The sequence below is a fragment of the bacterium genome, from assembly GCA_036504735.1.
Classification (GTDB): domain Bacteria; phylum Electryoneota; class RPQS01; order RPQS01; family RPQS01; genus DASXUQ01.
In genome coordinates, this window is sequence record DASXUQ010000009.1 from 1 (window position 1) to 57,671 (window position 57,671).

56 protein-coding genes (1 of these 56 running past the window's edge) are annotated in these 57,671 nt (G+C 58.0%); 20 read left to right on the forward strand and 36 right to left on the reverse strand.

Annotated features, from left to right (window positions below):
- Positions 1-64: 64 nt before the first annotated feature.
- The 13 genes from hgcB to VGL38_07605 form a co-directional block, all read right to left on the reverse strand.
- Positions 65-355, reverse strand: coding sequence for a mercury methylation ferredoxin HgcB (gene hgcB / locus VGL38_07545; protein HEY3295276.1), 291 nt, complete (start codon positions 353-355; stop codon positions 65-67).
- On the reverse strand, positions 352-1,512 hold the full coding sequence (gene hgcA / locus VGL38_07550; GenBank protein HEY3295277.1) for a mercury methylation corrinoid protein HgcA: 1,161 nt from the start codon (positions 1,510-1,512) through the stop codon (positions 352-354). Before hgcA ends, hgcB begins: the two co-directional genes overlap by 4 nt.
- Positions 1,513-1,524: 12 nt before the next feature.
- Positions 1,525-2,226, reverse strand: a complete 702-nt coding sequence (locus VGL38_07555) for a cytochrome c biogenesis protein CcdA (protein ID HEY3295278.1) — start codon at positions 2,224-2,226, stop codon at positions 1,525-1,527.
- Positions 2,227-2,228: 2 nt separating this feature from the next.
- Positions 2,229-2,480: a hypothetical protein gene (locus tag VGL38_07560; protein ID HEY3295279.1), complete on the reverse strand. Its 252-nt coding sequence runs from the start codon at positions 2,478-2,480 to the stop codon at positions 2,229-2,231.
- A 106-nt stretch (positions 2,481-2,586) separates the two neighbouring features.
- Complete coding sequence (gene arsB, locus VGL38_07565) at positions 2,587-3,687, reverse strand: ACR3 family arsenite efflux transporter (protein HEY3295280.1); 1,101 nt, start codon at positions 3,685-3,687, stop codon at positions 2,587-2,589.
- A complete protein-coding gene (locus tag VGL38_07570; protein HEY3295281.1) occupies positions 3,684-4,070 on the reverse strand; it encodes a metalloregulator ArsR/SmtB family transcription factor in 387 nt (128 codons plus the stop codon). Before VGL38_07570 ends, arsB begins: the two co-directional genes overlap by 4 nt.
- A gap of 222 nt (positions 4,071-4,292) precedes the next feature.
- Entirely contained in the window at positions 4,293-6,659 is a 2,367-nt protein-coding gene (locus VGL38_07575) for an SPFH domain-containing protein (protein ID HEY3295282.1), read from the reverse strand.
- A gap of 319 nt (positions 6,660-6,978) precedes the next feature.
- Positions 6,979-8,523 (reverse strand): aminotransferase class V-fold PLP-dependent enzyme, encoded by a 1,545-nt coding sequence (locus VGL38_07580; protein ID HEY3295283.1) that lies wholly within the window; start codon positions 8,521-8,523, stop codon positions 6,979-6,981.
- 246 nt (positions 8,524-8,769) lie between these two features.
- Positions 8,770-9,333 (reverse strand): dihydrofolate reductase family protein, encoded by a 564-nt coding sequence (locus VGL38_07585; GenBank protein ID HEY3295284.1) that lies wholly within the window; start codon positions 9,331-9,333, stop codon positions 8,770-8,772.
- Positions 9,334-9,342: 9 nt separating this feature from the next.
- Positions 9,343-9,840: an SRPBCC family protein gene (locus VGL38_07590; protein HEY3295285.1), complete on the reverse strand. Its 498-nt coding sequence runs from the start codon at positions 9,838-9,840 to the stop codon at positions 9,343-9,345.
- A 19-nt stretch (positions 9,841-9,859) separates the two neighbouring features.
- On the reverse strand, positions 9,860-10,330 hold the full coding sequence (locus VGL38_07595; protein ID HEY3295286.1) for an SRPBCC domain-containing protein: 471 nt from the start codon (positions 10,328-10,330) through the stop codon (positions 9,860-9,862).
- Positions 10,331-10,630: 300 nt separating this feature from the next.
- Positions 10,631-12,031, reverse strand: coding sequence for a sigma-54 dependent transcriptional regulator (locus VGL38_07600; GenBank protein HEY3295287.1), 1,401 nt, complete (start codon positions 12,029-12,031; stop codon positions 10,631-10,633).
- Positions 12,028-13,527 (reverse strand): HAMP domain-containing sensor histidine kinase, encoded by a 1,500-nt coding sequence (locus VGL38_07605; protein ID HEY3295288.1) that lies wholly within the window; start codon positions 13,525-13,527, stop codon positions 12,028-12,030. Before VGL38_07605 ends, VGL38_07600 begins: the two co-directional genes overlap by 4 nt.
- A gap of 386 nt (positions 13,528-13,913) precedes the next feature.
- On the opposite strand from VGL38_07605, the gene VGL38_07610 reads away from it, so the two are divergent.
- From VGL38_07610 to VGL38_07660, 11 genes are all read left to right on the forward strand, one after another.
- Positions 13,914-14,519: a YceI family protein gene (locus VGL38_07610; protein ID HEY3295289.1), complete on the forward strand. Its 606-nt coding sequence runs from the start codon at positions 13,914-13,916 to the stop codon at positions 14,517-14,519.
- A 160-nt stretch (positions 14,520-14,679) separates the two neighbouring features.
- Positions 14,680-17,235 (forward strand): CHRD domain-containing protein, encoded by a 2,556-nt coding sequence (locus VGL38_07615; GenBank protein HEY3295290.1) that lies wholly within the window; start codon positions 14,680-14,682, stop codon positions 17,233-17,235.
- 76 nt (positions 17,236-17,311) lie between these two features.
- Positions 17,312-17,710: a plastocyanin/azurin family copper-binding protein gene (locus tag VGL38_07620; protein ID HEY3295291.1), complete on the forward strand. Its 399-nt coding sequence runs from the start codon at positions 17,312-17,314 to the stop codon at positions 17,708-17,710.
- Positions 17,711-18,204: 494 nt separating this feature from the next.
- Positions 18,205-18,837 carry a TetR family transcriptional regulator gene (locus tag VGL38_07625; protein HEY3295292.1) on the forward strand — a complete coding sequence of 211 codons (633 nt, stop codon included), beginning with the start codon at positions 18,205-18,207 and terminating at the stop codon, positions 18,835-18,837.
- 27 nt (positions 18,838-18,864) lie between these two features.
- A complete protein-coding gene (locus VGL38_07630) occupies positions 18,865-19,053 on the forward strand; it encodes a hypothetical protein (GenBank protein ID HEY3295293.1) in 189 nt (62 codons plus the stop codon).
- Between the two features lie 145 nt (positions 19,054-19,198).
- Positions 19,199-20,245, forward strand: a complete 1,047-nt coding sequence (locus VGL38_07635) for a fatty acid desaturase (protein HEY3295294.1) — start codon at positions 19,199-19,201, stop codon at positions 20,243-20,245.
- 54 nt (positions 20,246-20,299) lie between these two features.
- Positions 20,300-20,461, forward strand: a complete 162-nt coding sequence (locus VGL38_07640; protein ID HEY3295295.1) for a hypothetical protein — start codon at positions 20,300-20,302, stop codon at positions 20,459-20,461.
- Positions 20,462-20,529: 68 nt separating this feature from the next.
- On the forward strand, positions 20,530-20,985 hold the full coding sequence (locus tag VGL38_07645) for a hypothetical protein (GenBank protein ID HEY3295296.1): 456 nt from the start codon (positions 20,530-20,532) through the stop codon (positions 20,983-20,985).
- 40 nt (positions 20,986-21,025) lie between these two features.
- Positions 21,026-22,036, forward strand: a complete 1,011-nt coding sequence (locus VGL38_07650; GenBank protein HEY3295297.1) for an NADP-dependent oxidoreductase — start codon at positions 21,026-21,028, stop codon at positions 22,034-22,036.
- A 183-nt stretch (positions 22,037-22,219) separates the two neighbouring features.
- A complete protein-coding gene (locus VGL38_07655; protein ID HEY3295298.1) occupies positions 22,220-22,495 on the forward strand; it encodes an RNA-binding protein in 276 nt (91 codons plus the stop codon).
- A gap of 95 nt (positions 22,496-22,590) precedes the next feature.
- Entirely contained in the window at positions 22,591-22,890 is a 300-nt protein-coding gene (locus tag VGL38_07660; GenBank protein ID HEY3295299.1) for a DUF5661 family protein, read from the forward strand.
- A 94-nt stretch (positions 22,891-22,984) separates the two neighbouring features.
- Here VGL38_07660 and VGL38_07665 read toward each other — a convergent pair whose 3' ends face one another.
- The 21 genes from VGL38_07665 to dmeF form a co-directional block, all read right to left on the reverse strand.
- Positions 22,985-23,347 carry a heavy-metal-associated domain-containing protein gene (locus VGL38_07665; protein HEY3295300.1) on the reverse strand — a complete coding sequence of 121 codons (363 nt, stop codon included), beginning with the start codon at positions 23,345-23,347 and terminating at the stop codon, positions 22,985-22,987.
- Between the two features lie 19 nt (positions 23,348-23,366).
- Positions 23,367-24,146 (reverse strand): 4Fe-4S binding protein, encoded by a 780-nt coding sequence (locus tag VGL38_07670; protein ID HEY3295301.1) that lies wholly within the window; start codon positions 24,144-24,146, stop codon positions 23,367-23,369.
- Between the two features lie 110 nt (positions 24,147-24,256).
- Positions 24,257-24,667, reverse strand: coding sequence for a hypothetical protein (locus tag VGL38_07675; protein ID HEY3295302.1), 411 nt, complete (start codon positions 24,665-24,667; stop codon positions 24,257-24,259).
- Between the two features lie 26 nt (positions 24,668-24,693).
- On the reverse strand, positions 24,694-25,233 hold the full coding sequence (locus VGL38_07680; GenBank protein HEY3295303.1) for a periplasmic heavy metal sensor: 540 nt from the start codon (positions 25,231-25,233) through the stop codon (positions 24,694-24,696).
- 3 nt (positions 25,234-25,236) lie between these two features.
- Positions 25,237-25,740: a zf-HC2 domain-containing protein gene (locus VGL38_07685; protein ID HEY3295304.1), complete on the reverse strand. Its 504-nt coding sequence runs from the start codon at positions 25,738-25,740 to the stop codon at positions 25,237-25,239.
- Positions 25,741-25,810: 70 nt separating this feature from the next.
- Entirely contained in the window at positions 25,811-26,350 is a 540-nt protein-coding gene (locus VGL38_07690; protein ID HEY3295305.1) for a sigma-70 family RNA polymerase sigma factor, read from the reverse strand.
- Between the two features lie 103 nt (positions 26,351-26,453).
- A complete protein-coding gene (locus VGL38_07695) occupies positions 26,454-27,647 on the reverse strand; it encodes a YeeE/YedE thiosulfate transporter family protein (protein HEY3295306.1) in 1,194 nt (397 codons plus the stop codon).
- 21 nt (positions 27,648-27,668) lie between these two features.
- Complete coding sequence (locus VGL38_07700; protein ID HEY3295307.1) at positions 27,669-28,274, reverse strand: YeeE/YedE thiosulfate transporter family protein; 606 nt, start codon at positions 28,272-28,274, stop codon at positions 27,669-27,671.
- The gene (locus VGL38_07705) at positions 28,178-28,780 is read right to left on the reverse strand and encodes a cytochrome b/b6 domain-containing protein (GenBank protein ID HEY3295308.1); all 603 of its coding nucleotides are present in this window, start codon (positions 28,778-28,780) and stop codon (positions 28,178-28,180) included. Before VGL38_07705 ends, VGL38_07700 begins: the two co-directional genes overlap by 97 nt.
- A 1-nt stretch (position 28,781) precedes the next feature.
- Positions 28,782-30,344, reverse strand: coding sequence for a tetrathionate reductase family octaheme c-type cytochrome (locus VGL38_07710; GenBank protein ID HEY3295309.1), 1,563 nt, complete (start codon positions 30,342-30,344; stop codon positions 28,782-28,784).
- A gap of 90 nt (positions 30,345-30,434) precedes the next feature.
- Positions 30,435-30,824, reverse strand: coding sequence for a DUF302 domain-containing protein (locus VGL38_07715; GenBank protein ID HEY3295310.1), 390 nt, complete (start codon positions 30,822-30,824; stop codon positions 30,435-30,437).
- 3 nt (positions 30,825-30,827) lie between these two features.
- Positions 30,828-31,217 carry a thioredoxin domain-containing protein gene (locus VGL38_07720; protein HEY3295311.1) on the reverse strand — a complete coding sequence of 130 codons (390 nt, stop codon included), beginning with the start codon at positions 31,215-31,217 and terminating at the stop codon, positions 30,828-30,830.
- 62 nt (positions 31,218-31,279) lie between these two features.
- Complete coding sequence (locus VGL38_07725) at positions 31,280-31,945, reverse strand: metalloregulator ArsR/SmtB family transcription factor (protein ID HEY3295312.1); 666 nt, start codon at positions 31,943-31,945, stop codon at positions 31,280-31,282.
- Between the two features lie 170 nt (positions 31,946-32,115).
- The gene (locus VGL38_07730) at positions 32,116-32,565 is read right to left on the reverse strand and encodes a nitrophenyl compound nitroreductase subunit ArsF family protein (protein ID HEY3295313.1); all 450 of its coding nucleotides are present in this window, start codon (positions 32,563-32,565) and stop codon (positions 32,116-32,118) included.
- An 18-nt stretch (positions 32,566-32,583) separates the two neighbouring features.
- Positions 32,584-33,240: a DUF6064 family protein gene (locus tag VGL38_07735; protein HEY3295314.1), complete on the reverse strand. Its 657-nt coding sequence runs from the start codon at positions 33,238-33,240 to the stop codon at positions 32,584-32,586.
- A 33-nt stretch (positions 33,241-33,273) separates the two neighbouring features.
- Entirely contained in the window at positions 33,274-33,975 is a 702-nt protein-coding gene (locus VGL38_07740) for a cytochrome c biogenesis protein CcdA (protein HEY3295315.1), read from the reverse strand.
- Positions 33,972-34,367: a thioredoxin family protein gene (locus VGL38_07745; protein HEY3295316.1), complete on the reverse strand. Its 396-nt coding sequence runs from the start codon at positions 34,365-34,367 to the stop codon at positions 33,972-33,974. The genes VGL38_07740 and VGL38_07745 overlap by 4 nt, the downstream gene beginning before the upstream one ends.
- 17 nt (positions 34,368-34,384) lie before the next feature.
- Entirely contained in the window at positions 34,385-34,618 is a 234-nt protein-coding gene (locus VGL38_07750; GenBank protein ID HEY3295317.1) for a thioredoxin family protein, read from the reverse strand.
- 13 nt (positions 34,619-34,631) lie between these two features.
- Positions 34,632-35,594 carry a permease gene (locus VGL38_07755; GenBank protein HEY3295318.1) on the reverse strand — a complete coding sequence of 321 codons (963 nt, stop codon included), beginning with the start codon at positions 35,592-35,594 and terminating at the stop codon, positions 34,632-34,634.
- 109 nt (positions 35,595-35,703) lie between these two features.
- Positions 35,704-36,090 carry a metalloregulator ArsR/SmtB family transcription factor gene (locus VGL38_07760; protein ID HEY3295319.1) on the reverse strand — a complete coding sequence of 129 codons (387 nt, stop codon included), beginning with the start codon at positions 36,088-36,090 and terminating at the stop codon, positions 35,704-35,706.
- Between the two features lie 136 nt (positions 36,091-36,226).
- Positions 36,227-37,144: a CDF family Co(II)/Ni(II) efflux transporter DmeF gene (gene dmeF / locus VGL38_07765; GenBank protein HEY3295320.1), complete on the reverse strand. Its 918-nt coding sequence runs from the start codon at positions 37,142-37,144 to the stop codon at positions 36,227-36,229.
- Between the two features lie 416 nt (positions 37,145-37,560).
- Between dmeF and VGL38_07770 the strand changes: the two genes are divergently transcribed.
- The 3 genes from VGL38_07770 (at position 37,561) to VGL38_07780 (ending at position 39,534) form a co-directional block, all read left to right on the forward strand.
- On the forward strand, positions 37,561-37,890 hold the full coding sequence (locus tag VGL38_07770) for a hypothetical protein (protein ID HEY3295321.1): 330 nt from the start codon (positions 37,561-37,563) through the stop codon (positions 37,888-37,890).
- Between the two features lie 135 nt (positions 37,891-38,025).
- Positions 38,026-39,102, forward strand: coding sequence for a nitronate monooxygenase family protein (locus VGL38_07775; GenBank protein HEY3295322.1), 1,077 nt, complete (start codon positions 38,026-38,028; stop codon positions 39,100-39,102).
- A gap of 156 nt (positions 39,103-39,258) precedes the next feature.
- Positions 39,259-39,534, forward strand: a complete 276-nt coding sequence (locus VGL38_07780; GenBank protein HEY3295323.1) for an RNA-binding protein — start codon at positions 39,259-39,261, stop codon at positions 39,532-39,534.
- 142 nt (positions 39,535-39,676) lie between these two features.
- On the opposite strand, the gene VGL38_07785 is transcribed toward VGL38_07780, so the two are convergent.
- Positions 39,677-44,545 carry a C25 family cysteine peptidase gene (locus VGL38_07785; protein HEY3295324.1) on the reverse strand — a complete coding sequence of 1,623 codons (4,869 nt, stop codon included), beginning with the start codon at positions 44,543-44,545 and terminating at the stop codon, positions 39,677-39,679.
- A gap of 1,165 nt (positions 44,546-45,710) precedes the next feature.
- Between VGL38_07785 and VGL38_07790 the strand changes: the two genes are divergently transcribed.
- From VGL38_07790 to VGL38_07815, 6 genes are all read left to right on the forward strand, one after another.
- Positions 45,711-48,449: a hypothetical protein gene (locus tag VGL38_07790; GenBank protein HEY3295325.1), complete on the forward strand. Its 2,739-nt coding sequence runs from the start codon at positions 45,711-45,713 to the stop codon at positions 48,447-48,449.
- 137 nt (positions 48,450-48,586) lie between these two features.
- Positions 48,587-50,563: a carboxypeptidase regulatory-like domain-containing protein gene (locus VGL38_07795; protein ID HEY3295326.1), complete on the forward strand. Its 1,977-nt coding sequence runs from the start codon at positions 48,587-48,589 to the stop codon at positions 50,561-50,563.
- 285 nt (positions 50,564-50,848) lie between these two features.
- Positions 50,849-51,493: a TetR/AcrR family transcriptional regulator gene (locus VGL38_07800; protein HEY3295327.1), complete on the forward strand. Its 645-nt coding sequence runs from the start codon at positions 50,849-50,851 to the stop codon at positions 51,491-51,493.
- Between the two features lie 4 nt (positions 51,494-51,497).
- Positions 51,498-52,877, forward strand: a complete 1,380-nt coding sequence (locus tag VGL38_07805) for a TolC family protein (protein HEY3295328.1) — start codon at positions 51,498-51,500, stop codon at positions 52,875-52,877.
- A gap of 32 nt (positions 52,878-52,909) precedes the next feature.
- Positions 52,910-53,971, forward strand: a complete 1,062-nt coding sequence (locus VGL38_07810; GenBank protein ID HEY3295329.1) for an efflux RND transporter periplasmic adaptor subunit — start codon at positions 52,910-52,912, stop codon at positions 53,969-53,971.
- A 17-nt stretch (positions 53,972-53,988) separates the two neighbouring features.
- The gene (locus VGL38_07815; protein ID HEY3295330.1) at positions 53,989-57,141 is read left to right on the forward strand and encodes an efflux RND transporter permease subunit; all 3,153 of its coding nucleotides are present in this window, start codon (positions 53,989-53,991) and stop codon (positions 57,139-57,141) included.
- Between the two features lie 121 nt (positions 57,142-57,262).
- On the opposite strand, the gene VGL38_07820 is transcribed toward VGL38_07815, so the two are convergent.
- A protein-coding gene (locus VGL38_07820) for an FAD-dependent oxidoreductase (protein ID HEY3295331.1) crosses the window boundary here: on the reverse strand, positions 57,263-57,671 show its final stretch. It continues 728 nt past the right edge of the window; only the last 409 of its 1,137 coding nucleotides appear in the window; its start codon lies off the right edge, out of view; the stop codon is at positions 57,263-57,265.

Sequence of the window (57,671 nt, forward strand, 5' to 3'; positions counted from 1 at the left end):
TTTGACGGGGGCCGCTTCTGTTTCCGAAGCCGATTCCGGGAAGCAGAAAGTAGCTTGCGGCGCCTTAACAGCAACTCGACGAATTCCCCGCGCAGTCACAGGTCGGTTCGCTTCCGGTGAGCCAACCCACCAGAACTCCGGCAGCACAGCCGACACCGGAGCGAACCTGAATCGCACCGGGTTCGCAGTTCTTCGAACAGGCGCCGCACTCCATGCAGGCGCCACGGTCTACCAGCGCCGCGCGCTTCTCCGCCATTGCAAACACCGCATGCGGACAGACCAGCACACACAGGCCGCAGCCGTTGCACTTTGCCGCATCAAATTCGAGAGTAATCACGTCTTCGAGGTATCTCATAGCACCGGCCCTCCCGAAAGAAACAGGCCCGTAACCCACAATCCCAGTCCAAGGGCCGCCGCGCCGATCTGCAGCGGCAAGGCAAACCGCATCTCGCGCAGCACGCCGGAAAGGGAGGTAAACGTGGACGTGCCCGTGAAATTCATCACGGTAAAACTGCTGATGGTGGGCATCACCAACGCCCAGCAGGCCGTATGCAGCAGAGGATGGGCAGTCAGCGTGGTCGCCATCCCGGAGAGCATCAGCACGGCAAACAGCAGCAGCCCGAGGATGGCACCCTTAAGCGAAAAGGCGCGCCCCGGCAACAGAGGCAGCAACAGTGGTCCCAAAATCGCTCCTCCTAAGAAGGCGGAGAGCACCAACGCCGCGCTCTGAATCCCGGTGGTGCGCACCCGTTCGAGAGCATAACCGTGAGCATTCAGGCCGCTGAAGAGCAGCAGCGCCGCAGCGGTCAGCAGCACATACTTTGCGCCCATCACCACTTCCACCGGAATCAGCACCGCGCGGTCTTTCAGCGCAAACCGCACCGCGCGCATGGCCGGCTCGGCTTTGAGGCCTGCATCCAGAAACGCGGGAAGATCCTTCGCCCGTACCGGACCGTACACCACGCGGAATCCGCACTGATGCCGCACCGTGTGCGCAGCCACGCCCGGCGCGCCGAGTTGCGGCAAGATGAGTTTGCGGTGCGAGACGATCCGGTCCAGTCCCGCAACCTGCACCCGCCGCACCAGTTCTTCCGTGCCGAAGGTTCCCTTGCCTGCCGCGCACCAGACATTAATGCCCTTGGTATCCAGCACAAGAACCCAGGCATTCCGCCCGGTCAGCGCCTTGCGCAGATGATCGAAACTCAGCTTGTAATTTGCCGTCACCACCACCGGAGACTCGGCAGTGGGATTGCCCACCGCATACAGTCCCGGCAAAATGCTGTAATGCATGCGGCCAATCGCGCTGCGCGCCTTCAAAGTGCCGAGCCTGTCGCTGCACCTCAATTCGGTTCGCGCGCGGGGCACATCGCCCACCGCCGTCGATAGCACACCGTCACTCCACGGAGCGGAAATTTGGCCCAAAGTACGGGGCTCCACCTTAGCCTGATTGCATGCACAGGGAACTCCCGGTGTGCAGCCTTCCGCCGGCTCCTTTTTACGAATCGTTACCATGCGATCCTTCCTTTAGATCGTCGCCAGTAAATAGAATCCCACTCCTACCAGCAGCACTCCACCGCCGATGCGAATGACCGGCTCCACTCTCTGTGCCGTTTTGCTGAGTCTCCCAAGCCCAAAGCTAAGCCCGATCAGACCCGCCGTCAGCGGCAAACTGTAGCCAAGGGCAAAGACCGTTAAAGCCATTGCGCCGAGAAGCAGCGTGCTCTTCAACACGACCGCGCCAATGGCCATAGGCAGCAGCGGATTGCAACCCACCGAGCAGGCGGTGGAAGCGCCACCCAGAACAAGCCCGTAGACCATTGCGCCGGCCACACCTTTCCCGCGCATGTTTGAGCTGAGATTCAGCGCAGGAATGCGAATCCGCACCAGCTTTAAGCTGACCAGACCGAACAGGACAATGGCAAGCCCTGCGGCAAACTGCCAGTAGCGCCCCAGCGAGGAACTACCCCAGTGACCGATCAGACCTGTCAGCGCACCGATCACAGCCAGGGACAATGTGGTTCCCAGCATGAAGAACAGGCCCGCCATCCAAAGCTCACGCCGTCCGGTTTGAGAATCCCTTGATCCGGCATATCCCACCACCGCACCGATCATCGGCAGCGCGCAGCAGGAACTCACCGCGCCCAGCATGCCGAGTAAGAACAGCGCCGGATAGAAGGCCAGACCGACCTGATCACCGGACAGAATCTGCTGAATCCATTGCTGCACGGTTACTTCCCCGCGCTGGGGCAGCAGCCGCCCGAGCCGCTGCAGTCCTGTGCCGCGCCACACGCCGGAGCAGCAGACTTTGCCCAGAAGGAATACGCGCCAACTCCCACCGCGGCGAGCATAATGGTCACAAACAGTACCATCCGCAGGCGGGATCTCCGCTTCGGTGTGCTGCCACAGCCGCAGCCTGCCGCATTTTCCTGATCTGAGCCGCCGCAGCAGTTGGCCGATGATTCGGGTGTGTTGTCTGCCATGTGTTGTCTCCGGTAAGTCCGGCTGACCATGCAAGAGCCGGATAAATATGTGATTTATTTCTCAAAAACGGTGATGCGCAAATGGGGCAGCAACTCCTGCCTCGCCTTACGGTAAGTTCTGAATGGCTGCCTTGGCCTGTGCGGGTGAAGTCGGAAGAGAAAAATATTTGCGCTGCATCCACAGCGCCACATTGACCAGACCGATCAGCGCCGGAACTTCCACCAGCGGACCGATCACCGCGGCAAAGGCCGCGCCGGATTGCACACCGAAAACCGCAATCGCCACGGCTATCGCCAGTTCGAAATTGTTGGAAGCGGCGGTAAAGGCGAGTGTGGCCGTTTTGGAATAGTCGGCGCCGACCTTCTTACCCATCCAGAAAGAGACAAAGAACATCACCACAAAATAGATGAGCAGCGGAACCGCAATCCGCAGTACATCCAAGGGCAGCGTCAAAATCTTGTCCCCCTTGAGCGAGAACATCACCACAATCGTAAACAGCAGCGCAACGAGTGTGATGGGGCTGATCTTCGGAATGAATGTCTGATGATACCACGCCTTGTCCTTGATACGGATCAGCACAAACCGGGTCAAAAATCCGGCAAGAAACGGAATGCCAAGGTAAATGAAGACGCTTTTGGCAATTTGCCCGATGGTAATGGGCACCGCCATGCCGCTCATGCCGAACAGCGGCGGCAGAAGGGTGATGAACACATAGGCGTACAGCGAGTAGAACAGCACCTGAAAAATGGAATTGAAGGCCACCAGTCCCGCAGCGTATTCGGTATCGCCTTTGGCCAGTTCATTCCAAACAATCACCATGGCAATGCAACGCGCCAGGCCGATCAGTATCAGGCCCACCATGTATTCGGGAAAATCGGGCAGAAAGAGAATCGCCAGAAAGAACATCAAAATCGGCCCGATGACCCAGTTCTGCAGCAGAGATAAGGTCAGCACTTTCCAGTTACGGAACACACCGCCCAGTTCTTCATAGCGCACTTTGGCCAGCGGAGGGTACATCATCAGAATCAGCCCGATGGCAATGGGAATCGAGGTCGTACCCACGCTGAACTGATCGAGAAACGGCACCACTCCGGGAACGGCATATCCCAGACCAACGCCCGCCGCCATCGCCGCAAAGATCCAGAGCGTTAAATAGCGATCCGTAAGGGAAAGCCCGCGGCTAACCTTGCGCACTCCATCGCTCATGAGGCCTTCTCCATTCCCGCGACCGTTGCCTTTTCCTGCGGCACGCAACAGCCTTCCAGCAGTCTGCGCCGTGACGCCAGTTTCCGGTTCAGGTCGCGCAAGGTCTCGCTATCCAACAGAAGCTGGGCGTTATCGAGAATGGCGGTCTGCGCCGCAGTCAGATGCTCGGCAATGCGATAGTACATCCACACCGCCTCGCGCCGGTCCATAACCAATCCCGCGTTCAGCAGATACCGGAGATGCCGGGAGGCCTTCGATTGCGTAATTCCCAGTACGCTTTCCAGTTCACAGACGCACAATTCTCTGTGCTGCCGGATCAGGGCCAGCATGTATAGCCGTGTGTCATCCGCCAGTGCCTTGAAGAGCGCCGCCGCGTTGCTCATGTCGTCCTCGCCATTTATTTCTTTTGTAAATATAATCGTCTACCCGGTTATATGCAAGTCACATTTAGCCTGACTGACGAGTGGTCACTATCATAAAAATATAAAAATACTTGTTTTATATTTTTTCATGGAATAGTCGAGAGGTCTTGTTGCACTCTCTGCAAACGCTAAACAGGCTCCCCGTTTGCGGAGAGCCTGTCTTAGATCAGGGTCGGACACCGTTTACTGACGCCGGGTGGAGGGCGGCTCGGGCGAGGATGAAGGAACGTCGGGCACATTCGGCGCGGCGCTGGCTTCAACCATCATTTCCTCCGTTTCGCTGACCACAGGTTCGGACTTCCCGTTGGTGAATTTGCTGAAACTTTCGGTGAGAGTCGCAAAGAGCGCATTTATGGCGCCGCCCTCACCGCCTGAAACCAGCACACGCGGCACAAAGGGCGTGTTGCTCGCGGCCAGGGCGCGGGCGATGTTCACCAAAATGGTGCCTTGCCGTCCGATGGCCTTGACCTGACGGTCATAGGCTGTGGCAAAAGCGACGTTGACGGACTCGACTTCCGCGCCCTTGGCGGCGCCGGTTTTGGAAATGAACTCCGCTTCGCCCGAAGCTTCGGATTTGCGGGCCTCGGCGAGGTTGGAGGCGATGGACTTTTGAATTTCCGACGAGGCAAGGTCGTGCTGCTTGTCGGCTCTTCCCGTCGCCTGTTCCATGCGGATACGTTCCTGCTGGGCCGCCTCTTGCCGCTGGAAGGTGGTGACTTCCTGGTTGGCGATTTCGCGCTCGGTCAGCACCTTCACAAGCTGCTCGGGCAGCACGACGTCCTGAATATAGACGCCGGGGGTTTCGACTTCATACTCACTGAGTTTCTGCCGGATGTGATGGAAGGCGTCTTCCTGCACTTCCTGGCGAGTCTCAATGAAGTCAATCGCAGGCATGGATTGCAGCGTGTCGCGGAAGTGGTTGCCCACCGCCGCCTGCAGGACTTCATTGATCAGGTTTTGCATGGTGCCCACGCGGGAGATAACGCGCGCGGCCTTGGTATCGGGCACGTGGATCTGCACCTGCAAATCGAGATGGAAGATAAAGCCTTCGCGGCTCTTGGCGTCAATCTGCTTCAACTCCTGATCAAGGTTGTGCGCCTTGGAGGTCGCCTCGGCCCAGTTCAGCGTCAGAATAGCCGTAGGGACAATCTCCGCTTCATAGCAGCGGGGATTAATGGGATACTTGCCGGTGCGCAGCGATTCCTGCCAGATGCCGCGGTGCCCGGGCCGCACCAGCGAGCCATGCTTGAACTGCATGCCCGAGACATCCTTGGCAACCAGTCCCACATAGGACTTGATGACCGCCACCTGTCCCTGCTTGACCACCAGCATCGGCACCATTTCCACCTTGACCAGCACCGGATTCAGGTTGTAGGCTCCATAGAGCAGCGGATCGTGCTGTAAACCGATGCAGCCGCCGTGATCGAGAAACGCCTGAAAGTTCTGATAGTTGTTGTGCATCACGTTCTTGCTGCCCAGCAGCAATTCGATGAGTTGCGAATCGGCCTTGGAGGCTTCACCGGCGATTTCGGCCAGAATGCGATTGGCGCGTTCGATGGCCTGATCGGCATCCAACTTGGCCGTCTCGGCGGCCTTGCGCTTCTCTTCGGCGTCGCGGATGATTTCGGCGTCACGGGTCTGACGGGCGCGTTTGGCCGCGGAGCGCGATGCCAGCCGCGCCGCATTGGACGCCGCGATTTTCTCCGTCGCCTCGGTCTGCATTCGCATGGCTTCCGCCAGTTTGCCTTCCGGGAGCGGTTCATCATGGGCCAGGCGCTGTTCAAGCTGCGCCACATCTTCGAAACCACCCAGACGCCCGGCAATATCTCCGGCGGGAAGCGGCGGCCCTTCGAGCGTCGTCACGATTCCGATCACATCCACCAGTTCATCGTCACGGTCGCCGCGGGCGGTAAGGTCCGTGCGGGGACGCGCATCCACGCGTTCGATCTTGCGCGGGGCAATCAGGGTGACAACCAGATTGTCTTCCGTGATGCCGTAGGGGCGAAGCAGGCGCTCTTTGGCCTGGGCGATATTCTTGCGCAGCAGAGGATCGACCGGCAGGCCGAAGAAGTTGCTGCGGGTGATCACCAGAAAGCCCAGCGGGTGCACCGGCATCACCGATCCGGGCGGGAGGATTTGCCGCTGTACACCTTTTTGTCCGCCGTTGTCGATGAACTTACGCAGGTCGCTGAAATCACCCAGTACGTCCTTGTAGACGGCAGTTTTGGCTCCTACCGGCAGGCCTTCGCCGACCTGCGCAATCACCAGACCGATCTCGCCGCTGGGGACCTGCACAAAGGGATGCTTGTCCACTGAGTACAGCCACCATGCCTTGAAGCGGTAGCCGGGCATCAGCAAGTCCGCCTGATAGCCGGCTTCACCACGAAAGGCGACGATGTTGCCGTTGGAGAGTTTCTTGTTCGAAAATCGTTTGACCACCAGACCGACCTCATTCGGCGCGATCATCCGGATCGAGGGCAGAATAATCACGCCGAGAATCAACAGCGCGGCTCCCCAGATCATCAGCGTCATATGACCAATAAGCGGCATCGTGTGTCCTCCTTGGAAAGTGGTTACTGTTAACCGCTGTTCGAAAATGCGCGTCACGAGAATCGTCGGTTGTATCTTACAAACTACTGAATTGCCAAAGGTTTGTCAACATAAATCGAAGCCGTTGCGGAAATATAATGCTGCGGTTATCCGGTTGATTATCCTCAAGATGTCTACCCGAGTCCTGCGGCTCCAGGTGCATGGTTTTTTCACAGAGGTCTGATATGCATCCGCGTTCCAAAAACAAACCCCGCCAATTTGCGGCGAGGTTTGCAATGAAACGGCGTTCACTTTGCGGACGACGGGTGGTTTCAGGACGTCAGATGGCAGCCAGCGGTTGCTTGTCGCCCTTCCACACCCATTCGCCGGTTTCGTCGCGGAGTTCATAGCGGTCGGCGTACTCGTGTCCGTGTTTCAGAAGGTGATCCACCGCTTCGAGCAGCGTCTGGAATTCTTCTTCGCTGACGGTGGGAGACAGGCTGATGCGCACCCAGCCGGGCTTCTCGCCGATGTGGCCTTCATCCAGCCGGTGGCGAATCTGCGCCGAGTGGGGCTCATCGATATTCAAAAGCAGATGTCCGTACGGTCCGGCACACATGCAGCCGCCGCGCACCTGAATCCCGAACAGGTCATTCAAAAGCGACGTCGCCAGATTGTGGTGCAGGTCCTTGAAAATCACCGAGAGCACTCCGAGCCGCCGCGTTTCGGTATTACCCAGAATGTACATCCCCGGATGATTTCGCCACTCTTTTAAGGCCCGCTGCAAGTAATCCTGTTCAATCCGTTCGATCCGCTCTGTGCCCATCGCGGCCTTGAGATCGAAAGCCAGCCCGGCTTGAATCGACTGGACAATCGGCGGTGTACCGCCGGTTTCGCGGTGCTCGATAGAAGACAGATAGCGGTGATCCCAAGGGGAGGTATAGAGCACAGTTCCGCCGCCCGGCTCGGCGGGCACGCGGTTGGTAAACAGCTTCTTGTTGGCTACCAGCAGGCCGGGACAGCGGGGGCCGCCCAGAAATTTGTGCACCGAAAAGAAGATCGCATCGAAATAGGCCCCGGCATCATCCGCCGGGTGCATGTCAATGTCCACATACGGCCCGGCGGCAGCATAGTCGAAGAACGCCCACGCGCCATGCTGATGCAGCACCCGGGCTAAGGCGTGGCAGTCATTCAAAATACCGGTGACATTGGAGGCCGCGCTGAAGGTGCCGATCTTCCACGGGCGGTCCTTGTATTGCTCAAGCTTGGCCGCCAGATCGTCGACGCTGATCCGGCCCTGCGCATCGAAGTCCACATACACCGTATCGCCGATGGTTTCCCGCCAGGCGATGTCGTTGGAATGGTGCTCCATCATCGAGCGAAAGATGAAGGGCCGCTTCTGTTCCGGTATACAGCGTTTGCAATGGCGGACTTCGTCGAGCTGATCGGGAATTCTGAGGCCCAGCACGTGAATCATCCGGTTGATAGCTCCGGTTGACCCGTTGCCCACAGGGATCAAGGCATCCTCAGGCGAGGCATGAATATAGCCGGCGATGCGGGCAAAGGCCTGCTCGTAATACTGCGTCATCAGCCGGCCCGTGAAATTGGTCTCGGTGTGGGTGTTGGCCATGAAGGGCAGCACCCGCTGCGACAACTCCTCTTCCACATCGCGGTGAAAGCGTCCGGAGGCAATGAAATCGAAGTAACGCAGCGGCTTGGGGCCATGCGGCGTCTCGATCATCTGGCCCGCGCCAATCACGCCCGCGCGGATCCGCTCGAGAAACTGTTCTTCCTCGGCGGCATTGGCCGTTTGCACGGGTTTGCGCGGAACAGAGGATGCGGTATTGACCAGTCTGGCCGTAGGGGTGTCGTTGCGTGAGTACATGGTCGGTCTCATTTTGTCCGGTTCAGCCATCCTGCCGAAAACTGAGTCCAATTTAACCGTCTCCGCAGAGAGATGCAAGTCGACTGCCGACTTTATACGCGGAGCATTACCGAAGCAGCCCTATTCTCAAGGGCCGCTGACGAACATTAATGATTGGGAATGGTTCACTTACTGTGAATCATGTTGTCGACAAATGCAGAGCGACCGATCCTGATGGAACCGCCGGTTTTCCCGCGGATTTGGATGTCACACCGATCCGGCGCGTTGATAGGTGAGCATAACCAGGCCTGAAGTGAACGGCAGAGCGCTGGAGAACGTTAATTTGAGCGGGTGCTCCAAACCCGCGAACAGGGATTTGCCATGCCCCAGCACCACGGGATTTACTATGATCCGGTATTCATCAATCAGACCATGTTCCGAAAGCATACTCGCCAGATCAGAACTACCGAAGACGGCCATGTCTTTGCCGGATTGCCGTTTCAGCTTTGTGACTTCCGCCGCGGCGTCTTCTTTAACCAGCCGCGTGTTGCTCCAATCCACCTTTTGCAGTGATGTGGAGAAAACGACTTTCGGCAAGCTGTTCATTTTGGCCGCGATCATCGGATCATCCGTGAGGGCGGCGGGGCTTGGCCAGTAGTCCGCCATGAGTTGATAGGTTACCCGTCCGAACAGAAGGGCGTCCAAGGAATCAAGCAGGTCGGCGGCATAATTGTTGAACTCTTCATCCACAGTATGCCAGCTTAGGTCTCTGTTCGGGCCCTCAAAGTAGCCATCGAGGCTAATCATCATTTGAAAGATGACTTTTCTCATAGTGGTCTGTCACTCGCTCCTGCTTTGCGCCAGAAGAGCCGCCAGACGATCCATAGATTCAGCCATCCCTTGCTCCATGCCGGAGTTCAGCATGCCATCCCGATCCTGCACCGATTGAAAGAGCGCCCGGGTTTTCAGGATGGTCTTTTTGTCCTGCTCTTCAAAGGTAATCGTGTCGATGATCACGTGGCCGGGCATTGGTTCGAATTCAAAGGTGGAGACGATACGCTCGGGCGGCGTGACGGTCTGATAGGTGCCGTGAAACGCGTACTCTTTGCCGTCCGGTCCGCGCTGCACGAAGCGCCATGTGCCACCGGGCTTCACATCCATCTTCTCCACTTTGGTGGTGTAAATTTTCGGCCCCCACCACTGTGGAATGAGGTCGGGATCCACATAAGCCTTGAACACGAGGTCACGGGGCGCATCGAAGCTTCGCGTCATAACAACCTCCCGATCCGACGGCAGGGTCACGGTCAAGGCATTGTCTGTTGCCACATTTTCTGCCATGATGCTCTCCTTGCCAGGGTTATTTGAGACTTTGGACAAGTTTGTCGATGGACTCGTTCCAGCCGGTCTCGGCCATCTCGCTCATTTCGCCTTCGGGGAAACCTTCATGGCGCAGCGTCATGTGGGTCTTGCCGTTACGTTCTTCGAAGGACACCGTCACCAGCAGTTCCAGCGGGAAATCCCCTTCCATGCCGTAGTAGGAAGCCTGGACTACATTGCCCTTCTCATCGGCAAAGCTGTCGGTCATCACCAGACGCTCCTGCGGGACGATTTCGCGGTAGACACCGGTGCTCCAGAAGTCCTGGCCGTCCGGCGAGCGCATGCAGAAAAGGTATTTGCCGCCCACATGGAGGTCGAGTTTAATGGCTGGCGCAGTGTAGCCTTTGGGCCCCCACCAGCGCTTGGCGCGCTCGGGCTCCGTCCAGGCTTTCCATACCAGATCGCGCGGCGCATTAATGTCGCGTTCGATGACTAATCCCTGCTGAATCATGAGATCTTTCCTTTGTCTACGGGTCCAGAATACCATTACTACAAACGGCCAAAACAGCGGCCTATGTTTTTGTACGCGCAACGGCTCGGAACGGTTCAAGCTTTAGAGCCGGAGTGACTCGACAGCAATGTGTCCGGCGGGTTATTCTATGTTCTGCTCAAACTGTACTTGTGTTCAGGATGCGGCACAGTATGGATTTTCGGGACTTCTAACTCTTCGAAAGTCAGGAGGCCTAACAACAAGACTCCCCTTTGCCGGGGAGTCTTGTGCTTGCAGCAGAGGTACTGTGCTCAAAGTCTCTTACGTGGCGTTCTCTCCGCCGTCGCCGTGCAGCACGCCGTAGCCTTTCATGATCCGGTAGATGGTCCGGCGGTCCACACCGGCCCGGAGGGCGACACGGGTGATATTGCCGCGCTCCTCGTCGATCAGCCGCGTGAAGTATTCCCGCTGAAACTGGTCGAGCAGTTTGGCTTTGGCGTCTTCATAGGACTCGGTCACATCCACGCGGATGCTGCGGGAAGGAGCTTCCTGCAAGGACGCGGGCAGGTCTTCTTCGCGGAGAATCGGGTGGGTAGCAAGGGAGACGGCACGTTCCACCACGTTGCGCAGTTCGCGCACATTGCCCGGCCACGCATAGCGGGTCAGCCGGTCGAGCACTTGCGGCGAGAAGCCTTCGATTGTGCGTTTGAAATCGGCGGCAATCTCCGCCAGAAAATGCGCGGCCAGCACGGGAATATCCTCGCGCCGCTGCCGCAGAGGTGGAACATCCACCATCACCACGGCAAGCCGGAAGAACAGGTCTTCACGCAACAGTTTTTGCTGCACCGCCGCTTTGGCGTCGCGGTTGGATGCAGCGATGATGCGTACATCGAGGTCGATCTCACGATTTCCGCCGACCCGTCGCACCTTGCGTTCCTGCAGGACGCGGAGCAATTTGGACTGCATGGCCATGTCCATTTCGGTGACTTCATCGAGGAAGAAGGTGCCACCGTGGGCCTCTTCAAGCAGTCCCTTGCGCGTCGTAACGGCTCCGGTGAAGGCGCCCTTTTCGTGGCCGAAGAGTTCACTCTCGATGAGCTGCGCGGGGAGCGCGCTGCAGTTCACGGCCACGAACGGCCCGGCGCTGCGGCGGCTGGCGCCGTGAATCGCGCGCGCGATCACCTCTTTGCCCGTGCCGGATTCCCCCTGAATCAGCACGCTGGCATCGGTGTCCGCCACACGGGTGATGGTCGAGAGCACAAGCTGCATGGCGGGCGAGACGGCCACCACGGCGTCTTTCAATTGCTGGCGGTCCAGTTCGCGGCGCAGCCGCTGGTTCTCGAGAACCAAGGTGCGGTTCGTGAGCATCCGCTGCACCAGCAGCAGAAGCTGGTCTTTAGAGAAGGGTTTGACCAGATAATCGGCCGCACCGTGCTTCATCGCCTCGACGGCGGTTTCCACCGTGGCATAGGCCGTCATGATGACCACCGGCACATCGGTGTGCGACCAGTGGAGTTCACTTAACACCGCCATGCCGTCCTGCCCCGGCATCATCAGATCGGTCAGCACCAGATCGGGGTCGCAGGCGGCCACCGTGGCGGACAGGTCGCGGCTGTCCTGCAGAGTTTGAATATCATAGCCCGCGCGCGACAGAATCAGCCGGCAGTTGTCGAGCATATCCGGCTCGTCGTCAATGACCAGAATCCGGGATTTTTCGTTCATGTGGCCTGGACCTGCTTCTCCAAAACCGGGAAACGGACGACAAAGGTGGTTCCCTTGCCGATTTCACTCGAGACCAGGATGTTGCCGTCGTGATTCTCCACGATGCGGTAGGTAATGGAAAGACCGAGCCCTGTTCCCACGCCGACATCCTTGGTGGTAAAGAACGGATCGAAAATTTTCGAAAGATATTCGGGGGCGATTCCCTGTCCCGAATCGGTGATCTGCACGTGCAGGCTCTCACCCTTGGCCTGCGCGGTGAGCGTAATGCTTCCGCCGCGCGGCGTGGCATCCATCGCGTTCACCAGCAGGTTGATAAACACTTGCTCGATTTCCGTGCTGTTGCCCTTGAAGGGCGGCAGGTCCTCGGGAATGTTGACGTCGAGCGCGATGCCGCGTTTTTCGATTTCCTTGCGTGTCAGGAGCAGCACGCCGCTGAGCAGCGTACTCAAATTCAGCGGCATCTTGCCCGTGCCGGATTGCCGCGCAAAGGAGAGCAGCCGTCCCACGATGTTCGAAATGCGGCCGGTGTTACGGTGCATCATGGCCAGATGCGCTTCCAGATCGTCGACCGGCCTTCCGGCATGCACGTCATCAAGCAGCAACTCGAGCCGATTCTGGATGTTGCCGACAGGGTTGTTGATTTCATGCGCCACGCCCGCGGCCAGTTGCCCCGTAGCGGCCATCTTTTCCATCTGCACCATTCCGGCCTGCGTGCTGCGGAGTTCCTGAGTCCGCTGAGCGACGATAGTTTCCAGCTCGTCATTCTGCTTGCGAATGCGCTCGGCCAGCACCATCCGTTCCCGGTTCTCTTCGGTGATAATCCGGTCGGCGCGGGCGGCAATCAGCCACACGACCAGAAACAGCGCGAGGCCGGTGGCCGCCGTGCTGAGGATAATCACATTGCGGAGCTGCCGCACCTTGGCATACATGGCCGAGACGTCCATCAGCATCGCAAAGGCGAGGCGCTCGGTCGAGTCCGTTCCGGCGCGGACCTCCACCGGAACATAGGCCAGCAGATGGTCGCTCATATCGGCAACGCCGGCGGTATTCCCCGCCGGATACTCTTTGATCAGCTTCGAGACCGCGTGTCCGGCCAGCGCGGAGAAGAGCATCGAATTGGACGGCTCTTCTTTGCCCTGCATCGTGGAGTCCGTCGAGAACAGAATGCGGTAATGCTTGTCATAGATGCTCACCTTTTCCACATTGAAGCCGTTCACGAAGGTGCGCACGACTCCGACCAGCTCCTCATTGGCAATGGGATTGTCGAAGGGATAGGTGGCAAAGGTCAATTCCCACGGCGCCATGTAGAACTGATCGAGGGAGCGGGCAAGGTGATTGGCTACCGCGGCGCTGGTCTGGCTGGAGACATCGAGCATCCGGTTGCGTCCGAGGCCATAGGAGACAACCCCGCTGCCGCCGACAATGAGGATTTCCAGCAGAATGAAGTTCAGTCCAAAATAACGGGAGAAGCGACTCTTGGGAATCATGGCGATCATTAAATGTTATGCTTAAAGATAGCGGTCAGGCTCCAGAGATGCAACGGGAGGCCTGAATCCGCATGCCTTATCTATCCTGTTCATACCTGATCAAAAGGAGTGTGACATTGTAGCCTCACTATGCTCTGGATAACAATAACAGAACCTTGCAGGATTGTGAGGCATTCCTGCCACACTTTGCAGCTATGCCAGCCGTCGCCACTGTTATAGCAACTTCACGTAAAAAAGAGTCCATATAATCATAATTTTCAAGATTTTAAAATCGAAGAATGTAGAGTTCCAGCCTATTGGCATATCCATTGCCATACACAATAGCAGGCAGGGCAATGGATCAAACCTGCATACATAGTATACGCGCCACCACCTCGATAAACCCTGTGACTCTTATGAAAAAGCTATTCCTTTCGGTTTCACTACTCATCGCCACCGTCGCTATGGCTCAGTCGGCGACGTTCAAAGTTGTGGCGGGGGATGTCCACACACTGGTTCAGTTCGAAAGCAAGGCCTCTCTCGAAACGGTGACAGGCAAGACCCGCACGGCGACCGGCTTTGCTGAACTGGATGGCGGTGGAGGCCGCGCGGAAGTTCACGTAGACCTGGCCTCACTACGCACCGGCATCAGCAAACGCGATCAGGACATGCGCGAGCAGTTTCTGCAAACCAAGCAATATCCGGAAGCGGTCTTCACCGTTACCACTCTTCAATTGCCCGCAACCGGGTTGCAGGAAAATGCCCGCACGCGGGTGTCGGTCAAGGGAAATCTGACGCTTCACGGCACGACCCGCGAAGTCGAGCCGGAAACGTATCTCACATTAGGAACTGGCGGCCAGACACTGCGGATCGAGTCAGCCTTCCTCGTGAAGCTCCAGGATTACACCATCGAGCGGCCCCAGTTCCTATTGCTTCGTCTGGCCGAAGAGCAGCATATCTCGGTCGACATCACAGCGGTCAGCGATAACCGCGGGGAGACGTCCCGGCAGGGCGGCAATTAGCGCGCCCACGACGAGCAACATATCAACCCCTGCCTGCCCCAAGGGCAGGGGTTGTACTCCCGCGGTGGCAGTGCACACGATTCACGCGATCTGATATCCATATAGAAGTGTTACGACGAAACAAAAGACAGATTGCCCGCACAGAGGCAAGGAGACATTCATGAAGACTTATGCACAGCTTGTAGCGAGTGCTATGCTCGCACTTCTGATGTGTGCCGGAGCTGCACACGCGAATCAGTTTATCGCCCGTTTGAGCGGAAGCCAGGAGCCGGAACATGTAGTGACAACGGCGCAGGGCACGGGCACTTTTACGCTGACTGAAGAAGGTCTGGCCTATCATATTACGGTGGACGGACTGAGCGGGCCGATTGGCGCGGCGCACTTTCACGACGGAATGATGGGCACCAACGGCGGAATCGTCCGCACGATTGAGTTCAACGGCAACACCGCCAGCGGCATCTGGTCACCGACCGATGCCGAACCGCTGACGGACGACATCAAGACCGACCTGTTGCTCGGGCATGTATATGTCAATATTCACACCAGCGAGCACGCCGCAGGCGAGATTCGCGGACAGGTAATCGTCAGTTCGGGGACAGCGCTGAGAGCGCGGATTACGCCATTTCAGGTGGCCCAGCATGGCGGACACCGCTCCACGGCAACCGGAACCGGAAGCTTCACGCTGGTGGAAGAAGGGCTGCTTTACAAGATTACGATTAATGGGATTCCGGGCTCGGTGGTGGGAGAATTCGGGCTGGGCAAGCCCGGAGTACAGGGACCGCCCTTGAAGACCATGACCTTTACCGGCAATACCGCCGAAGGAATTTGGCATTATGATGACACGCCGCCCTTGACGGACTCGCTGGAAGCCGAGCTGCTGGCCGGACATGTCTACTTCGAAATCGGCACCGGCGGGTACTATGGCAATGAAATGAAGGGACAGATTTATCCGTCGGAAGGCTGGGGATTCGAATCGTCCGCCGATGCCAATCAGGAAACCCATTCCGTGAATTCGACGGGAAAAGCCTCCGGCGCATTCCTGCTGACCGAGCGGGGACTATCGTACAACATTACGGCCTCGGGATTGACTTCGGCGATTACGGCGGCGGATCTGCATGTGGGCAGCGCGGGGCAGAGTGGCTCGGTAATCAAAACTATTATCTTCAACGGCAACTCGGCCTCCGGAGCCTGGCTGAAAGATGATGCGGCGCAGCCGTTGACGGCGGACGTGCAGGCGGCGTTGCGCCGGGGGGATGTGTATTTCGAAATCCACACCATGAGCTACGCGGACGGCGAGATCCGCGGCCAGATGATGCCAGCGACGGGCAGCACCTTTGTTCAGGCGGAATTGTCTTCGGCCCAGGAATTCGATCCGGTGCCCAGCGGCGCGACAGGCAGCGGCGTGTTCAAGGTTACGCCGCAAGGTCTGGAGTATCATATTACGGTCAGCGGACTCTCCGGCACGGTGTCGGCGGAGTTTGACCGCGGCGATATGGGACGCAACGGATCGCGGGTCGGGGAAATCAGCTTTGACGGCAACAGTGCCGATGGCGTCTGGTCGCCCGATGATCATCAGCCGTTTACTGACAGCCGTCTGATGGATCTGCTGACCGGAAGTCTGTTCATCAACATCAGCACATCGCAATATCCGGGCGGCGAGATTCGGTCGCAGCTCTTTGTCGTCGGCGGTTCGGGACTCGGCACCGACTTGTCCACGCAGCAAGAGGGGCATCCGGTGACGTCGCCGGGCGCGGGCGTAGGCTCGTTCACTTTGACTCCCGATGGATTGGTGTACCAGATTACAGTCAATGATCTCAGCGGTCCGATTGGCGAGGCGCATTTCCACTATGCAGCGACTGGCGAAGACGGCCCGATTGTGCGCACCATCCCCTTCGACGGCAATAATGCCAGCGGTGTATGGCGCAGCAGCGACGCCGAGCCGCTGACAGATGAATTTGTCGAAGACCTGCTTTCCGGAGAAATCTACGTCAACATTCACACGTCATCCTACGCCGCAGGTGAGATTCGCGGGCAGGTCTTCCTGAACAGCGGCATCGGTCTGGGCGCGGGAATGGATCCGGCGCAGGAGACGCATCCCGTGACCTCCGGCGGCACCGGAACCGTTGCCACGATTCTTACGGAAGAGGCCTTAGTCTATACCGGGACGGTGAACGGTCTGACCGGACCCATTGGGGAGACACACTTCCACAATGCCGCGCCCGGAACGGACGGCCCGATCATCAAGACGCTGGAATTCAACGGCACGGCGATTTCCGGTATCTGGAAAGCCTCAGACTCGGAACCACTGTCGGTGGCCAATATCAATGCTCTGAATGCGGGCAACGTGTATATCAATGTCCATACGTCGCAATTCGCCGCGGGTGAACTGCGCGGCCAGATGGGCAGTACCCAGGGAGCGTCGGCAGCCGGACCTGTACCATCGAGCAGGCCAAGCAGTTTTGCCCTCGCGCAGAACTATCCCAATCCTTTCAACCCCAGCACGGTGATTCACTTCGACGCGGCTCAATCGGGGCGTGTGCGATTGACGGTTTTCAATCTGCTCGGGCAGAGAGTGGCAACACTGCTGGACAATCCGGTTCAGGCCGGGGCGCATGAAGTCAACTTCAACGCGGCGGCCTTACCGTCCGGCGTCTACCTATACTCTCTCGAAGCTGGAAATACGAAACTGGTCCGCAGGATGATCCTCCTGAAGTGATCTTCTAAATGACAGCCTTCAAGGCCCGCACCTCTGAACCTATTCATGAACTAACATATTCGTAGAGGAGAAGGAAATGACCGGCAGAAAAAAGGTCATTCTCGCACTGGCCATGAGTGTGGCCGCACTTCTGATCATCATCGCCGGGTGCAGTAGCAAGAACAGCACCGGCTACAATAATCCGGTAGGGAATCCGGGCGGCAGTCCGGGCGCTAATGAGGTCTGGATGCAGAACACGCAGTTCAATCCGTCAAGCAAAACGGTCAGCGTGGGTACCGCGCTTACTTGGACCAATAAGGACGGCATTCCGCATACGGTGACCAGCGGTGCGCCGGGCAGTCCCAACGGCACCTTCGACAGCGGCAACATGGCGGGCGGAGCGACGTTTTCGCACACCTTCAGTCAGGCGGGGACATTCCCATATTACTGCCGTATCCACGGCACCATGATGACCGGAAGCATTACCGTACAATAGCTGCGGCTCGAGATCCCTGTCGAGCCACCGTACCTATAGACTCCCCTCACGAAAATAGCGTCTCTGCAAGGCGCTATTTTCTTTGTGGATAGCCTTGTCCAAAATCACTTTCACGGCGACCACCATCTCGAAATAAAGTATTTACTTATGCTTACTTGATCAAATACGAAGCGTCATGCCTCCCTCGTCTGGCTTGGAAAGAATGGAACGGCGCTATAAGTCATCTGAAAAAATTCTGAATGACTGTTTATTGTTCAAAAAACTTGCGGATTTTTGCTAAAAGTTGTTGTAAAAAGCGAAATAATGGTTATATTGTCATCTGACAGTATCGAGTGACAGTGGCGTTCGATTGCCAGTGCGCGGGCGAAAGGCTTTCGAGTCTTTCCTGACATCTTGCGCTGAAGATCGCATCGTTGAAGCCGGGAATCTGCTTGCTGATGCCGACAATAACGGAAACTACGGGAAGGCCGGTACCGGTGAGCAAGGCGAACAGAGTGGAAATACCGGCAGATACGCAGACACCTCGCGCCCGAATTCTGGCCGCCGCTACGCACCTGTTTGCCGAACACGGATTCAAGGGGACCAACACCCGCGCCATTGCCGAGAGTGCCGGGGTGAAGCAGGTCATGCTCCACTACTATTACGGCAGCAAGGAGCGGTTGTATGAAGCGGTCCTCAAGCATGAAGGCCTGGCGATGCTGACCGTGATCTTCGGCACGGATCCCGACCGGAAATCTTCGCTGGACATGTTGATCAGTTCGCCGATCCGCTTGATGACAGTGCTGCGGGACAACCCGCAGTGGTCCTCGCTGTTGCGGCGGGAAATTGCCGATGGCGCCGAGCATCTGCGCGCGGCACTGCGCGACATCGGAGAGCACGGCCCGCTCGGCGCAAATCTGCATTTTCAGGATGCCTACATGGATGCGGTGCACGAAGGCAAAGCGGTCAATCTGCCCGTGGAAGCGGTCGGGGAGTGCTTGCTGGCTATCGGGTACAGCGCCATTTATCTGGCGCCGCTGATTTTGATGATCAGTGAACGGGACATTCAGGATGATGCCGTGTGGGAGGAATGGACGCTGACCTTGAGCACGATTCTCCACAGGGGACTGTTGACCGACAAGCCGTGACCGTCCGCTGCAACTAAAAAGGATGATATGGAGACGAATATTACAGGTTTAATTCTCGGCATACTGCTCATCGCATTGCTGGCGGTGCTCGTCACCCTGGTAGGCGCGTATATTTCGCTGATGATGAAGAGCGCCTGCCCGCACTGCCGGACCCTGATGCCGCGCAAGGCCGCCCTTTGTCCGCATTGCGGAAAAGCCGCTCTGCAGACCACCTGATCGTTACCGAACGTCTTGTTCTCACGCATATTTAAAAGACGGGCCGTGTTTCGCAGAGCGGAAGCGGCTCCTATGACGGCCTGCCGGGCGGTGCTCGCACCGGACCGGTGCATTTATCGTTTAGTTGGGTATTGGGTGTTTGGCTATGCATCGCGAAGATTCCCGTCTGGGCGCTGTAGACACGACGACCGCTGTCAAGCCGGTCCAGTCCACAGCCGCCAGCGTATGGCAGGTGGTAAATACCATCCCCCCGTTTTGTGGTCTGCTGTTTCTCATGTACCGTTTGCTGCCGGTCTCCTATCTGTTGGTTCTGGCGCTGGCGGTTCTTGCGGCGGGCTTTATGGTCCGCACGTTCATCATCCAGCATGATTGCGGCCACGGCTCCTTCTTCAAGTCCCGCAAGGCTAACGACCGGATGGGCTGGTTCTGTAGCCTGTTCACGCTGATCCCCTATCACTACTGGAAGCGGGAACACGCACTGCACCACGCCACCAGCGGCAACCTGGACCGGCGTGGCTACGGTGATATGGACATCTTCACGGTAGGCGAATACATGCAGCTCTCCCGCTGGAAGCGGTTCCGCTATCGCGCGTATCGCCATCCGCTGGTGTTTCTGCTGGTCGGTCCGCCGGTCGCGGTCCTGCTGCAGCATCGCATGGCTTCCGACAAGAAGCAAACCACCAAGCGGCAGCGGCGCAATGTCTACACGACAAACCTGACGATGGTCTCCACGGTGCTCATCCTCGGATGGCTGATGGGATTCGTCAACCTGCTGCTGATTGCCGTTCCGGTGCTGTATCTTGCGCTGGGCGCAGGGATCTGGCTGTTTTACATCCAGCACCAGTTCGAACACACCTACTGGAAACGCGGCGCGGAATGGAACAGCATCCATGCGGCCATGCAGGGAAGTTCCTTTTACAAGCTGCCGAAAGTCCTCCAGTGGTTTACGGGCAATATCGGCTTCCATCACATCCATCATCTCGATGAGCACATGCCCAACTACCGGCTGCCGCAGATTTACGAGCAGCACCCGGAGTTGCAGGATGTCTTCACGGTGACCATCAGGTCCAGCCTGAAGACGGCGTTCCTGAGTGTGTGGGATGAGCGGCAGGAGCGGCTGATCAGCTTCCGCGAGTTGAAGCGGCGCTACAGCGGCGAGCCGGCGGAGGATGCGGTTTCCAGTGCGGGGTAACAGGTTTCCTATCGTCATGTCCGGCATATGTAATTCCTGAAAGGAACACTCGCCATGGTCGGAATTATCATTATCGTGGTCCTTGTCGGCGTGGCCGTGGCGGCGTTCTACACCATCTCCTCCTCCAAGCGCATGTGTCCTCACTGCCACTCAACGATGCCGAAGAAATCGGTCAAGTGTCCCCATTGCCGCCGGGCCGTTCCACTGGGATACTAACAGCACTTTCGCGTATCCGAAAACTCCCGGTGAAGTGTTCACCGCCACGATCCAAGGCATTGCAGACTATGAAGCACACATTACTGGCCGTGATTGCCGCAGGACTTGCCGTTTTGATTTTGACCGCAGGCTGCAACAAGTCCCTGAAACAGACCATCGAGCGGGCCAAGGGCAACGCCGCCGAAGAGCAACGGGCCGAAGAGCGGGCCGTGCAAGACTCGGAGTCGGACTACATGGATGAATGGCAGGCTTTCCGCGGCAACGCGGAAAAGCAGATTGCCGCGAACGCCGTGACCATCGATGAGCTGAAGGCCAAGGCCGCCGGAGCCGATGAGAAGGTCCGGGCAAAGTTCAGCGCCACGGTGGACGTTCTGGTGCAGAAGAATAAAGAATTGAAAGGCAAGCTGGACGCCTATCAGGATGAAGGCAAAATCAACTGGGACGCGTTCAAGCGGGACTTTTCCCATGACCTTGAGAGTCTGGGGCAATCTCTAAAGGATCTCGATGCAACCGCGAAAAAGTAGCGCCGGAATTCCCGAGGGACGAAACGGAGGGACGAAACTGATGAAAGCACGAGTGAACCGGCAGATTCTGCTGGTGAAACGGCCGTCGGGAATGCCCGAGGAGAGCGATTTCCGCATGGTGGAATCGCCGCTGCCGTCGCCCCAGGACGGCGAAGTTCTGATCGAAACCCATTACCTTTCCGTCGACCCCTCCATGCGCGGCCGGATGAACGAGCGCAAGGCGTTCACGCCGCCGTTTGTCCTGAATGAAGTGATCATAGGCAGCGCGGTGGGAAAAATCACGGACAGCCGTTCGCCGCTTTTCCACAAGGGGGATTACGTGTCGGGCATGCTGGCGTGGGAGGATTACTCTGTCGCCAACGAAAACAACGTGCGCAAGATCAATCCGGATCTGGCTCCGGTGAGCACGGCGCTGGGCGTCTTAGGGATGCCCGGTCTGACGGCCTACTTCGGGATGCTGGAGATCGGCAAGCCCAAACCCGGTGAGACGGTGGTGATTTCGGCAGCGGCCGGCGCCGTCGGCGCGTTAGCCGGCCAGATCGCCAAGCTCATGGAGTGCCGCGTGGTCGGCATCGCCGGCTCTCACCGCAAGGTGAAGTATATGCTCGACGATCTGGGCTTTGACGCGGCCATCAATTACAAGAATCCGTCGGATATCCGGGCCTCGCTGGGCAAAGCCTGCCGCGACGGTGTGGACATCTATTTCGATAACGTCGGCGGCGACATTTCCGATGCCGTCTTTGCCCTGATCAACGACAATGCGCGCATCCCGATCTGCGGCCAGATTGCGCTGTACAATATGAAAGAAACCCACGGCGGACCGCGGGTTCAGGCGCAGCTTCTCTCGCACACGGCGATCATGCAGGGATTCCGGGTCGGGCAGTATGCCGACCGGTTCGAAGAAGGCCGCGCCCAGCTTTCCGAATGGCTCTCGCAGGGAAAAATCAAAGTGAGCGAGAGCATCGTGGAAGGGCTGGAGAATACGCCGCGGGCTTTTCTGGGACTATTCCGGGGCGAAAACCTCGGCAAGCAACTGGTCAAGGTGTGCTGATCCGGATTCGTCCGGTTTCCGCAGACTCACGCAATTTTCGATTTCAATAGATGCCTCAAGGGAGGCTCTTCGCAGGCCACTGTCACGAGATGTTTGGACTTACACATTCTTCTTCGGCTGGCGATAGGTTATCAGGTGGCAGGAAGGGGACGCCATCCCCGCCAATCCGGAAAGGATCATATCATGGTCAACATTTACGTGGGCAATCTGTCCTACAACACGTCGGAAGACGATCTTCGTCAGCTCTTCGAATCGCACGGCACGGTCGACCGCGCCAACCTCGCGATGGACCGTGGCACGGGCCGCGCCCGCGGCTTCGGCTTTGTGGAAATGCCGAATGACGCCGAAGCGAGAACCGCCATTGACTCGCTGAACGAGACCGAACTGGGCGGCCGCAAGCTGATGGTCAACGAGGCCAAGCCGAAGGTCGAACGCAGCTCGCGCCAGGACCGCTGGTAAGCGCCAAGTTCTGATACACGTAGCGGGGCGGACCTTTAAGGTCCGCCCCGCTATGACTCATCGGCTGGAAACCACGACAGTGAGAATACCCTGTGATGAACGGCAAGCAATTCGGTTTTGAAGAAGCGAAGCGGATCGGTGACGCGCTGGGCGCGGACTGGAATATGTTTCCGGTCGAACAGTTCCGCCTCGGTCTGGGTGTGGAACTCGAGCATGGCAGCAGGGATCCGCAGACGGATGTCACCCATGACGATCTTCTCTTGACCGGACGGATTGTGTGGGCACACCTGAAAGAGATTCCCGACTACTACACGCGCCTTCTCAAAATGGAGAAAGAAGCGGGCAAGTACTGGGCCTCGGAAATGAACTTTCCCCGGAAGAACCCCGGACGCTGACCGCACAACCGGCTTATGACCGCCTCGCACTGACCTTTGTGAAGTTTACTTTGCAAAGGTTTTTTGTGCCTCGAACCGCTTCGCGAGAAGAGGTTTATTTCATCGAGAGGCAGGTGAAGATCCGGCGCGAACTGCCGTCCTGCAACGGAATGGGCGCTTCCATGATGCGGCGGATACTGTCGGGCGAAATCCGGGCCGGATCATAGGTGAACACCGCGCGATGCTCGGTGGCATACGTTTCGATGGCCGCAACGCCGGGGGTCTCTTCGTAGAGACGGGTAAGAAAGGCCGCGGTTCCTTTGCATTTCAAACCCTGCACCGTGCAGGAAATCTTCTGGCCGCCCTTTCCACCAAGGGAGATATTCGTGGTGGGCTGTGTGAAGACTGAGCGCAGCACATAGCCTCCCAACAGCGTCGCCAGCACCAAAAGGGGCAGAATATAGCGGGGGAGTTTCATCCGAGTCCTCCGGCAAAGGTTACAGGGTGGCTTTCAGTTCCAGAGCGTCTTTGACCGGACACGCATCCACGCACTCCAGACAAAGGGTGCAGTCGCGGTGACGCAGCTTGACCACCGATTGCGGAGCAAGGTTCTGCGGACACTTTTTCTGGCACACATTGCACATGGTGCAGGTCGCTTCGTTACGAACGACCTTCAGGACACCGAGGCGGCTGAGCGGGTCCAGCGTGGCTCCCAGCGGGCAGAGGTAGCGGCAGAAGAACATGGGGATAAGCAGCGCGCCCGCCACCAGAGCGCCCAGCACGATCCAGCTCGTGATGCCCAGTGCGCCGTGCCCGAAGCCGGAGAAGATCAGAAAGAAAGGATCGTAGCCGCGCAGAATCAGTTCGCCACTCTTGTAGGTAAAGTACAGCGTCAGCGCAAGGGCCAAATAGCGCAGACCTTTTAGAGCGCTGTTCACTTTGGGCGAAGGTTGCGGCCTTTTCTTCCAGAATAGCCCCGTGAGACGCGCGCCAAGCTCTCCTAAGAAGCCGATAGGACATGCCCAGCCACAGAAAGCTTTCTTGGCAACGAGCGCCAGCAACAGCACGCCGATCAGCAGCGAGAGATTCAGCGGCCCGAGAGTGCAACTGAATTCACGAGTCTGATACAGGCCCCAGAGGCTTTCCACTCCGCCGAACGGACAGAAATCTTCGAAGGACCGGCCGCCAAAACCGAGCGCCAGATAAGCCACGAGGGCAAGGATGACGCTGAGCAACGAGTAGCGCAGCCAGCGGGTGGAGGGAGTCCGTTTCTTCATACGCGAACATATCCTGAGATAGATGTGGGCGGCACAAGCACAAAAGGCGGGCAGGATCCGTCCCGCCCGCCTTCTGCTCGATAAACCTGTTCGATTCTTACGCCGTCCGGTTACTTCTTGGGAGTGCAGCCAGCTTTAGCTTTCATGGGGCAGCCGCCGCCGGACATGGTGGCGCACTTGGTGGGATCACACGTTCCCGCCGCAGCGGTTTTGACCGCGCCGGTCTTCATCATTGCTCCGTGGTTCTGGCAATTGCCGGGGCAGCGACCGTCTTTCTTGCACTGCTCCATGTTGACGCACTTTCCGTCCTTATGATGGACCGCCATGCTGTCGCACACGCCGTCCTTGTTGCCGTCCACGAACTTTGCACAGGTCGCCGCGCAGGTATGGCCTGCCATGGTGGCCGTCGAATCTTTTGCCGGGGCCTTCATGGCCGCATCTTCCGAGAAGGCGGATCCGGCGAGACCGATCACAAACATCAACGCCAGCGAGATGAACACCAAGGTCGCACTCTTCTTCATGACTTTCCCTTTCGAAATCGAATGACTTATTTCCTATCGTTCCGGATATGATTTTTCTGGCAACCGGTTTGTTCGCCGCTCATTATGCCGGCATGTCCCACGCAGCCGCCGTTGTTGCGCATCATGGCAAACAGGGTTGTCTGCTGCGTGGCGTTCAGCACACGTTTTTCCTCGAGCAGATGATTAACTACCAGCCGCTGCATGCGTTGCTGCACCGTGCCGATCTCACCTTCCTTGGCCTCAATCGCCACCGGGTTAACCTGCGGCTCGGCCAGCAGGTCCATCAGTTGCCCCCGCAGAGAGTCGGCGGTGGTGCCCAGTGTTGCGGATGCCGTTTGGAAATCCCGCTGCAGTGGTTCCAGGGAGCGCCATTGTTCGGCGGTAGTTCCCAGCGCGCGGTGCAGAGGGCACCAGATGCGGCAACTGCTGTCCGGCATGCAGACGGTCTTTTGAGGTCTGGCCGCGCGCGCGGTCTGCGTGAGCGTCTTCATTCCCCACGCAGTGACGAACGCGACGTTCAGGCTGACCGAAAGGATGATGAGCAGAATGCGAGTTCTGGAGTGCATGGCTTACCTCCCGCCATCGGTTGGAGCGGCGAGAGTCAAGTAGACTTCCGCAGGCGATCCGCCGGGGCTGTCGGACAGGTAGTCCGCATGAATGGAAGAGGCAGGATCGGGATCGGGCACGGTGGCCGCAACCATCGGAACACGCGTCACACCGGCAGAATTCCATCCCAGCCATGTTCCTACGGACAGGCCGACCATCAGCACGATTACCGCAGCGGCGCGCATGGTGGACGGTAGGGCCTCCCACCAGTCTATATGCAGCAGGCGACGCGGCTTGGGGGAAGCCAGTTGGGTTTGACCGCGCGCCACAATCCGTGCCGCAAGCCCTGCCGGGACCTCGGGGATCACGCTTTCCTGCACTGTGGAGGCCAGCCGTTCGAGCCGCGCCATTTCCTCCCGGCACTTCTCGCAGGAGCGCAGGTGTTCTTCCACCGCGGATCGCTCTGTGGCGGACAACTCGCGGTCGGCAAATGCGCCAAGCTGATTTCGAATTCTATCGCATGTCACGGCTTTTGAACTCCTCCTATCTATAAACGGACAACCTTGCAAAATCCCCCGCCGTCCCTCAACTACCGAGCTAATCCCAGTCCTTTAAAGTATTTCCCAGTGCCTCGCGGCCTCTTGCCAGCAGTCGCTCCACCGCTTTTTCTGTCGTGTCCATGGCTTCAGCAATGTCGCGGTAACTGCAATCCTCGTAATAGCGGAGGATGATGGCCAGCCGCTGATTAGGAGGCAAGAGGGTAATCCCGCGCCGCACCGCTGAAGCTTGCTCCTCGCGGACGACAATTCCATCGGGCAACGGCGAAGTATCCGCACATTCGGGCAGTTCATCGCAGACCACAGGCCGTTTCTTTTCCATATGATCCAGGCACAGACGGCAAATAATGCGGGAGAGATAGGTTCGGAAGGACGCGGTGGGGCGGTAGCGCGCGGCGGCGGCCAGCAATCTTAGAAAGGCATCCTGCACCAGATCTTCGGCATCTTCCCGGTTGCCGACAAAGCGGTACGCAACGCTCCACGCGAACGCCTGATGCCGCAGGACAATCTGTTCGAAAGCCTGCACATCTCCCTGGCCCGCGGCCAGCATCAGCTCGTCGTCGCGTGGAGTTTGAATCATGGCCATCAAATTAGCAAAATAACCGGCCCAAGTCAAATGAAAGAACCAGCCCACGCTGGTTCTTTTTCGATACCATCCTGTTTGGGCAGCAACCCACTGCGGGTCAGCAGCCACCCTTGATCTTCTTCTCGGTCTTGACCGCCTTTGGCGCGATATTCTTGCCGGCATCAATCATGCGGGCAATCTCGGCGCGGGCGGTTTGACGGAAGGTCTTGACGTCGTTGTCCCAGCGGCTGCCGGTGGGCACAAAGGCTGTCGAGTCCAGAATGACATGCTTGAACGTCGGAAGTCCACCTTCAAGCGCCGCCACATTTTCATAACCGAGGCTCTGCAACAACAGGCAGCCCGCCTTCTCTTGTGCCTCGTCATCAGCCACGATCACCTTTTTAACATGCCGCTGCGAGAACAGCGCGGTATTATCTTTGCTGAAGAAATCACGCAGGGAAATGTTGCGGGATCCGGGAAGAGCCAGCTTGGCAAACTGCTCGGGGCTGCGGATGTCCACCATCTGCAGACGCGTCTCCTTGTCCACCAGAAGATATGCCAGTTCATCCACGGGCATGACCTTGACCGGATGCGCGGCGACATACCCTGCACTGGAAACCGTGCTGATCATGTGCGCCTTGCGCTCGGGCAGCACCAAAAACACCAGCCCCAGGGCAAGCACGCCGATGGCCGCAAGGCGGTGCTTGGACAGATTGAAGTCCCGCGACAATGATGCGGAATTGACCTTGCGCTCAATAATGGTGGTGATGGCAAAGGCGCTCACCGCCACGGCAATCAGGATGAAGGCAAACAGTCCACCGGAAATTCCCAGAGAGTCATAGACCCGCACCGGACCTAAGGCGGTGGAGTTGAAGAAAGTTTTGAACAGCGGAAACATCTCGCCAAACACAAAGACCCCCAGCAGTCCGCCGCCCACAAAGAACATCGCATCCACTTTGCCAATGGCCGCCGCGCACACACTGGTGCCGGGGCAATAGCCGCCCAGCACAAAACCTAATCCCATAATGGCCCCACCCACAACCGCCGGCCAGAGCCAGGTGGGATTGATGTAGATGGCTTCGGTATCGAGCAGGCCCGCGTAGCCGAGCAGCAGGATGCCGCTCATCGCCGTTACGGCGGCAGTGAAAAAGACACGCAGCACGGTGAAATCATAGCCATAGAAGACTCCGGCCAGGCGGCGCGAGGACGAAAAGCCCGCCTGTTCCAGCACAAAGCCAAAGGCTATTCCCAGGATCAGCGCCACAATTAAATTGAGCTGATCGGAGATGAGGTCAGGAACGAAGGGTCCCATAATATTCTTTTGCTTTCTGCCTTAGATCCAGAGTTTGCGGAAGAAGTAGGCGACGGCGAAACCCGTGCCGAAGATCGCAAGCATGGCGATAAACCCTGCGGTGGACAGTACCGCCATGCCGCTTAAGGCCGCGCCGCTGGTACAGCCCCGCGCAAACTGGGCTCCCGCGCCAAACAGGGCTCCGCCGATCACGGCGAAAATCCAGCGCAGTTTCGGCTGCACGCGCGGTCCGGATTCCGTCACCACTTTCAGGCGATCCGATACGAGACCCGAGATAAACGCACCGATCAGCACGCCGATCACTTCGAACACCAGCCACGATTTCATCGGGCTCTCCTTGCCCTCGCCGAAGTAGGACCCGAAGAAGGTGGAGTGTTCGGCATGAGCCGGAGCAATCGCATGGACCGTCGTCAGAACCACGTCCTTGACCGCGCCGCTTGCTCCGAGGCCGCGGCCCGTGATAAAGATGGTCGCCAGCAGCACGAGGCCCAGAAAGAAACCGGCGAGGTAGGGATTCATGTATTTGGTGTTCATTTCAGATCCTCGTAGCCGGTGATCATTGCTTTCAGATTGGAGGTCACGCTCGATCCGGTGGTGATGAGATACACGTGTGCGATAAAGAAGCAGACCAGCGCAAACGCGCCGAGCGTATGGACCAGCGCAATGGCTTTCAGGCCGCCGACATTCAGGCTGATCACGTCGTGCCGCTGCGGATAGCGGTAGAACATGTACAACAGCCCGGATACCGCCATTACCGGAATCACCAGCGCCTTCAATCCCGCGTAGACGAGCTTCTGCAACGGGTTCAGCTTGCTCAGTACCTGCTTTTTGGTAGGATGCGGAGCGCCGCGGAAGATGCCAAAGATGTAATAGTTGACCTGAGCGCGCAGATGCTCCCGTGTGGGCAGGTACTGCCGCCATTCGCCCGTGGTGAAATGCCAGAAGACGGCGAAGACAATCAACACGAGAAAGCCAATGGCCGAGCTGTTGTGCAGAGCGACCGCCTGCCGGAAGCCGAAGAAGTGAATGGCGCCGTGGATCTCGAAGCCGGTTACGCCAAGCATAAGAATCACGGCCGCCTGCGTCCAGTGCCAGAAGCGCTCAAAGGCGCGATAGACATAGTCGTGTTTCATATCAGCGGCCTCCCTTCCGCTTGCGGCTCACGACGACCCGGGCGCCACCGTGCGCTATCACTCCTGCAAGGGTCATCAGAATCATCGCCGCGCCGAATTTTTCCAGCCCCGCGCTGTAATTGCGGCCCGGCATGTAGAAGTCGTTCAGGCCGGCCAAGCGGCTATCGGTGCGCGTATGGCATTCATTGCACTGCACCACGCTGGTTTTCGGCGAGACCATGTGATTGACAGGCCAGTACATTTCGGTTTCGGCAAAACCGTATTTGCCGCTGTAAGGAAGGTCGACCCGCTTCATGCCTTCTTCAGCGGCACGGTTCCAGTTGAATTCCTTCCAGTAGCCGCCATCACCGGCGACTGTTGAAAACGTCTTGGGCTGAATCAGATAATGGTTCTGCGTATCGTAAATCTGTTTGGTGCGCATGATCTTCACCGGGATGATCTTCGCCTCGGGATCGTTGTATGCGCCATAGAGCGGGTTGATCTTCAGCGGCTGGGAAGGATCGAAGGTATCACCGATCAGGTAATGGGACGCCGTGCCGTTGAACCACACATAGTCCGGCTTCAGATTCTTGCCCCAGCGGAAGGAGCCCTTGATCGACATGTACACATCGTCGCCCGTCGAGTCCTTCTCTTCGTACGGCTGACCGTCCTTGAGTTTTCCCGCCGTGGACCAGTCCCAATCGGTCTTGGTGGGATTGACTTTGGCATAGGTGGGGATGTGGCAAGTTTGACAGGCGACCTTGATGGTGTGCTTGTTCAATACATCATCGGAATGCGGCAGGGCGCTGTGGCAGCTTTCGCACTCGGCGCGGTTACGGTTCATCGAAGAGACCGAGAAGGCCTTGCCGAGCATCTGATGCTTGCTGGCCGTGTGGCAATCCACGCACTGCATGTCTTCGCCGTCGGAGGCCATGTGCACGTCGACATCGCGGGACGGGTCAAACAGAGCTTTCTCCAGATCGCCGTGCTTGACATTGTTCCCGCCGCCGCCGAAAAAGTGACAGGTTCCGCAGTTCGTGCGCTGCGGTTTTCCCACGTGCTGCGCCACAGTGGCCAAGTCCACCGACGGATCGGGATTTCCCGCGCCGGCTTTGATGTAGCTGTTGCTGTTGTCATGGCAGGCGAGGCAATCGACGTTGTAGGCATTCTGAAAATCGAAGGAAGGGCTGTCATAGCCGTAGCCGATGTGGCAGCGGTTGCAGCTCGGTTCGTTGCCGGAAATGCCGATGCAAAAATTATTCAGGATGTTTCGCTTGCCGACAGTACGAATGCCCTTGCCTTCGACATACTCTGTGCGTTCCCAATTCCAGTGGGACGACTGCATCACTTCCTTGTGCCGTTCGGTGTGACAGGAGATACAGGCTTCGGTAACCTCCTGCGGTTTGCCGAAGCGCTTTTGCAGCACCGCGAACCGGGTGTGATCTACCGAAGGCTTTTCCTTCTTCTGATAGCGGGCTTTCAGTGCGGCCAAGGGTGTTTGATCCTCACTCTTTTTCGGCAGCACGCTCAGCATGAGGGCAAGCACGGCACCGAAAACAAGCAGGACCAGAAAAATACGTTTCATACTCCATCTTCCTTCCTTGCGAATTTTCGTGCAAGGATAGGCTGTGAAAAGCCTGCCGTTCATCATCGACACGGCAGGCAGCTATCGTTGTTATGTGAGGCTGGCCAGCGCCTTTTTCATCAGACTTCGCGCCTGCGCCCCATGCGGCGTCAAGACGGGATCGCCAAGGGTTTCTACCACGGTGCCAGGATCGAGCGCCCAGACAGAGACGGTGTCATCCTCTTCCTGCCGCAGGCATACGGAGCAAGGCAGAAACACGCCGACTTCCGGGCGCACCGCCAGCGCTCGGTGGGCGATCTGCGGATTGCAGGCGCCGAGTATCCGGTAGGGCGCGGTGTCCACACCCAGCTTCTCCTTGAGCACCTTGTCCGCTTCGATCCGGGTCAGGATTCCGAAGCCCGATTCTTTCAGCGCGGCGGTGATGCGCGTTTCCACATCATCGATAGTGCCATGCGCGCGAGTGGATAGCACGAAGTTCATGGTTCAGGAGTCCTTCACGACCGGCAGCGGCGCCAGTTTGTCGAGCTTCTGCCGCAGGGTCTCGATGGGAATCAAGCCCACCACCTGATCCACGATCTTGCCGTCCTTGATAAACATTAGGGTTGGGATGCTGCGGATGCGAAAGGCGGAGGCGGTCTGCATGTTCTGTGACACGTTCAGCTTGAAGATGTTCACACGTCCCACATATTCCGGGCCGAGGTCCCGCAGTAAACCGCCCATGACCTGGCAAGGCATGCAGGTCGGCGACCAGAAGTCCAGCAGTACCGGGAGTTCGGATTTAAGAATATCCTGATCGAAGGTGGCGTCGCTGGTTTCCATCGGCTTGCCCGGCTTAACCTCGCCGCCATTGAAGAGGGATTTGAAAATACTCATCGTCTGTGCTCCTTGCACGTTCCGTTATTATCCTGCATCTTCATAAACTAAGAATCCATTTGTCAGCCGTGCACCACGGGCATTCCCGCCGCTTTCCATTCGGCCACGCCATCGCCGAGGCGGATCGCTTCGAAGCCCTTGCTGCGCAGTACCCGCACAGCTTCTCCCGCCAGCACGCAGTACGGTCCGCGGCAATAGGCCACAATCTGCTGTCCCTGCGGGAGACGGTCCAGATGGCTTTTCAACTTGTCCAGCGGAATGGAGAGCGCGTGAGGAATATGCTCGGCGGCATACTCATCTTCCGGCCTGACATCCAGCATGATAATCTTTCCGCCCTTGGCCAGCTTCAGGAGCTTGTTGCGGTCGATGATCTCGACCTCTTTAGGATCATCGGTGATGTCGGAGAGCACGCGCTCGACTTCGGCCAGGCGGGACTGGGCGACCTTCTTCATATTGCTGACCAGATCATAGACCTGTCCGTCGGCCAACCGATAGAACACGTAGATTCCTTCGCGCCGGGTCTCCACCAATCCCGCACCTCTTAGAACCTGCAGGTGCCGCGAGGTGTTGGCAATGGTCATTCCGGTGTTGGCTACCAGCGTCTCGACACTCTTCTCGCATTGGTGCAAAAGTTCTAAGAGTTCCAAGCGTTTAGGGCTGGACAGTGCGTGTCCAATTCTGGCGAACTGCTCGTTGAGCTTGTCTTTGATATCCCGGACGGTCGGCATAATTTCTCCTTCTATCATTCAATCGAACGCTTGAATATACGAAAAAGATCCACCAGAGTCAAGTCCCCCCTGTCGGAACATTACTATTTCCATGGTAGCTGTGAACTTAAGTCAATAAAAACGGCTGACCTTCCGGGTCAGCCGTTTCATGTTCAGTTTATGGCGCGCGGTTACTTTGCGTTCAGGTAAGCGCGGACTTCATTCTGCACATACGTGAGATAATCCGGTTTTGCTCCCACCAGCTCCCAGATCTTCTCGCAATTCTTCCAGTGTGCCTGCTTGCCATCCTCCAGACGAACGATGATCAGCGACTTTGTTTCCAGCTTGAAATCGTTCCAGAAGTGCTCATACTCCTTTTGGCCCGTGTCGTAGCTGTGCCATTCAACGGTGCCCTGTTGCAGCTCTTTGGCAAAGCCCGTCTCCACGGCCTCTTTGGCAAAGGCTTCCATGTTGATACAGGTCTCACAACGGGGCGTAAAGTAAAGGTAGTAAACCACCACTTTGGGATTGGACGCGGCTTGAGCGTGGACGCTGTCGGCAACGGCAGGGACGGCCTCTTCGGCCCGCGCGGGCAGCGCCGCCAGGATCACGTACAGTATTATCTGAAACGCGAACTTCATGCTTCGGTGCTCTTTGGGTTAGTGAACAGGATTGGATGCGGTGGACGTGCCTTTATCGGGAAGCATCGGCGCGAGGGTAAGAGCCGCTGCGGCCAGCAGGCCGAGGTCTTCCCATATTCCCATACTGAAGGCCGCGGTGGATCCGACCAGGACCCACAACAGCGGAATCACCAGCAGAAGTTTGGGCGGCTTGGGATCGACCCAGAGCAAAAGCCCCAGAGAAAAAATAGTGGTTGGGCATGGCAGCCCGAAGGTCGGCGCGGAGGGATAGACATGGCCAAGGAAATATCCTAAGATCGGATAGACCACCAGACTGTACGTCATCAGCATCGAGCCCCTGATTCCCGGGCAACCCTTCCGGAGGCTGAACGTCAACTGGCCGCGGAACACACCGCTATAGAGAATCAAGAGTCCCTGCACGACAAACAGCGCTCCGAAAAGATACGCGGCGCGGTTGATACCGCTGAAGTAGATCCAATGATAGACCACACCCATCCAGATCCAGAGCAGCCCCAGCAGCGCACTGATGATTCTGCCCCGTTGCCCGCCGGGCCGGATGGCCAGAAAGATCGCTGCCAATGCGGCGGCGTTCAGCAGGATCTGTGCCGGCCAGACCGCCTGATTGTAGCCGGCAAACACCGCCAGAAACTGTTCCACTGTAAACGGTAAGCTCATCTTACACTCCGCTCAAAGATTTTCGGCTTGAAATCAGAAGAGTTTCCAGACCATATAGAGGCCGCCCAGAATCACCAGGGCACCGCAAATGCGTTTGATCCAGCGCGTCACACCCGAGCGCTCGGTCCAACTCAAATAGTCGCCAATGCGGCTGGCCAGCACGCCCGCGACCACGATGACCGCGCAGTGCCCGAGGGCAAAGGCTCCCAGCAAGGTCACTGCACCTCCGACATTGGTGGTCGCCGTTTTGAAGACCACGCCCAGCACCGGCGCCATAAAGGCAAAGGTGCACGGACCCAGCCCAATGCCGAAGATCAGTCCCAGCGTCAGCGCCGACAGAAGTCCCGAGTAGCTCTGGCCGGAAAAATGCAGACCGTTCCAGGACAGCGGCAGGATGTCCATCAGGTACAGCCCAATAGCCAGAAAGACCAGCGCCACCAGCACGTTCCCCACCATGCCGATGTCCCCCAGCAGGCGTCCGAGCATCGCGGTGGCCAGTCCGATGGCGGCAATCGTCACCAGAATGCCCAGAGCAAATGTGACGGAAAGCCAGAACACGCGCCGTGCGTTGGCCGACTCCTGACTGCTGATAAAACCGATCAGCAAGGGGATGCTCGCCAGATGGCAGGGACTGAGCAGAATGCTCGCGATGCCCCAGAACACGGCAGCGACAATTCCCAGCCAAAGGCTCGCTGCGAGTCCCTCATTCAGTGTCGTAAACAGGCTTTCGATCATGATAGCGGCGTCAACCCCTGCGCTTTAAGAAATTTGTCGATTTCCTCTTCGGCAAAGAAGCCTTCGTGGCGCATCAGTTCCTTGCCGGACGAATCGAGAAACACCTGCGTCGGAATCAGCTTAATGCCGAAGGCTTGGGACTGTGCGCGGTCCTTCATGACATCGTGGAAGATCACTTTGACCTGTCCCGCATAGCGCGTCTCGATGGCCTTCATCACCGGCTGCATCTTTTTGCAGGGGATACAGGTTGTCGAGCCCAGTTCCACAAAGGTGATCCTGGCCGCTGACGTGCTCGCCGTTTTGCTTACCGCGGCTTTGTCGGCGCCGCCACATGAGATCAGCAGCACGGCAATTCCCACAACAGCCGAAAATAAAAATGTCCGGCGTGCCATTGGCAGTTCTCCGCAGGTTAGACCAGCAGTTTCTTGATTTCGTCCATCGACAACACGCGGCCTACCGCCTTGACGTCGCCGTCGATCACCAGCCCCGGTGTCTGCCAGACTTTGAACTTCATGATCTCGCTGATTTCCGAGACCTTTTCCAGAGTGTAGTCGAGGCCCAGATCATTGGCGGCCAGTTCCGCGTTTTCCTGAAGCTTTTTGCAGCGGGCACAACCGGTGCCCAGAATCTGAATCTTTCGCATGGTCAGCACTCGCCTATATCAACAGATTGAAAAGATAGCCCACCATCAGAATTCCGATGCCGACCACGCCGATGAAGGTGCCGATCAGGCGCGGCTTGAGCACCTTGCGCAGAATCACCATCTCCGGCAGTGAGAGCGCAATCACGGCCATCATGAACGCCAGCACCGTTCCCAGTGCCGCGCCCTTTTCCAGCAGCGCCTGCACCACGGGGACAATTCCAGCCGCGTTGGAATACATGGGAATACCGATAATCACCGCCACGGGAACGCTCCACCATGCGTCCTTGCCCATGATCGACGCCAGAAAATTCTCCGGCACAAAGCCGTGAATCCACGCCCCCACACCAATGCCGATCACCACATACAGCCAGACCTTGCCGACAATTTCCTTCACAGCAGTCAGGCCACACTGAACGCGCTCGGGCCAGGACAGGCGCTCTTCACTCTGGCTGCCGTCGGTCTGCATCTCATAGACCCAGGGCTCCACGTGTTTTTCCACGTGCAGGCGGCCAATCACCCAACCGGAGACCATGGCAATCAGCAAGCCGGTGCCCATATAGAGGGCGGCAATCTTCCAGCCGAAGAGTCCCAACAACAGCACTACGGCAATTTCGTTGACCATCGGCGCGGAGACCAAAAAGGAAAACGTCACGCCCAGCGGCACGCCCGCGGTCACAAAACCGATAAACAACGGCACCGCAGAGCACGAGCAAAACGGCGTCACAATTCCCAGCAGCGCCGCCAGTACGTTGCCCGCAGACTCGCGTTTGCCCGCCAGCATCTGCCGCGTGCGCTCCGGAGTGAAAAACGAGCGCACGATGCCCACACCAAACACCACCAGCGTCAGCAGCATCAGCACCTTGGGAGTCTCGAACAGGAAGAACTCCACGGCAGTGGAAAGGTGCGTGCCGGGCGTCAGGATTGTGACTTGCGCCGTCAGCCAGCGCGCCCACGGTGCAAGCTGGCCGTAGAGCAAAACCCACAGCGCCAATGCGGCGGGAAGCCACACCGCCGTGCGGGTGAAAAGGTTCACATGATGGTGTGTACGGGACTCGGGAATGCTCACCGCGATTATCCTGTAAAGGTTAGGCGCGCTCGCGCGCGGCGATTCGGCTGGTAGAGGCCTCACGGGTGACGCCGCAACTCTTCTGTTCCCGCCACTCCGCCAGCTTAAGGTTCAACACACGCATCTTCTCCGCGTCGAGCAGTTGCTCCACGCTGTCCAGAATCGACCTTTGGGCCGGACTCAATTCCCCGGCAATCCGGTAGTAGATCCACACCGCGGCCCTCCGATCCTGCACCAGACCGGCATTCAGCAGGTAGCGCAGGTGCCGCGACGCTTTCGACTGGCCTATTTGCAGAACAATCTCCAGATCGCACACACACAGCTCGCCATTCTGCCGCATCAGTGCCAGCATATAAAGCCGCGTTTCATCCGCCAAGGCGCGGAACAGAGCCGCTGGATTGCTCAATCATCACCTCCATCTTGCTGAACATCAATATAACCGTATAGACGGATAGATGCAAGAGGAGGCTTTGTCGCAATTTACTCCCCGGCACAGCATGTTTATGTTACGTCAATGCCGATATTAACAACCACATGCTCGTCTAAGACTCTGTAACCTCGAGGGTCACGTGCACAAGTTCCGAGAACGCACCCAGCCTCTGGCGAAAGGCGGCAGCACTCCCTTTCTGTGCCCGCTGAACCTCAATTGCCGCCGCGTAGATGCCGGGACCGATACTCCACACGTGCAGGTCGGTCACCTTTCCCCCGGCAGACTCCAGCGCCTCGCGAATGCGATGCAGCAGAGCTTGAGGTGCCTGACGGTCCAAAAGCACCCGCGCCGAAACCAGGGAGAGCCCGATGGACCAGCGAGCAACCAGCACTGCGCCGACAATTCCCATCAGCGGATCGAGCCAATTCCACCCCAGATATTTGGCTCCGAGCAGCGCGAAAATTGCCAGCACGGACGTCAGGGCATCGGCCACAACGTGCAGATACGCCGCCCGTAGATTGTGGTCATGCTCGTGCGCATGGTGATCCTGCTCATCCGGATGATGGTGGTGTCCACCCTGTAGAATCCACACGCTGACCCCGTTCACAATCAGTCCGATCACTGCCACAAAGATCGCCTGGTCAATGGTGATAGTCACCGGATGCAGCATGCGCATCACACTCTCATAGGCCATGATCAGGGCAAACAGCCCGAGCATTACCGCGCTGGTGTAGGCCGCCAGAGAATTCATTTTGCCGCTGCCGAAACTGTAGCGGCTGTCAAGCGCATAACGCCGGGCCAGGACATAGGCCGCATAGCTCAGGCCCAGCGCCGCTGTGTGCGAGGCCATGTGCAAGCCGTCCGCCAAAAGAGCCATGGAGCCGTAAAACAGTCCGGCGGCAATTTCCACCACCATCATCAGTGCCGTGACGATCACGACCATCAGTGTGCGGCGTTCGCCGGCCTGAACAGCCTGCTGCCCGAAATCGTGCCGGTGCTCGCCGGCTGTCTGGGAGATTGAGTCTATCATCTGTTGTGGGTTTATTTGCTTGAGGTCTTGTTACGGGGTGCTTTACGCCGCTCCCGCTCGGCTAAGTTACAGACTTTTCTAAAGGTTGTCAATGTTGGCCTGCATCGCGGGTGAGAGGAGTACCCTCTTCTGCCGCATGGGTATGCTCGGCAACTGCTAACCATGCGCCATCAATTTGATAAACATTGCACAAACAGAATCTTACCCCATGCACCGTACCGATCTGAAAGCCCGACTCTCGTCGATAATCTCTCCGAAAAGCCTGTTGCGGACGTCATGGGTGCGCGATTACCGGGTTTTTGTATTGTGCGAAGCAGTAAAAACACGTTGACTCATATCGCTTGAAAGTGGTATATTCTTGACGTCAAGAGATCAAGATGGTTACACGTCATGCTGTAATGTCGGAAGCTGAAGACATGGGACGAGGTAGTAAGAGCGCGAAGGACGGTGCAGCATCGATGGAGAACCAGTCAGATCTCGAACATTTGCGGGCGGGACGAACCGCCTTGCCGGAAAAATACACGAAGGCGACGGTCCCTCTCTTTGACCGTCAAATTGCCGCATTAGACGAGATGCGGGCGGCGATCAAGCGCAACACGGGAGCATCGGTCATGCGGGCGGAAATTATCCGCGCCGCGCTGGACGCGATTCTCGATGCAAATATTGACCTGACATCGGTGCGGCCCGATCCGGAATTCAAAAACCGGGATCTGAAGAAGATCATTTCGGCCCGGCTCAAAGGTTAAGCCCACGTGACTCCCGCTGTGCGGAGAGCCTTCATTTTTGCAGACGCCATGGATATGATGACGCTTCGCGAACGTTCGCCTGCCGAGTCCATCGCGAGGTCTGATTATTAGTTATGGTTTCTGGGTATTAGCACTGTGACAGCATTGCGCATTGGCGATCTTGTAGCCGGACTCCCCATCATTCAAGGTGGCATGGGGGTCGGCATTTCGCTCTCCGGCCTCTCCGCCGCCGTCGCCAATGAAGGCGGCATCGGAGTGATTGCCACGGCCGGCATTGGCATGCTGGAGCCGGACTTCTTTTCCAACTTTGTCGAAGCCAATCTGCGCGCGCTCCGGCGGGAAATCCGCGCCGCGCGTGCGGCGACCAAGGGGATCCTCGGCGTCAACATCATGGTTGCCCTTAGCACCTATGCCGAACTGGTGACGACGGCGCTCGAAGAGAAGATCGACATTATCTTTTCGGGCGCGGGTCTGCCGCTGAATCTTCCCGGTTTTCTGACCAAAGATTCGGTGAGCAAACTGGTTCCCATCGTCTCTTCGGGACGGGCAGCGGCCTTGCTCTGCAAACGCTGGACGGAGCGCTTCGATTATCTGCCGGACGCGATTGTGGTGGAAGGGCCGCGGGCAGGCGGCCATCTCGGGTTTAAGACTCAACAGATTTCCGATCCGGCCTTTGCGCTGGAAAAACTGATTCCTGACGTGATTGAGTCCGTGCGTCCCTTCGCATTGGCCGCAGGCAAAACCGTTCCCGTGATTGCCGCCGGAGGAATTTACACCGGCGCGGATCTGCTCAAGTTCATCCGGTTGGGTGCAGCGGGCGGACAGATGGGGACGCGGTTTGTGACCACCCATGAATGCGATGCGTCGCTGCAATTCAAGCAGACCTATCTGGAATCCAAGGAAGGCGACATCGTGATCATTCAGAGTCCGGTGGGGATGCCGGGCCGCGCGATTCGCAATGCGTTCATCGATGCCATCAATATGGGCGAGAAGAAACCCTTCCGCTGCCCCTATCATTGCATCGTCACCTGCGATTATCAGAACAGTCCCTACTGCATCGCCCTGGCCCTGGTCAATGCGCAGAAGGGCAACTTGAAATTGGGTTTTCCGTTCGCCGGTGCGAACGCTTACCGTACTCACGAAATCATCTCCGTCAAGGAACTCATGCGCTGCCTGATGCAGGAATATGCGGATGCAGAACATGCTCTCTGAGACGGTGTGGTCATAAGTTTTTCCAAATAGCGCCCCCCGGGGGCTCTTCGCAGGCCAGTGTCACGAGAAGGTTGGCTTTCGTCCTTTTCGGCTTGTCGATAGTGAAGCGGTGACAAAATCGGGACGCCATCCCGTAAGTCCGGAAAGGATCAAATCATGGTAAACATTTATGTAGGCAATCTGTCGTACAACACGACCGACGAAGACCTTCGCAACATGTTCGAAGCGTATGGCCGTGTCGACCGCGCCAGCGTCGTTATGGATCGCATGACCAACCGCAGCAAGGGCTTCGGTTTTGTGGAAATGCCGAATGACGCCGAAGGCAAAGCCGCCATCGAAGGCTTGAACGAGATGGAGACCCAGGGTCGCAAGCTCATGGTCAACGTGGCTCGTCCGAAGGAAGATCGCCCCGCCCGTCGCGACCGCTACTAAATCGCGCGAGTGAAGAGTTGAAGAAGGGCGAACCTTGCGGTTCGCCCTTCTTGTTTAGACGAACGTGCGTCTCCGAAACGAATTCAGGCCCTTCGAGAGCATCGAAGGGCCTGAACTTTTTAAGATCGTCTGAAGGTCAGCGTTAGCGCATCAGCAGCATCTTGTTAACGGCCGTAAAGCTGCCTGCTCGCACCTGGTAGAAGTACACACCACTGGAGACATCCGCGCCGCCGGCGGTCCGGCCATCCCACGTTACCGCGTAGGAAGCGGCTGCCCGGGTTTCATCCAACAGCGTGGTGATGTGCTGTCCCAGTGAGTTGAACACATCGAGGCGCACGTGTTCCGCCTTCGGCAGATCAAAGGCAATCTGCGTCGTCGGGTTGAACGGGTTCGGGTAGTTCTGCCGCAGGGCAAATTCCGCCGGGATCTGCCGCGCCGGCTTTTCCACCGCCGTAATCCGGTTCACCACCAGTGTCACCGGAACGATAATGGTGGAATCATACACCGCGCTCGAAACCCGCAGGTTCACGTGATAGGTATCGTTCCGCAGTATGGTCGGATCGAAAGTGATCTGAACATCCTGCGACCCTGTGCCGGCCACCGTTCCCGTGCTCGGCACCAGATGCATCCAGGTCGAATTGAACACCATCTCATGGATCGCCAGTCGTGAGCCGGTGGTGCCGCGAATCACGCCGCCGAACACCAGCAGGGTGCTGTTCCAGTTCGGGGTGATCGTGCAGCCCGCCGCCCGGTCGCCCGCTGCGGAAGGAAGATCCACCACCGTCTGGAATTGGCGCGCCGTCGGGTTGAACTTCGAGACGCGGGTCAGACCCTCACCGTCACGGCTGAAGATATAGAGCTTGTAGCCGTTCGCATCCGTCGCGTTCCACGCCATGCCCGTAATGTTCAGCCCGGGGTTGGTGACTTCCACAACGATTCCGCCGGAGCGGTCAAGGCAGTAGAGGTTCGAGGTATAGTCCGCCGCCCAGAAGTAACCCAGCGCCGGATCGTACGCCAAGGCGCGCGAGGGATTGAGCGGGCTGGGGATCGTGTCGTGGACCTGACCGTTGGCATTGATGCCGATGATTACGTGGCTGTCCGAGCCATACAGATAGGTCCCGTCGGTCGCGATGTCAAACCAACCCGTCGCCGAGGAGCCCGGTTGCGGAATCGAACCCAGATAGGTTCCGTGGTCGTCGAACCGGTAGATGAGGCCCTGCCCGGTCAGTCCGTTGCTGCCCGTCACCCACCAGTTGCCGTTCATGAATTCACAGCCCCACGCCTGATCATCCTGCGTAAGCTGCGAGACCGGAACAGAGGCCACCGAGTCCCACGGCGCGGGGTTGTTGTCGCCCGCGAAGTAGATGCTCGTGGTCCAGTCCAGCGGTCCGTTACCCGCATTGTTGATGGTGAAGGCCGTCTGAACCGAACCGCCCAACGTGCTGTCTTCAATCGTACTCACCGACAGCGCCATTTCCGGATGGTTGATGTGGAAGTCCAGCGTCGTCGTGCTGTCCAACGCCACAAACACGTTCGAGGCGGTGTCGCCGTTGAAGCGGTAAGCGGAGGTCATCACGTGATAGGTGCCAATCACCACGTTGGTCAGGTGATAATAGCCCGTCGCATCCGTCGTATCGTTGAACGGATAGCGGTCGGTCGAGACGTGCACGCCGGCCAGCGGCTGATTGGTTCGCGCGTCGTACACGTGCCCTTCAACCTGTCCGAACAGCACGCGCGCATCCGTCGTAAACAGGATCGACCTGCCATTTTGAATGGTCGCGGCTCCCGGGGCGTAGTCGGTCACATAAGCGTAGGAGAGCCCCATCAGCGACCGGGGAGCCTGAATGCCGATGGTACAGCCTTCGCGCTCGTCGTATTCGGGCGGATCGATGTTCATCACCGCCTGATTGTACTGCATCACGATTGCGCCGTTGCCGTCCAGCGTCGGACGCGCCGCGGAATCATACAGAATTACTTCAAAGTCCAGCGGGGACGGCGGCGTATTGCGGCCTGTCGCCTTCCACTGAATCACATACCGCCCGCTATCGGGCTGATAGGTCGCGAATACACCCAATCCAGCTCCGCCTGTTGTGATCAGGTCGTCCCAGTAGGGGGCAATCATCGCCTCGGGAGCCTGCGGCGCGGGAATCGGATAGTTGCGGAAATTGTCGAACCACGCCTGATTGCCCAGCGCGCACCAGCCATTCGAGCAGACCGTAACGGAGTCGTAGAAACGGCCATAATACTTGAACCGGAACGGCAGCGGGCGAACCGTGGACCAGAGTTCGGAAGTAGACGTCTTTTCGCCGACATCATTCAGGTTCAGGTTATTGGCGCTGTTCGAGGAGATATCGACGTACTGGAAGACCGGGTGAATATCGTAGCTCAGATCGGTGTTGTCATAGGCATAGTAACCGTACGCGTCCGGGCCGGTGGGATCGGTGCTCTGCGCCGTTCCCACGTTCACCATAAACATCACCGTGTCCGACGCGCCGCTGGGGGTGCTCATCACCAGCATCATCGGCGCCTGATGGCCATTGAAGGTGAGCGGGTTGGCGGTCAGCACGAAGGGCGCCGTAGTATTGGAATCCTGCGCGCCCGCCGCAATGTCGCCGTAGGTTGCATCCGCCGTACCCAGCGTGACAAAGGGACTCAGCGATTGCAGGTGGCCGGTCACGCCGATCAGCGACACCGCTCCCGCGTTCAGAACCGTCACGGACAGGTTGCGGGTTAAGCCGGGCCCAAAGGCGCCATTTGTGAATTGGTACCGCGTGTACTCCAGATCTCCGGCGGCGCAGGTCAGTTCGACCAGACCGTTAGTCGTTCCGGCAGAAGATGTGATTGCCAGCAGCAACTGGACCGTCACGCCATCCTGCAGATTGCCGGCCACCTGAATCCGGAAGGGCTGCGCGCCCAGTGCCGAATCTCCGGGGGCGATGTTGGCATAAGAAGCTGTACCCGTCACCACCGTTACGCGCGGATTGGTGCTCGTCATGGTAGCGGAGACGCCGGTCGCCGTCACGGATGCGCCGAAATTGCGGATATACACCGGCAGGTCGATCGTCTCGCCGGGGTTCATGATGTGATTGCCATTACCCTGTGTGCCGCCGTTGTTGTCATCGTCCACCGTATGGGAACTGGCCATGGGCATGCAGTCCACCGATCCACACGGAATCGTGAACAGGTAGGGCTTGTGATTCTGCTTGGTCACCGTCAGGTACATATCGCCGGCGGCGTTCACCGATACCGGCAGTACCACGTGGCCATTGACATCCGTCATGCCGCGCACCCAGGTGGAATCCGCTCCGCGCTTCCACAGGCAGACCACGGCATCCTGAACGGGGACGCCGTCTGCGTCGCGGTGCACCACCACGTCTACGCTGCGCGCGCCGATATTCAACGCCGTCGGATGGGTTACATTCAGCACTTTCGGCGCGGTCGTCCAGATGGACAGGCTGGGTTCGCCAAACAGGTTATTATACCGCGAAAACTGGCCGGCAAAACCGCTCCAGTCAGCAAAGGTCGTGTACAACAGCGCCTTGGCTCCCGACATGCATGTGCCGAGATTCTCCACATTCAAATTGATGATGTTGTAGAGCAGTCCGCCCGTGAAGGTGATATTTTCGGGGTTGTGGGTACCTGCCGTCGTTGAACCGATACCGCACACGCCGCCCTTCGGATTGGAGACGGTTCCGGCCGTCAGAAACGAGGGCGCCATGCCGTTCGATCCCGTAAAATCACCCGCCGTGCAGGTGATCGCCAGACAGATGGGAAGCCGCCACCCGGAATTGCATCCCGCCGCCAGACCGGTATTGACTTCGCTGATCCACGCGCCGCGCCAGAGGAAGAAGCCGATGCCGTTCTGGAAATGCGGATTGCACTGTGTCGCTTGCGGAGTTCCCTGCACCGTCTCGACTCTCACGCTGTCCACGTCGGTGAACTGCGTAAACTGGGACGCGCCCCACTCCATCAGCAGATAGTTGCTGGCGCAGCTCATGGCCGTTCCCGCCAGCAAAAAGGCCTTGTGGAACCACATCGTGTCGGCCACGCCCGGCGAGCTTTCCATGCGCGGGTTGCGCTCATAACTCATGATCTTGGCATTAATCAGGGCCATCTCTGCGGAAGTTCCACCCGTCAAACGACCAACGCCGACATCTTCCAGATCGTCTCCGGTGTTGCCCAGCGCGAAGGCGTGGTCATAGTCACTATTGGACGTGGGGACACCAAAGCTCGCGAACACTCCGCCCATCAGGCAGACATATTCCAGCGGTGGATCCTGGCTGGCATAGAGCTGTCGAATCCGGGTCTGCATCGTCCCCGCGTCCCAGTTGCTCCGAGAATCCACAATCACCCGGTAACCTTGCCGCGTCTTCCACTGAAAGAGACTGTCCACAAACGGGTTCACGGACTGCGCGTCCGGCTTGCAGAGAATCAGGTAGCTGCCGGGGGTCGTCGTCGCATCCAGCAGGGCATTCTCATCGAGGTTGGCAATCACAGTCCGGTAAATGGGCACCCATGATCCGGTGGGACGGCGCGGGGTCACCAATTCGTTGACACTGGGCCGGTCATTGGCGACCACATCCGCGCTGAGATTGCGATAGATACGCGCTTGATGCGTCACGGGGTTCACCTGCACCGGATAGAGTGTGACCGACACCACGCGGAAATCGCGCATGATCATCGGATCGCTCATCACCACCGGGTTCGCCGGATACCAGCCGTCCTTCGAGTAGAGAGCTTCATCCCGCACCAACTGCCCGAAAGCGGAGACTTCTGGTTGCACGGGGTAGGGGGTGATGTTCTCCACCAGTTCGAAGTCGGCGTTGGTGATCACCAGATCGGCGCCGCCGGTATTCGGAATGCGGTACAAGCGGGACACCTGCGGAATCGATGGGCTGCCTTCGGTCGGGATAGATACCTCGCCGGCGATACCGAACGATTGATAGGTCTGAAAGTCCACCACCTGCTCGCGCATCATCACCGCCGGCGTCTGCATACTAATGGACGTCATTGCCGGTGACGGGTTGGTCACTGACAGGTGCGCTTGTGATCGGGAAAAATCGGGCACACCCTGCGGCAAGGCCGCCGTTTCTGTTGCGAATGCCGATCCGGCTGATACCATGAGGCACGCACAAAGAAGCAAACCAGCTAAAAATCGCATGAAGAAACTCCTCGGATTCAGTCTCGAACGTCCAATGGAAGTATTATTTTATCAGTCAATTTGAAAGTTACGGATCGTACAATCACTTTGCAAGAGGTTGCCATACCAAATCTTATCAATTCTTCAATTTGTCTCTCTTTATCCTACCCGCCAAAACACGCATGCAAAATATTGTAATTATATAAATTGCATGACATAGAGCATTTGACTCGCTTGTCTTCAAAGCGCTCAATTTCCTGTGCTGTTTCAATCCATCTGCGCCGCCATCTGGCAACTGCTCATCGCTTGCCTCTACACTACTGTAATTTAAAGCCTTACTATCAACCAGCCGCTGAAGCCGATCTATCGTCCATTCAGGCTCATAAAAGAGGCGAGATTAGGGCTTTGTTCGCAATGGTGGCATCCGCGAGTGCCCGGAACTCTGGGTCAGGATATGATATCCGACCGCAGTGTCTATTACTTATGTGTTTGATCGCGGATTGTCCGGAAGCCACATGCAGAGCGCCCACAAGGCCTGCCGCGCTGGGACAGTAGTGTTTTCGGCCTGCGATCCATCGGCATCGGTGTTCCAAAAAACCTCTCATTCTATCTCGCTTCGGATTGCCGCATCGATGCCGTCTTACAATCGCTTGTGAATGATGGGTTTGGCAGAAATCGCCGCGCTGGGTAGATTTTTAAAACTGGAGACTGTGATTGATAGGGCCCCTGAATGTCTGTATATTGTTGGATGCAAGGGTAGTAAGGTCTGGCTCGCGCACAACTGCTCCTGTGGATGCACCTCGGATGATCCTATGTACATTCTATGAGCCCCCGATTCTAATGTAAGGGTTTTGGCATGAAGACAAGAATTCTATGGTTTACAGGTCTTGGATTTCTGATTAGCGCGTTGACCGTTTTCGCAGCGACGGCGGTCATCCACAACATCGCGAATGGAACATCTCCGAAGCCTGCGGAACCACAAGCCGTGCAACTGGGCGTCTCAATTCCCCAGTTATCTCAGACAACACCTGGAAGTGTGCCTTCCTCTACCCTTGACGCCGCCGCGTCAAAAATTATTGCCGACAAGAGTGAACTGCGCAGTGTGCTGGCACAGATTCAGGCTGCCAAGCGCGCAGGCCAAAGGCCCGGCAGCGATTTGTACCGCCGTCTGCAGGATATGGTCCCGGCATCGCCCCGCAGAGGTGGCCATCTGGACCAGGGCGGCGAAGCCTGCGCCAGCGCCGCCGTGATTCCTTCCGTGCCGTATTCGGATTTCGGAACGACCACCGGCTATCAGGACAACCTGCCCGAGTGTGACGGCAGCGGCAATGCGCCGGACGTGGTGTATTCCTTTACGCCGTCCGTCAGCGGCGACTATCACATCAGCCTTTGCGGATCCTCGTACGACACCAAACTCTTTGTGTACGAAGGTACCTGCACCGGCACGCCCATCGCCTGCAATGACGACGGCGTGGCGTGCGGCGATGTCTCGTCGGATCTTCCGCGCGTGACGCTGAACGGCGGAACGACGTACTACATTATCGTGGACGGTTGGGATGGAAGTTTCGGCGATTACGCCTTCCTGCTCGAAGAAGTGGCACCCCCGCCCACCGGCGATGTCTGCGCCGACCCCATCGTTATTCCCAGTCTGCCCTTCAGTGTAGAAAACGCGTGGACCTGCGGCTTCAATAATGACTATTCCGGCTCGACCTGTCTGGGAAGCGCCGATAGCGGCCCCGATGTTGTCTACACGTTTACCTTGACCACGGCATCGTCGGTAGAAATTATTCTGAACGCCCATCCGTCGACGACTCCTCCCATGGAACAGTATGTCTGGCCGGGCGTCCTGCTCAGCGACCATTGCCCGCCGGATTGGAATTGCCTTGCCTCCGCCTCGAACATGACGGCTGACCTCCTGTATCTGCCGTGCCAGGCGCTTCAGGCTGGAACGTACTATGTGGTCGTCGACAATGCCAACATGTTCCAGGCCTGTTACAGCTACGATCTCACCATCCGGAACTGCGGCCCCTGCACCGTTACCAGCCATCCCGGCGACGTCGCCGAAGTGACGGAGCCGTTTCCGGTTCCGGGGACATTCTCGGTGAACGATCCCAACGGCGGCTGCAACAATGCGAGCCCTTACCTTCCACGGTACCAGACCGTTACGAGCGGCGAGACGGTTTATGGCCGCACGTTCTTCTACACGGATTCCATCACCGGCTCTCTCAAAGCGGATACCGACTGGTACCGTCTGCTGGTGACCACACCGTCCACGGTGACGTGCACATATGCCGGCGAATCCCTGCTGCGTATCGCCATAATTCAGCCGCCGTGCCCCGGGGTGATTGTTCTGAACGGAGTGCCCTCCACGCCGTGCAATGCCGGAACGATTTCCTCCTGTATGGAACCGGGTGAATATTACATTCGCATCAGCCGCGGCGGTCCGCAAACCGGGCCGGATGCCCAGACGTTTGCCTATCGCGCGTCGTTCAGTTTGACTCCGTGCCAGTTGCCGCTGGGCCGCTGCTGCTATTCCGGGACCTGCGCCACCAACACCCATCCCGAGTGCGTGGCCCTGACCGGAACCTGGTTTGCCGGTCTGACGTGTGATACCCCCTGCCCGGTGATTCCGCCCAATGACAATTGCCAGAATGCCGGCACCCCCGCCTCCCTGCCCGCGACCTTTACGGGCAACAACATCAATGCCACCAACGACTGCCCGTTGTATGAAGGCGATCCGCAGGTTTGGCATGTGTTCACCACCACCGAGGCGCAGGATATTCAGGTTGACTATTGCGGCACGCAGAACTTCCACAGCTTCAATCCCTACCTGTATCAGGGATGCCCCTGCGGATCGCGGGTGATGCTGGACCTCGTCGACTGGGGCCTCTGTTCCCCCACCGCCATGACCGGAATCTGGCGCAATCTGCCCGCCGGCACGTGGTACATTTCGGTCACCCTGTACAATCCCAACAGCATCGGGGATTACACGATCCATGTTAATTCCATTCCCAGCGGACCGCCGGCCAATGATGAATGCACCGCGGCCACGCCGATCACGCTGGTTCCGAATGGTCAGGTCACGGTGACCGGATCGACGATCAATGCCACGGTCAGTTGCTCGAACATCTGCAACGAAGGCGGCTTCGACTACACCTCCTCGGGCGGCGACGTGTTCTATTCGCTGACGCTGACGGAGTGCCGCCGGATTGCCATGGCCCTGGGCATCGGTGACATGCATATCGCCGTCTATCAAGGCGTGGCGCAGTGCTGCACCGGACCGGCTTTGCTCTGCAACGACGACGACGCTCACTTCCTGCCGCTGCCGGCATGGGATGTGCCCGCGCAGCATCCGGGAGAATCGCGTTCGTATGTGGCCGCTTCGTTGAATCCGGGCGTTTACCTGATTCGCGTGGCCAAGTATGCGTCGCAGTCCGGCGCGTACACGCTGACCGTGTATGATAACGGTCCGTGCTGTCTGCCTCCCGCGGCCAACGATGTCGCGGTCCTGCGCGTCAACAACACGGTCGACGTTCGCTGGAGCACCGATGCCGCGTCTGCCACACGTGGAACGTACCGCATTTACTCCAACACGAACGACATGCCGGTGGGTGATCCGAGCTGGACCATTGTCGCGGACAATATCGTCCCGGTGGTTGGTCAGCATCACCCCTACTACAGCGCGCCGTTCGCCGCGGACGAGCGCCGGTTCTACTACGTCACCGGAATTTGCAATGAAGCATTTACCGGGACGTCCACCACATCCAAACCATAAACCACGCATCTATACGGCGATGGACATGGTGACGACCGTGGAATCTTTATGGCTTGATCTCTGAATAAGCAGCGACCGGAGTCGTCACTCCGGTCGCTGTCTTGTTCCCCAGGCTTATTTTTTCGAGAAGGAGTAACGTGCGCGACTTCACGCTGTACCTGATCTTTGCACTGACTTGCCTGACTGCGCCGCGTGTTCTTGCCCAACCGGATACTCTCTGGTCGGCGCGAGTCACCGCGACCGGAAACCCCGCGATTTACAGCGCGATCAACCATTCCAGCGGTGATCTGATCCTGGTGGGTGAAACCAATCCCGGGCTGCCGTCATCCAATTTTCTGATTTCCCGCTTAAGCCCCGCCGGCGCAGTCGTGTGGACTCGCACCTTTGGCGGTTCAAGCAACGATGCCGCCTACTCTTGCGTTGAACTTCCGGACGGAAATCTGGTCGTGGCAGGCGGATTCGGCGGTAATGCTATTCAACTTATGGCGCTGAGCACTTCAGGTGACAGCCTGTGGAGCCGTGCCTATGCCAATGGGACTACTTCGACTGTCTGCGACATCACGCTCCTGCATGACGGGACCATCGCGGTGGTGGGCACGCGGCTCGCATCGGACACCGTGCGGTCCGATCTCTGGCTGCTCAAATGCACGGCCAGTGGTGATACCGTGTGGACCCGGGTTTTTGGTGGAAGCAATTCCGACATCGGTTATCGAATCAGCGAGCGGCCGGACCGAAGCTTGCTGATGACAGGTTACTCCCGCAGTAACGGCGCGCGGGATTATGATTTCTGGCTGCTGCATACCGATTCGCTGGGAAATCCGCTCACCTCCACCCTGTATGGAAGCAGCGGGCCGGATATGTGCTACGATTTTGCAGACGGTGACAGTGTTGTTTACCTTGCCGGCAAGACCACGATTGCCAGCGCCAACCGGGGCTATCTGGCCAAGGCCAATGGCGCGGGAGATTCTCTGTGGGCTCGCAGCTACACTCATGGCGGTGTGGAAGAACAGCTTCGCGGAATTGTGGCGCAGGAATCCGGCGAAGCCATCTGTGCCGGCTGGTCCGGCCCCAGTTGGAATGACCGGCAATGCTGGCTCTTTGCCATTACGCCTGACGGGTCCGAAAGCTGGCAGTGGGTCTATGGTCCGGCGGCAAGCGGTTTCTACGGCATCATTCCTGTCACCGCAGGCGGCTACTTGGCTTTCGGACAGATCTCCGAAGCCAATGTTCGCAAGGGCTACGCGGTGCGGTTGTCCCTCTCCCAAATTCGCGGCTCTGTGGTGGAATGGGGAACCGGCGCCGTGGTGGCAAGCGCGCGAGTAGACATCGGCGGCACAACGCAGTATGTCATCACCGATGCGCACGGCGAGTTCCGCCTCGGCATCGTGAACGGCACCTATGACCTCACGGTGTCGGGGAGCTGCATTTCCCGCGACACTCTGAGGCAGGTTGTCGTCCCGCCCGATTCCTTTGTCACAGCGGACTTTCACGTTCGCCGCCCGCACGTCGTCTGGCTGGAATCGTCCATCAGCACCGTGGTTCACAATCATGTACGTACGACTTTGCCACTTCACATCGTAAACTCCGGCAATGGAGCGATGGACTTTGGCATCATCGCTCAGCCTGTACGGCCTGCAGGTCCCTGGCTTTCGGTGACCCCGGACACAACGCGGATTAACGCGGGTGATACCCTGACCGTGCAGGTAGAGATTGCGCCGGACACCACGGATGACGGAACCCATGAATTCTACGGAAACCTGCTGGTCCGCACCAATTCCTGCCCCGGCAGCACGGAGACGATTCCTGTTACCGCGTTTGCCCTCAACGCCGACGGTAAGGCCGCCTTATCTCCCCAGAACTTTTCTCTGGCAGCGTATCCCAATCCGTTCAATCCCCGCACAACACTTACACTTTCTGTTCCGCAAGCGGCGCGCATCACGCTCTCGATCTATGATATTACGGGGCGGTGCGTCGCGGTGTTGACCGATCAGCCGTTTGCACCGGGGACCTATCTTCTCCCCTTTGACGCAGGATCATTGCCGTCCGGACTCTACTTTGCACGCGTCGAAAGCGCACTGTTCACATCCACCCGAAAGCTCATGCTGCTGAAGTGAACCGCACATCTTAGATGTTAGTCTTCTAACAGGCTCCCCAGAAGTGGGGGGCTTGTTGACTCTTAGGGGTTCGGTTGATTCGGAGGCTGCCTCAGCGGCAGCTTCTTTCACGTGTCTTGGATTCACATCTTATTAATAAGTCTAACTATAGCAAACTTGACTCTTCAGGAGCGGCTACTTATATTGTGACCAGTCAGTCATGTTGTGACCGTGAAGTTCTAATTATGACTATAAGGTCATGTTTGGCCACTTCGGTACAACTGTTCAGGGCAAAGGGAGTTCAGCATGGACAAAGAGTCTCAAACACGTAAGACGATGCGGCGGGAGCAGGAATCCCAGCTCCGCCGGCGGGAAATCATGCTTGCGGCACGAACCCTGTTTATCGAAAAGGGGTTTCGCAACACGACCCTCGATGAGATCGCAGAGCAATCGGCGTTCGGGAAGGGGACGATTTACAATTACTTCGCGAACAAAGACGATCTGTTCCACGCGATTATCGATCAGTTGATTGATGAGACCTTTGCCGAGACGCGGGTGGCCATGCAACAGGCGGGAGATGATGCGCGGGCCCAAGTATCAGCCTATGCTCGAGCTTCGGTGCTCCACTTTCACACAAATAACGAAGTCTTCCTGATGATCATGCGCGAACACAATCAGCTTGTTCCGCAGATGATGGAGAAGTTCTTCCACCGTTACCTGGAAAAGCTGACCCTTATTTCCAAACCGCTTGAAACCGGCATGCGTGCCGGAGCCATCCGGCCCGGGGATCCGCAGAAACTCGCGGCGCTGTTTGACGGCATGATCCGCACCTACTGTCTGGCAGGCAGCCAGGGGCTCTGGCCCAGCGGCAATCAATCGCCCGAAGATGCCGCCGCATTGCTGGTCTCCGTCTTCTTCGATGGAATCGAAAACAATTCTAAACAGGGATAACGTTATGTCGAACAGGATGCGCACCGGCAGCAAAAAGCTCCTTTGGGTAGTGTTGCTGTGTGCGGCCGTCAGTTCTTCACCGGCTGCGATGGCGGCGGATTCAACCTCCGCGGCCCCCGCCCTCACCCTCACGCTGCCCAAAGCCATTGCACTGGCCCTCGACCGCAACCGTGACGTGCGGATTGCCGGACAGGAGCGCGCCAAGGCACAGGCGCAGGTCAGCGAAGCATGGTCCAATGCTCTGCCGCGGATCAGCGCCAGCGGCGATTACCTCCGCAATCTGCAGCTTCCGGTCATGTTCCTGCCCGCCAACTCCTCCTTCAATCCGACCAGCTCCACAAAATCGATGGCCATCGGCTCGAACAACTCGTACACGATGGGCGCGTCGTTTGCCCAGCCGCTGTACAACCGCAAGGTGGGAGTGGCCCTTGATATTGCCAGCACGTATGAAGCCTACGCGGATCAGGCCTTTCAGGCTACGGCGGAGGATGTTACCCGCAATACCACCAAGGCCTTCTATCGCGTGCTGCTTGCCAAAGAGCTGGTGGAAGTGAACAAGCAGGGCCTCGATGTGGTGAAGGCCAACCTGGATAATGTGCGTACGCTGCAGCAACACGGCAGCGCCGCCGAATATGATCTGCTTCGCGCCGAAGTGCAGTATGCCAACACCGAGCCGCTGCTGATTACCGCGCAGAACAGTCTCGAACTGTCCATGAATTCCCTGAAGGCTCTGCTCGCGCTGCCGCTCGATCAGAACCTCGAACTCGACGGCGCCTTCCAGTTCGAAGCCATTCCGCCTGCAGAACTGGAAACGGCGCGGCAGAACGCCATCACCCGTAATTCGGGTTTGGCGCAGATTGCCTTGCAGGAATCGCTGGCCACGCAAAACATCGCCGTCGTCAGGGCGGATTACTTTCCTTCCTTAAGCCTTATCGGTTCTTATGGCTGGCAGACGCAGGATAACACCTATCAGATGAACCGCTACAAGTGGGCGAACACGCTGGCACTGGGTCTGCACCTGTCCTATACGCTGTTCGACGGCATGGCCACCCGCTCCCGCATCGCCGAGGCCACCAGTGACCGCACCAAGCTTCAGTATCTGCGCCTGAAGGCTGAAGAAGGCTTGCGGATTCAGATCCGCACCGCCGAATCCCAGATGGAAGAGGCCGGCAAACGGATTGAAGCGCAACAGAAGAGTCTGGGGCAGGCCCAAAAGGCGCTGCAGATTTCCCAGACCCGCTACAAAAGCGGGATTGGCACCCAGCTCGAACTGCTGGACACGCAGGTGGCGATGACCCGCGCCCAGACCAATTACTCGCAGGCGATTTACGATTATCTTACGGCGAAGGCCGACTGGCAATATTACGTGGGGAACCTTCGATGAGCCATCTGTGCATGAAACCGAGGAACAGAACCTTGCTCACTATATTTTTTTCCCGTGGCCGGATGGCCGCCGTGCTGATGATCGGCGCCGCGCTGCTGAGTCTTGGCTGCAAAGGGAAAGCCTCTCCGGCCCAGGGCGCTGCGGCGGCCCCGCGGCTTGTGCCGGTCGAAACCGCTACCGTACAGCGCGAGAATCTGTCGCTGACAAAGACCTATTCCGGATCCCTTGAAGGCGAAGAGCAGGCCAATCTGGTGGCGAAAATTCCCGAGCGGGTTACCGCCATCAAGCTTCAGGTCGGAGACCATGTCTCGCAGGGGCAGGTCTGCATCACCCTTGATAAGAGCGGATCTTCCTCTCAATATTTTCAGGCCGAGGCCAACTTCAGCAATGCGTCCAAGACGCTCGAGCGGATGAAATCGCTGTTTACCGAAGGCGCGATTTCACAGCAGGCTCTGGACGGAACGCAGACCGCCTATGATATCGCCAAGGCGAATTTCGAAAGTGCGCGCAGCACGGTGGAACTGTCCTCGCCCATCGCCGGGATCGTAACCGCGATTAATGTGACGGTGGGCGATCTGGCCAATCCCGGCGTGGTGCTGGCCACCGTGGCCCGCAATGAGCGGATGAAAGTCATCTTCAACCTGAATGAAACCGATGTTGCCGATCTGGCGGTCGGACAAAAGGTAAAGGTTTTCGCCGACTCGCGCCCCGACATCGTAACCGAAGGAACCATCACTCAGTTCTTCAAATCGGCGGACACCCGCTCGCGTTCCTTTGAAGTCCGCGCGATGTTCCCCAACACCAAAGATCACTGGTTCCGCCCCGGTATGTATGTCAAAGTGACTTATGACCGTGCGCCCCGCCAGAATGTGCTTACGATTCCCACCGCCGCCATTCAGAGCACGGGCGAGACCGGCCGCGTCTTTACGGTGCGCAACGGGCGCGCGTTCAGCACGTCTGTGACCTCGGGCGTAGCCAACGATGAGAAGACCGAAATTGTCAACGGCCTTGCCGAGCGGGACACCGTGGTCGTCGTCGGCGCCAACGACCTGCAGGATAGCGCCTATGTGTCGATTGCCGGATCATCCAAATAGGGTCAACGGGTCCCGTTATGAAGCTTTCTGATGTTTCGATTCAGCGCCCCGTTTTCGCCACGATGATGATCATGGCGCTCATTGTGCTGGGCCTGTTCTCCTATGTTAAACTGAATATTGATCAGTATCCGGACGTCGACTTCCCGTTTGTCACTATCACCGCCGTACTACCCGGAGCCGGCCCGGAGCAAGTCGAAACCGATGTGACCAAGAAGATCGAGGACGCAGTCAATACCATCGGCGGTATTGATCACATCCAATCCATCTCGCAGGAAGGCGTCGCGATTATCGTCGTCCAGTTCAAGCTGGAAGTGGACGGACGCCAGGCGGCACAGGAGGTGCGCGAGAAGATTGCCGCCATCAGCTCCGATCTGCCGGACGATCTCGAAGATCCGGTGGTGCAGCGGATTGATCCTGCCAGTACGCCGATCTTTAACCTGACGGTGGCGGGAAACCGTTCCGAAAAAGAGATCACCACCTACACCAAGAACGTCATCAAGAAGCGTCTGGAAAATGTTCCGGGTGTCGGTCGGGTGGATCTGGTAGGCGGCGCCGAACGCGAGATTCAGGTGGAGGTGGATGCCGCCCGCTTGCAGGCCTATAACCTCTCCATTCAGGACGTCATCCAGAGCGTCACCAGTTCCAACATGGAAGTCCCGGCGGGAAATCTGACCCAAGGATCGCGGCAGATTCTGCTGCGCACGATGGGCAAGTTCATCCGCGTGGAAGACTTCAACCATGTGGTGGTGGCGACTCCCGGCGGCAAGCCGGTCTACCTGTCCGAAGTCGCCCGCGTGGTGGACGGCGTCAAAGAGCAGACCAGCCTGACGCGGCAAAACGGAAAGATTGCGGTCGGTCTCAGCATCCTGAAGCAGTCCGGCAGCAATACCGTGCGTGTCGCCGAAGCCCTGCAGCGTCAGGTCGCCGCCATTCAAAAGGAATTGCCGTCCGACCTCACGCTCAGCATTGCCCGCGACAACAGCACCCGCATCCGGGATATGGTCGGCGACGTGCTGTTCGACATTTTCTACGGCGGTCTGCTCGCCGTAGTCGTGGTCTTCCTGTTTCTGGCCAATCTACGCGCCACCATCATCAGCGCCATTGCTCTGCCGACCTCGATCATCGCCAGCTTCATTGTGATGTCCGCGCTGCATTTTACGCTGAACATGATGTCGCTGTTGGCGCTCTCACTGGCGGTAGGACTCTTGATTGACGATGCGATTGTGGTCATCGAGAACATTTACCGGCACATGCAAATGGGGGAAACTCCCATGCAGGCGGCCAAGGCGGCAACCTCCGAAATCGGACTCGCGGTCATGGCCACCACCTTTGCCATTGTGGCCGTATTTGTGCCGGTGGCGTTCATTCCCGGCTTGATTGGCCGCTTCTTCTTTCAGTTCGGCATCACGGTCTCGGTGTCCGTGCTGGTCTCGCTCTTCGTCGCCTTCACCCTCACTCCCATGCTGGCCTCCCGCTGGCTTCACAAGGAGGATGAAGAATTGAAGAAGGACGGCAACCTGCTGCAAAAGGCGCTGTTCTATTTCAATCACTTCTTCGAGCTGCTCAGCCACCGCTACCAGCGGGCCGTTGCCTGGTCGCTGCAGCATCGCAAGACCGTGCTCGTCGGCTCCATTGCGGTGTTCGTGGCCAGCATGTTTTTTATGCGGTTCCTCGGTTCCGCCTTCTTTCCCAATTCCGATCAAAGCGAGCTGACGGTCACGGTTCAGTCGGCGCCGGGCAGCTCGCTTGCTCGCACCGCGGATATCTGCGCGCGGATCGAAACCCTGCTCTCGAGCCGTAAGGAAGTCGTCTCCACCCTTACGACCATCGGTGCGGGCAATGATCCCGTCACCAATGGCTCCATTCTTGTCAAGCTCGTGAAAAAACACGAGCGCGACAAGGGTGTCGCGCAGATTCAGGATGAACTCCGCACCGCGCTGGGCAGCATTCCCGGAGCGTCCATCAGCTTCGGCACGACCCAAGGCCCCGGCGGTGGCACCAAGCCGGTCTCCATGAGCGTGCGCGGCGATGATCTGGGTCGGTTGACGAAGCTTGCCGATAAGGTGGAACGCATTGTGCGCGGAACCACCGGGGCGGTGGACGTCACCAACAGTCTGGAAACCTCCAAGCCGGAATTGCGGATCGTCATCGACCGCGAGCGGGCCTCCGATCTCGGCGTAAACGTCGGCCTGATTGCGTCCAGTGTGCGGGCAATGGTGGACGGCTTTGTGGCCACGCAGTATCAGGAAGGCGACGAGCAGTTCGATACCCGGATCCGTCTGAGTCAGAGCGACCGCACCTCGCTGGATGATGTGAACAATCTGACCGTCAAGAGTTCCAAGGATCTGGGCAACAATCAGAAGGCGCTGATTCCCGTCAGTGCTGTTGCAGACGTTCGTTCGGCGTCCGGCCCGTCCCGTATTAACCGCTACGACCGCCAGCGCGAGATTCGCGTCGAGGCGAATCTTTCGGGAATTCTGCTGGGTGAGGCTCTGAAAAGCATCGGCAAGGAAACGAAGAAGCTGGATGTTCCGCCGGGCTATGCGATTGGCGTAACCGGACAGGGCGAAATGCAGGCGGAAGCGTTCGCCAACATTCTGATGGCCCTTGTGCTCGCCATTGTATTTGTCTACATTGTGCTGGCCGCGCAGTTCGAGAGCTTCTCCTATCCCTTCGCCATCATGTTCTCCCTGCCCATGGCGCTCATCGGAGCCGTCTTTGCCCTCATCGCCTTCCACAGCGCGCTCTCGGTGATGTCGATGATCGGCATTATTATGCTGATGGGTCTGGTCACCAAGAACGGCATTTTGCTGGTGGACTTTGCCAATGTTCTCCGGTCACGGGGCATGGCCCGCACGGAGGCGCTGATTCAGGCCGGCGCAGCGCGACTGCGGCCGATTCTCATGACCACCTTTGCCATGATCTTCGGCATGGTGCCCGTGGCCTTTGCCCTCGGTGAAGGCAGCGAGTTCCGTTCGCCGATGGGGCAGGCCGTGATCGGCGGACTTCTGACGTCGACCCTGCTCACTCTGTTCATCGTTCCCGTGGCCTATTCGATCCTCGATGACTTTTCTTTCAGCCGGCTCTTCTCCCGGAAGTCACGAAAGCAAGGGAAAGAAGGTCACCCATCACGAGTCCCAATTCCGGAAAGAGTATTGGAGAACGATTAGTTCTGCAATACAGCCTTTCCTCGCAGCAAACAGAAGCCCCTTCCGGGGGCTTTTGTTTTTGATAGACTGCGGTGTGCAACCCTCGAGATAACCATTGAGTGCCGGTTACCTCACACAGAACTTAATGTTCGAACCAGCGGCTCTGGCGGCTCGCTCCGTACTGCTGCTTCTCTTTGGCCAGCTCAACCGAGGCCGCGGTGTAGCGTCCTGTGGGTGACGGCCCGGAGAGAAAATCCACATCCACGCGCCCGACCCGCTCGCCGCCAAACTCGACATAGCAGGTTCCCGCTCCTGTATAGGCCGCCGGTTCTTCGCCGCCTTGCAGCTCTGCAATAATCGATGCGGCAGCGACCCGCGCCGCGTTTTCGGCGAACACACCCGCCTTAGGAGTGGTCCCGACACTGGTGACATCACCCACAGCCCACACGCCGGGAAAGCGCGTCCTGAGGTTTTTCGGGGTGACGGGAATCCAGCCGGCCTCGGTCATGCCGCTCTGGACAACAACCTGCGGGACACAGTGCTTCGGAACC

Excerpts from the sequence above, each read along its gene's own strand:
- VGL38_07680 (HEY3295303.1), bottom strand. The coding sequence starts at position 25,233 with ATGCACTCCAGAACTCGCATTCTGCTCATCATCCTTTCGGTCAGCCTG.
- VGL38_07590 (HEY3295285.1), bottom strand. The coding sequence starts at position 9,840 with ATGGCAGAAAATGTGGCAACAGACAATGCCTTGACCGTGACCCTGCCG.
- VGL38_07620 (HEY3295291.1), top strand. The coding sequence starts at position 17,312 with ATGACCGGCAGAAAAAAGGTCATTCTCGCACTGGCCATGAGTGTGGCC.
- VGL38_07605 (HEY3295288.1), bottom strand. The coding sequence starts at position 13,527 with ATGATCGCCATGATTCCCAAGAGTCGCTTCTCCCGTTATTTTGGACTG.
- VGL38_07690 (HEY3295305.1), bottom strand. The coding sequence starts at position 26,350 with ATGATTCAAACTCCACGCGACGACGAGCTGATGCTGGCCGCGGGCCAG.
- VGL38_07630 (HEY3295293.1), top strand. The coding sequence starts at position 18,865 with ATGGAGACGAATATTACAGGTTTAATTCTCGGCATACTGCTCATCGCA.
- VGL38_07580 (HEY3295283.1), bottom strand. The coding sequence starts at position 8,523 with ATGTACTCACGCAACGACACCCCTACGGCCAGACTGGTCAATACCGCA.
- VGL38_07675 (HEY3295302.1), bottom strand. The coding sequence starts at position 24,667 with ATGAAGAAGAGTGCGACCTTGGTGTTCATCTCGCTGGCGTTGATGTTT.
- VGL38_07665 (HEY3295300.1), bottom strand. The coding sequence starts at position 23,347 with ATGAAACTCCCCCGCTATATTCTGCCCCTTTTGGTGCTGGCGACGCTG.
- hgcB (HEY3295276.1), bottom strand. The coding sequence starts at position 355 with ATGAGATACCTCGAAGACGTGATTACTCTCGAATTTGATGCGGCAAAG.
- VGL38_07715 (HEY3295310.1), bottom strand. The coding sequence starts at position 30,824 with ATGAACTTCGTGCTATCCACTCGCGCGCATGGCACTATCGATGATGTG.
- dmeF (HEY3295320.1), bottom strand. The coding sequence starts at position 37,144 with ATGATAGACTCAATCTCCCAGACAGCCGGCGAGCACCGGCACGATTTC.
- VGL38_07645 (HEY3295296.1), top strand. The coding sequence starts at position 20,530 with ATGAAGCACACATTACTGGCCGTGATTGCCGCAGGACTTGCCGTTTTG.
- VGL38_07770 (HEY3295321.1), top strand. The coding sequence starts at position 37,561 with ATGGGACGAGGTAGTAAGAGCGCGAAGGACGGTGCAGCATCGATGGAG.
- VGL38_07805 (HEY3295328.1), top strand. The coding sequence starts at position 51,498 with ATGTCGAACAGGATGCGCACCGGCAGCAAAAAGCTCCTTTGGGTAGTG.
- VGL38_07570 (HEY3295281.1), bottom strand. The coding sequence starts at position 4,070 with ATGAGCAACGCGGCGGCGCTCTTCAAGGCACTGGCGGATGACACACGG.
- VGL38_07575 (HEY3295282.1), bottom strand. The coding sequence starts at position 6,659 with ATGCCGCTTATTGGTCATATGACGCTGATGATCTGGGGAGCCGCGCTG.
- VGL38_07610 (HEY3295289.1), top strand. The coding sequence starts at position 13,914 with ATGAAAAAGCTATTCCTTTCGGTTTCACTACTCATCGCCACCGTCGCT.
- hgcA (HEY3295277.1), bottom strand. The coding sequence starts at position 1,512 with ATGGTAACGATTCGTAAAAAGGAGCCGGCGGAAGGCTGCACACCGGGA.
- VGL38_07615 (HEY3295290.1), top strand. The coding sequence starts at position 14,680 with ATGAAGACTTATGCACAGCTTGTAGCGAGTGCTATGCTCGCACTTCTG.
- VGL38_07750 (HEY3295317.1), bottom strand. The coding sequence starts at position 34,618 with ATGCGAAAGATTCAGATTCTGGGCACCGGTTGTGCCCGCTGCAAAAAG.
- VGL38_07745 (HEY3295316.1), bottom strand. The coding sequence starts at position 34,367 with ATGGCACGCCGGACATTTTTATTTTCGGCTGTTGTGGGAATTGCCGTG.
- VGL38_07735 (HEY3295314.1), bottom strand. The coding sequence starts at position 33,240 with ATGAGCTTACCGTTTACAGTGGAACAGTTTCTGGCGGTGTTTGCCGGC.
- VGL38_07815 (HEY3295330.1), top strand. The coding sequence starts at position 53,989 with ATGAAGCTTTCTGATGTTTCGATTCAGCGCCCCGTTTTCGCCACGATG.
- VGL38_07670 (HEY3295301.1), bottom strand. The coding sequence starts at position 24,146 with ATGAAGAAACGGACTCCCTCCACCCGCTGGCTGCGCTACTCGTTGCTC.
- VGL38_07740 (HEY3295315.1), bottom strand. The coding sequence starts at position 33,975 with ATGATCGAAAGCCTGTTTACGACACTGAATGAGGGACTCGCAGCGAGC.
- VGL38_07705 (HEY3295308.1), bottom strand. The coding sequence starts at position 28,780 with ATGAAACACGACTATGTCTATCGCGCCTTTGAGCGCTTCTGGCACTGG.
- VGL38_07560 (HEY3295279.1), bottom strand. The coding sequence starts at position 2,480 with ATGGCAGACAACACACCCGAATCATCGGCCAACTGCTGCGGCGGCTCA.
- arsB (HEY3295280.1), bottom strand. The coding sequence starts at position 3,687 with ATGAGCGATGGAGTGCGCAAGGTTAGCCGCGGGCTTTCCCTTACGGAT.
- VGL38_07730 (HEY3295313.1), bottom strand. The coding sequence starts at position 32,565 with ATGAAGTTCGCGTTTCAGATAATACTGTACGTGATCCTGGCGGCGCTG.
- VGL38_07695 (HEY3295306.1), bottom strand. The coding sequence starts at position 27,647 with ATGGGACCCTTCGTTCCTGACCTCATCTCCGATCAGCTCAATTTAATT.
- VGL38_07780 (HEY3295323.1), top strand. The coding sequence starts at position 39,259 with ATGGTAAACATTTATGTAGGCAATCTGTCGTACAACACGACCGACGAA.
- VGL38_07710 (HEY3295309.1), bottom strand. The coding sequence starts at position 30,344 with ATGAAACGTATTTTTCTGGTCCTGCTTGTTTTCGGTGCCGTGCTTGCC.
- VGL38_07720 (HEY3295311.1), bottom strand. The coding sequence starts at position 31,217 with ATGAGTATTTTCAAATCCCTCTTCAATGGCGGCGAGGTTAAGCCGGGC.
- VGL38_07725 (HEY3295312.1), bottom strand. The coding sequence starts at position 31,945 with ATGCCGACCGTCCGGGATATCAAAGACAAGCTCAACGAGCAGTTCGCC.
- VGL38_07650 (HEY3295297.1), top strand. The coding sequence starts at position 21,026 with ATGAAAGCACGAGTGAACCGGCAGATTCTGCTGGTGAAACGGCCGTCG.
- VGL38_07600 (HEY3295287.1), bottom strand. The coding sequence starts at position 12,031 with ATGAACGAAAAATCCCGGATTCTGGTCATTGACGACGAGCCGGATATG.
- VGL38_07585 (HEY3295284.1), bottom strand. The coding sequence starts at position 9,333 with ATGAGAAAAGTCATCTTTCAAATGATGATTAGCCTCGATGGCTACTTT.
- VGL38_07635 (HEY3295294.1), top strand. The coding sequence starts at position 19,199 with ATGCATCGCGAAGATTCCCGTCTGGGCGCTGTAGACACGACGACCGCT.
- VGL38_07785 (HEY3295324.1), bottom strand. The coding sequence starts at position 44,545 with ATGACGTCCATTAGTATGCAGACGCCGGCGGTGATGATGCGCGAGCAG.
- VGL38_07640 (HEY3295295.1), top strand. The coding sequence starts at position 20,300 with ATGGTCGGAATTATCATTATCGTGGTCCTTGTCGGCGTGGCCGTGGCG.
- VGL38_07655 (HEY3295298.1), top strand. The coding sequence starts at position 22,220 with ATGGTCAACATTTACGTGGGCAATCTGTCCTACAACACGTCGGAAGAC.
- VGL38_07660 (HEY3295299.1), top strand. The coding sequence starts at position 22,591 with ATGAACGGCAAGCAATTCGGTTTTGAAGAAGCGAAGCGGATCGGTGAC.
- VGL38_07595 (HEY3295286.1), bottom strand. The coding sequence starts at position 10,330 with ATGATTCAGCAGGGATTAGTCATCGAACGCGACATTAATGCGCCGCGC.
- VGL38_07800 (HEY3295327.1), top strand. The coding sequence starts at position 50,849 with ATGGACAAAGAGTCTCAAACACGTAAGACGATGCGGCGGGAGCAGGAA.